Here is a 50,748-nt window from a genome sequence, read left to right as displayed (position 1 = left end):
GACATCCACAGAAGGCTTGGAACTGAACAAACGCGGCAATATTGTCGTTAATGAAGAGACAATGGAAACCTCAATCCCCGGCGTATTTGCCGGCGGTGACATTGTCACCGGTGCAGCAACGGTAATCCTGGCCATGGGCGCGGGAAAGAAAGCCGCTGCGGCAATGGATAATTATCTAAAGCAAAAATAGGAGTTTCCTGCGGTATTTAATAAAGGAAACGGTATAGGAGGCCTTTGGTTGATACAAAGAGTTCACAGGAGAATGCAGAAATGAGTAATAAAATTATTGGTTTGGACGTCCTGGAAGCCTTTACAAAAGTTACGCCGTATATTAATCATTTTATAAATCGGGATATTTTTATAACCGTTATGGATACTGAAAAAGTTATCATCCACCAACCGGCAAAAACGTTTTCCCTTGGCACAAAAAATGGGGATCTCGTCGGGGAAGGATGGGTCGGTTATAAGGCTATGAAAGAGAAAATGACCAAATCACTCGTGGTGGGGAAAGAACTTCTGGGAATACCTTATGAGGCCGTAGCAGAACCCGTTTTTGATGAGAATGACAGGGTTATAGGCTGTATTGTCGTCGGGGCATCGACAGAGGATACAGTAAGGCTCCAGGAGATTATCGGCCAATTCTCCGAGGCCTTTGATCAAGTAGGTTCAGGCATCCAGGAGCTAGCCTCCGGTTCACAGCACCTGGCGGAAATCGGCGAACATCTTTCTTCGGCTTCTCATCATACCCGAGAAAACGTGGAGAAAAGCGATGACATTATGCAGATGATCCAGAGAATAGCCGACCAGTCCAAGCTCCTGGGACTGAATGCAGCCATTGAGGCAGCCAGAGCAGGGGAAAGCGGTAGAGGCTTTACGGTAGTAGCAGAAGAAATGAGACGGTTATCCGAACAAAGCAAAACCTCAAGTAAGAATGTAAACGAGATTCTCCGAAATATTATGATGGACATCGATAATATTACGAACCAGGCCCTGGAAACGAGTACGATTAGTGAGGAGCAATCCTCTTCGACGCAGGAAATAGCTGCAGCTACCCAAGAGTTGAAAGCACAGCTTGATGAATTAACTCAGTTTGTCCATAAACTTTGACACCTTAAATAAAGGAAACTTACTTCAGGTGGAGTTTTGACTCCATCTGAAGTTTAGTTGACTTATCCAGGGACTTAGCGCCACTTATCTCATCCTCACCGCTAAAGTTATTCTGTGTAGTTTGCGGTTCGGCAAAAGTATCCACTGGATACTTTCGTACTTAAGAAGTGGGAGTCTTAGTGGCGGTTAGTCATCGGATAAAATTAACTCCTTTGTTTTAAGCTCCTGACTTTAGAAGATAGAAGCCGAGAAATCGCCGAGTCGCTTGAAATTCAAGTGATTCGGCGATTTTAAATTGTCCTGTTATTTCAGGCTTCCTCTTTTGTTATGATATGGATAATTGAGCCTCGCTTTAGCCACACTAAGAGAGAAATCTTAGTGTGAGGTGAGAAAGCATGACACGCAAGAAACTATGGGTCGGGGGGCTAACTTTAATTCTAGCCTTAGTTCTATCAGGCGTGGCTTACGGGGCTTTAGGGGATCGGCTATTGAGCAGGGGCTCCAACGGTCCGGAAGTTACTGAATTGCAAAAGCGTCTGGTCCAGTTGGGATATCCTATTAGCCCGCTTAACGGCAAATATGGTTCGAAGACCCAGGCCGCCGTTCGGAAATTCCAACAAGACCATGGACTGAAAGTTGATGGCTTGGCGGGGCCGGAAACAATCTCGGAGTTAAAACGATTAACCCGTGAGAGCACAACAGCCACGGGTAAACCGGTTGGCCCTAAAAATGTCGATGTCAATCTCTTGGCCAGGACCGTGAGTGCGGAGGCCAGGGGGGAACCCTACGAGGGACAGGTCGCCGTTGCAGCCGTAATCTTAAATCGAATGAAAGATCCGGCCTACCCGAAAACGGTTGCCGATATTGTTTATCAACCAAAGGCATTTTCCAGTGTGGATGACGGGCAAATCAACAAAGCGCCCACAGCTTCCGCCGTAAAAGCGGCTCATGAGGCGGTCAACGGATCAGATCCTACACATGGCGCGCTCTTTTTCTTTAATCCTGCTAAAACTTCAAATAAATATATTTGGTCAAGACCACAAATTCTCCAAATCGGAAATCATATCTTTACGCGCTAGGAGGGAAAGGGATGAACAGAAGATTTTGGTATGGTGTTCTTGCGCTGGCGCTTGTCCTTTCTTTGGGCTGGGGATGGAACGAATACCGGCAATCAGCGAAGTTTCAGCAGGCCGCGGAAAATCGGAACCAGCATGCGTTTCGGGATTTGGCAAGTCAATTAGATCAGCTGGAAACAGTATTAGCGAAAGGTCAGGTTGCTTCAACCGCGAAGCAAAAGGTGCTGTACTTAAGCCAGGCAGGAAGTCATAGCGAAGCCGCTATGAAAGATATAGCCCAAATTCCGGCGGAGGAAGCGGGGCTCAGCTATGTTGGGCAGTTTGTAAATCAGGTCGGAGATTTTTCGCGAAATGCGGCGCAGAAGGTAGCCGTCGGAACAAATTTAACGAGTGAAGAGGAAAAAACCTTAGCCGATGTTCATGGCCAAGTACAGACAATGAACCGTCAGGTTCAGGAACTGTTAGTACGCGTGGATACAGAAAATTTGGCTTGGACGGATAAACCAAAAACTATCTTGCAAAGATTAAGCCTGGGCAAGCCCCAAATCGCCGAGGCTTCGGCTGAGGGTCAGGATGTTCAACCCACTTCGGTTCGCGCAGGATTGGACCAGCTGAATGCAAGTCTGCAAAAGCTGCCGCCCTTTTCCTATACCGGGGAATTTGCATCTCGTTCTGTGGCAGAGCCGCTCGGCTTGCCCAAGCAAGAGGTTAACAAAGACCAGTCCCTTGAAGCTGCGAATGATTTCCTGAGCAAGGTGGGTTTATCAGGGGTTAATCTGGAATTCGCGGGAGTGAGTTCCGGACCGATGGGAGGATATCTATGGAAACAAGGGGATATCAGCCTAACCGTCAGCAAACAGGGCGGAAAAGTAATAGAATTCTGGAACCAAAGAACACTTCAGGAGCGGACATTAACTGCGGATCAGGGGAAAAGCAAAGCGTTGTCCACTTTAAAGAATTTAGGCTGGACATTGGTCCCAACCTCGGTAGAGGATTATGGGGGCTATATCCGTCTTGAAGTGATTCAGGAACAGGACAAGGTTCGCTGCTATCCGGATAAAATTCGCCTGACCGTGGCTTTAGATGATGGCTCGATTACCGCATATGACTCAACCCCTTACTGGGCGTACCATCATCCGCGTAATCTGACACCGAAGATTACGGTTGATGAAGCGAAGAAAAAATTACGCAGTGGTTTTCAAATCAAGGAAACGGGTTTAGCGGTCATTCCGGTATTAGGAAATCGCGAAGTTTTAGCCTATGAATTTCGTGGAATGTATCAGAATGAAGAGTATTTAGTTTATGTCAATGCCGAAAACGGCCTTGAAGAGAAAATTCAGCGGATTATCCATACCCCGCGCGGGGAGTATTTGCAGTAGATTCTGCAGGGAATTAATATCCTCGGTTAAGAAAGCGAATATATTGGGAAGATTAGAGGTGGCGGGTTTGCCACCTCTATTTTTTTTAGGAATAGTGGGGTTTTGATTCATTCCATCTGAAGTTTAGTCATTGGCTAAAGATTATCTGACAGAAAGAACGCTTTAGGCTATAATTTTTAAAGAAAAGAGTGTCAAAGAGAAAGGGAAGGGGAAAATTATTGCAAAAGTCGGTACGAATTCAGGTGAAAGGGATCCAGATTTATCCCGATGGAAGAGAAGATAAACAGGATTTCCAAGTAACCGGTTCGTTTTATAAGCGTCAAGGGAATTATTATATCTTTTATCAAGAATCTGAGGCAACGGGAATGGCGGGTGTTTCCACAGCTCTTCGGGTTGAAAAGAATAAATTGATATTAACGCGGATGGGTGCCGCGGATCAGCGGCAAATTTTCGAACCGGGGGTTCTTCATCATTCAAATTATGTAACCCCATTTGTTTCCTTATATTTGGGGGCGTTGGCGGAGGAAATGGAGATAAGCTTGACAGAGCTTGGCGGACATATTACTCTAAAATATAAGCTATTTGCTGATGAACAAGAAATCAGTCAAAATACCCTAAAGATTTTAATAAAGGGGGATACTCCTCAATGAGTATATATGAAGAGATTACTGAAAAGGTTTTAGCGAACTTAACCCAAGCGGCTCAGTCTGCACAAACAGCCGGAGAATTGAGTTTTGAGAGCTTGCCGAATTTTGTGTTGGAAGAACCTCGGGAAAAACAACATGGGGATTTAGCCACGAATTTGGCTATGGTTTTAGCGAAACAAGCCCATAAGCCTCCTCGTGAAATTGCGGAAATTCTTATCAAAAATTTATCGACCGAAGGAACATGGATTAAGTCCAGCGAAATTGCGGGTCCCGGTTTTATCAATTTTAAATTGGATACTGCTTGGCTGACAGGAGTAATCCCACAGATTTTAAACCAAGGAGCGGATTATGGAAAAGTTAACGATGGACAAGGAGAGAAAGTACAGGTTGAATTCGTCAGCGCTAATCCGACCGGGCTTTTGCATATGGGAAATGCCCGGGGTGCGGCTTTAGGGGATAGCCTGGCTTCCCTATTGAGTATGGCCGGCTATGAAGTAAGCCGTGAATTTTATATTAATGATGCGGGAAACCAAATCCATAACTTTGCTCTTTCCTTAGAAGCTCGTTATCTGCAACAGCTGGGACGGGATGTTCCTTTTCCCGAAGGGGGATATCACGGAGAAGACCTGATTGATACGGTCAAAGGCCTTATCGCTAAGGTTGGAGATAAATATCTTAATGTTGAAGAGGAGCTTCGGCGAGAGTTCTTAGTTCGTTATGCTTTAGATGAAAAGTTAACGAATATTCGTGAAACATTAACAGATATGGGTGTGCATTATGATGTTTGGTTTAGTGAACAATCCCTTCATGATTCGGGAGCTGTTAAAAAGGCCATGGAGGATCTCGAGAAAAAGGGCTATATCTATGAAAAGGAAGGCGCTCTTTGGCTGAAATCCACTCTATTCGGGGATGAAAAGGATGAGGTCGTAGTTCGCGGCAATGGTACACCAACCTATTTTGCCGCAGATATAGCCTATCATCAGAATAAATTTGAACGCGGATTTAACCGGGTTATCAATATTTGGGGTGCGGATCATCATGGACATGTTGCTCGGATGAAGGGTGCCATGTCGGCCATGGGCTATGATCCGGAAAATCTGGAAGTGATCTTAATGCAGCTCGTACGTCTGATTCAAGACGGCGAAGTGGTTCGGATGTCTAAGCGTTCCGGCAAATATATTACGCTGCGTGAATTATTGGATGAAGTTGGTAAAGATGCGGCACGTTTCTTCTTCCTGATGCGTGATCCGGATTCAACCGTTGAATTTGATTTGGATTTAGCCAAGTCCGAGTCTTCAGATAATCCCGTCTATTATGTTCAATATGCACATGCCCGGATGTGCAGCATTCTCAGACAGGCCGAAGAATTAGGATATCAATATACAGGAATTCCTTCGCAAGAAGAACTACTGCTTTTAGACAGCACCGAGGAACGAGAGCTTCTGAAAAAACTTGCGGAGCTGCCTTCCGAGATCAGTGTAGCGGCACGCTTAAGAGAGCCTCACCGGATGGCGCGCTACGTCCTGGATTTAGCTTCCTTGTTCCATTCCTTCTATAATAGCCAACGGGTCCTTGTCGAAGATGAAAATCTGCGGAAGGCTCGTTTAGCCTTGATTCGTTCGACAAAACAGGTGGTTGCCAATGTTTTGGGAATTCTCGGGGTAACGGCTCCGGAACGAATGTAATCTTTTTTTAATAGGGCAGGAAATCTTTGGGCATGGGTCGAATATATTGATTTAAATTTCAGTGCGATGAGCAGGGAAGGACGGTGGAATTATTTGACCCATCCATTCACACCGAAATCACAATCGTCTGATTCGGATATTGCCTATCATTTTCTTTTAGCCCAAGGCCATACGATGTACTATTCCGATTTAATTCAAGAGGTTCTTAAAGCAAGAAATCTCCCATCCGAACCGGGAATGGTTTCAGCGGTGCTGACGCAGATCAACTTGGATACCCGTTTTACCTACCTTGGCAAGGGGGAATGGGGTCTGCGAGCCTGGGTTACGAGCCGGGGTTCGCGAAAATTATCCGCTGTCAGTTCGTCAAGCAAGGGCTTTACCGGGGATGATGATGAGGCAGATTTGGATGAGGAAAAGGACCTGTCTGTTGAAGCGGATTACGAAGGGGAATCAGATGAAGAAGAGGGAGATTTACCAGAGCTGCAGGAAGTCTCCTATAAAAATCGCTTAAAACGCGCTAATGAGGATTCTTGGAATTAATTCATGGATTATCCGGATTTCTGTCATACTCTGTATTGACAGTTCCGATTAATGTGGCTAGAATTAAGAATAGTTGTTAAAAATAAAGCTAGTGCGTCTTGCGGACTAGCTTTTTTTATGTTTTTGCTCTTATAAAATAACTTCTTGATTATTTTTGACTTTAGAAAAGTTATCTTAAGTGATCTAAAAAGAATGGCCGAGAAAGGATAGGAAAACATGACTAAGTTTATTTTTGTAACTGGCGGGGTGGTATCGTCTTTAGGAAAGGGGATTACTGCGGCCTCACTGGGGTGCTTGCTGAAGAACAGGGGATTAAAGATAGCGATTCAGAAGTTTGATCCCTATATCAACATCGACCCCGGAACGATGAGCCCTTACCAACATGGTGAGGTATTTGTAACGGATGATGGAGCAGAGACGGACTTAGACCTAGGCCATTATGAACGCTTTATTGATGTTCCGGTTTCCAAGAGCAGCAATGTGACGACAGGGAAAATTTACTGGACGGTACTTAACAAAGAACGGAGAGGGGATTATCTCGGAGGGACGGTCCAGGTTATTCCCCATATTACCAATGAAATTAAGGAACGGATTTATCGGGTAGCCCGTGAGTCCCATCCCGATGTCGTCATCACTGAAATCGGCGGAACAGTGGGCGACATTGAATCACAACCTTTTTTGGAAGCGATTCGCCAGATGCGCAGTGATATCGGTCGTGAGAATGTACTCTATCTTCATGTTACTTTAGTCCCTTATCTTGCGGCGTCAGGGGAGCTTAAGACTAAGCCGACTCAACATTCGGTTAAAGAATTAAGAGGGCTGGGGATTCAGCCTAATGTTTTGGTTTGCCGTGCCGAACATGAGATTTCCAATGAAATGAAAGAAAAGCTGGCCCTCCTTTGTGATATTGATTTGGAATCGATTGTTCAGACCATTGATGCACCGACCATTTATGAAGTTCCGCTAACCCTGCAAAAAGAAGGGCTCGATGATATCGTGCTTCGCCACTTTGGCTTGGAAGCACCGCCTGCGGATATGACGGAGTGGAAGGCGATGGTTGAGCGGATTAAATCTCCGTCGCGTGAAGTTGAGATCGCCATTGTAGGCAAATATGTTGAATTGCCGGATGCTTATCTCAGTGTCGCCGAAGCGCTTCGTCATGCGGCGACAGAGCATTCCGCCAAGGTAAAAATCAGGTGGGTTAACTCGGAGGAAATTGAAGAAAAGTCTGCCGAAGATCTTCTGCAAGACGTAAAAGGGATTCTTGTTCCCGGTGGGTTTGGCAATCGCGGTATCGAAGGGAAAATTGAGGCGATTCGTTATGCCCGTGAAAATAAAGTCCCCTTCTTAGGAATTTGCTTAGGGATGCAGTGTGCTATTATTGAATTCGCTCGGAATGTCTGTAAAATGGAAGGCGCCAACAGCACGGAGTTTGATGAAGATACGGCATATCCTGTGATCGATATTCTTCCCGAACAAAAGGATATTGAAGATAAAGGCGGTACAATGCGGCTCGGAGTTTCTCCGGTAAAACTGGGAGAGAACAGCAAAGTTTACGCTTCATATAATGAGAATGTTATTTATGAACGTCATCGCCACCGTTATGAAATGAATAACCAGTATCGCAAGGAATTAGAGGATGCCGGGCTGAGATTTTCCGGTACATCCCCGGATGGACGCTTGGTTGAGGTGACAGAATATCCGGATCATCCTTGGTTTGTTGCGTCCCAATTCCATCCTGAGTTTAAGTCCCGTCCCAATCGTCCCCATCCTCTGTTCAGGGACTTTATCAATGCAGCTTTAAAGTAAGAAACGAATACCAAGAACTTCCATGGCCTTTAGGCCATGGAATCCTTTTAATGCGAGTAGTTTGTGAATCTTCTGAAATGGAAAGAATTTAATAGATTGATTTTGGAGGCTAAAAAGAATGCCCTATACTGCACGTTGGATTGATGCAACAGAAAAGGATCGTTTTGATGAATTTATGGCCCGTCATCCGAAAGGTCATGTTTTGCAAACATGGGAATGGGGAGAGCTCAAAAGCCGGACAAGCTGGCATCCTTGGCGGCTGATCATGGAGGAAAACGGGGAAATTGTTGCCGCCGTTTCGATCTTGGAGCGTAAACTTCCCGTGGTGGGAATTCCCATTTTTTATGCCTCCCGGGGACCTGTGCTTTCTTGGCAGGATGAAAAACTCTTTGATGCGCTCTTAGCTGAGGTCAAGAAATTAGCGAAGAAACGGGGAGCTATTTTCTTAAAAGTAGATCCCGATATTCCCTCATCAGATAAACAGCTTGAAAATTATTTACGCTCTCACGGGTTTAAATCCGCGGAAACGGGCAAAGGTTTTGAAGGTGTTCAGCCCAAATATGTCTTCCGTTTGGACATTTCTCCGGATGAAGAAACTCTACTTAAGCAGATGCATCAAAAAACACGCTACAATGTAAGACTGGCTCAGAAAAAAGGGGTTACAATCCGGATCGGAACAAAGGCGGAGCTTCCGGAATTTTATCGTGTTCTCAAAGAAACCACGGAGCGGGATCACTTCCTTGTGCGTTCTTACAGCTACTTTGAGGATATGTATGATTTGCTTTATCCGGCGGGTTTAGCCGAACTCTTCTTGGCTGAGTATGAGGGTGAGATTGTTTCGGGAACGCTGGCCTTAGTTATCGGAGGAAAAGCGTGGTACTTATATGGTGCTTCTTCAAATGAGCATCGCAATGTTATGCCGAATTATTTAATTCAATGGGAAATGATCCGTTGGGCTAAATCCAAGGGATGCACACTTTATGATTTTCGAGGCGTACCGGGCAATTTGACCGAGGATAATCCGCTTTACGGACTTTACCGTTTCAAGAAAGGATTCAATGGAGATTACACTGAATTCATCGGGGAATGGGATTTAGTTTACCGACCGTTTATTTACACGCTTTGGAACCGTTTAGAACCGGTATATTCGGATGTCGTTAAAGGGATTGTCGGTAAAATCCGGCACATCGGAAAAAACAAGGGGAATCAGTAAAGAAGGTGCTAAGGTGAGCGCGACTTGGATCGAGATTGATTTAGACGCGGTTATCAATAATTATCAAGAGATTGTCAGTCATCTTCAGCCCCAAAGTCGTCTGATGGCGGTTGTCAAAGCAGATGCGTATGGAATGGGTGCGGTGGAGGTTGCTCGTGTTCTTCAGGAAGCGGGTTGTGAAGCGTTTGCGGTAACAACAGTTGCCGAAGGGGTTATTTTACGTGAACATGGGATTGAAGCGCAGATTCTCGTCCTGGGTCCGGTTTTGAAAGATGAATTGAACGAAGCGCTGAAAAATAATTTGCAGTTAACCCTCTCCGGCTTAGGACAGATCGAGGATATGGAGCAGTGTGCTTTAAGCTTAGGGAAAACGCTCCAAGTTCATATTAAGCTGGAAACAGGCATGGGGCGCACAGGCTTCTTTTACGAAAATTTAGAGGACTTAGCCAAAATGCTGGGGGAATGTTCTCGGGTTAAAGCAGTGGGCATCTATACTCACTTTGCTCGCGGTGCGCAAAGAGACCGCAGCTATACCCAAGAGCAATATACACGTTTTCAAAAGGGTGTGAATCGATTAGAGGAATTGGGTCTAAGCGGCCTGCTAAAACATGTCTGCAACAGTGCGGCTTTTTTGGATTATCCGCAGTGGCATCATGACTTTGTGAGAATTGGGACACTTCTGATTGGACACGTTCCCGCCCCCGGTTTTGCCGGCAAGCTTAAGCTTAAGGATCCTTGGGCTGCGAAGACTCGAATTGTTCAACTGCGAAAAGTACCCAAAGGAACATTTGTGGGGTATCAAAGTATTTACAAAACCAAAAAAGAGACGCAGCTTGCCGTTATTCCGGTTGGCTATGCCGACGGATTTGGAGTGATTCCCCATTTTGTTCCCCAGGGATTTTGGGATTTTATTAAAATTGTGATCAAGAATTTCCTCGCCCTTTTTGGAATTTATTTAGGGGGCGAAAATGCAACACTGCAAGGTCAGACTGTACCTGTCGCCGGAAAAGTCGGGATGCAGCTGACGATCTTGGATGTTGGGGATCGTCCTTGCCAAGTTGGGGATGAGGTCATTATCCCCTTGCGAAGGACTTTAGCAAGTGCACGTATCCCTCGCATTTATAGTAAGGAAAAAAGGATTTTTTTAAAAAGAGAGATAAAAGAAGGATATTTACCAGTCAAACCAGAATATGTTAAACTTGACCACGAGTGAAAGGGTGAGAGTATGGCTAATATTCTGGTAGTTGATGATCAGCTGGGGGTTAGACGGCTGCTTTATGAAACGTTTCGCGAAGAAAATCACGAAGTAGTGATGGCGGCTAACGGAAAAGATGCACTCAAGAGCCTTGAAGAATTCAAACCAGATATCATATTGATGGATATGAAAATGCCTGGGATGAATGGGATTGATACACTGCGTGAAATTCGGTCCTTTGATAAGAAAGTCAGTGTCATTATGATGACTGCCTATGGGGATGCTCAAAACATGGAGCAAGCACGTGAGTTAGGAGTGCTTCATTACATAAGCAAGCCTTTTGATCTGTTCGAACTCAGGGATCATGTGCGTGAGATTCTCGAGCAGAAGGAAGTAAGAAGTTCCTCTGCCGGTTAATTTTACTAAGGCTTTTTTGAGAGATTAGATATAAAAATTATATAAAGATTTCTGGGGCTTTCCGCGTTCGGAAGGCTCTTTTTATATCCCATTTGCAGATTTTTTTTGAAGAAAACGATGCAGGAAAACTCCGAGATATGCCGAAGTATAGTTCATGTAGAAAGAGGTGGGAATTATGATCCTGACGACAAATACGTCAGTGGCCATCCAATGCCCAAAATGTGGTGAACTAGAATTTCATGCCCTTTCTCTTTTTGCATTCGCAGGTAAAGGGCGAGAAAATTTATATTGCCATTGTGGTGAACTGCTATTATCGGTAGCCAGTCGTGATCACCGGCATTTTAATGTGTCTTATCACTGTGCATTTTGCGGTGAGGTACACTATTTAAGATTAACACGCGGTGCGATTTGGGGAAAAACGGCATTACCGCTGAACTGTCCCGAGGTTGAATCTTCGATCGGTTTTGTCGGGCCGAAACAAAAGGTTGCTCAAGCGTGTCATGAGCGTGAAAAGTCTATTGGTGAATTAGCGGCGGAACTGGGCTATGAAGAAGAATTTGAAAATCCCGAGGTCATGCTGCGGCTTTTGGACCATCTTCATGATCTGGCTAAAGACGGAGCTTTAAGCTGTGGTTGTGGGAATCGGCATTTGTCTTTCGAATTATTGCCAGACCGCGTCGAACTATATTGTGAAGAATGTGACGCAGTAGGCATAATCTATGGAGAATGCACAGAAAATATTGCGATTTTCGAAGGTATGACATCGCTCAAATTGGAAGAGAATAAAACATGGTTAATCAATCGTCCCCAAAAGACCCCACCAACGCATAAAGATGAACGAGGAGGAGTAAAATTATGAGTTTGGTTCCTGTCGCGGAACTTCTAAAGAAAGCACAGCAAGGACATTATGCCGTAGGTGCTTTTAACTGTAATAATATGGAGATCGTTCAGGCGATTGTAGCGGCTGCCGAGGAGGAGAAGTCTCCTGTTATCATTCAGGCAAGCCAAGGTGCGATTAAATATGCGGGAATAGAGTATATTGCGGCCTTAACTCAATTAGCGGCTGCTCACGCAAGTGTACCGGTTGCCCTGCATCTTGATCATGGCACAAGCTTTACTCAAGTCGTTCAATGTATTCGCAACGGGTTCACTTCGGTTATGATCGACGGGTCCAAACTTCCTCTTGATGAAAATATTGCCCTGACCAATAAAGTGATCGAAGTGGCTCATCCGCTGGGTGTCTCGGTTGAAGCGGAACTCGGGAAAATCGGAGGTACTGAGGACGATATTTCCGTAAGTGATCGTGAAGCACTCTTTACAGATCCAAGCGAGGCTGAACGCTTTGTAAGGGAAGCTTCGGTCGATGCGCTGGCTATTGCGATCGGAACGGCTCATGGTCAATATAAAGGTGTGCCGAAACTTGATTTTGAACGCTTAAAGGAAATTAGAAAACGGGTGAACACGCCGATCGTTTTGCACGGTTCTTCAGGTGTTCCGGAAGATGCCATACGTGAAGCGGTTTCTTTAGGGGTTTGTAAGGTCAATATTGATACAAATATCCGTGAGGCGTTTGTCGCCGCAGCTCGCAAGGTGATGGAAGAGAATCCGCGGGAAATCGATCCGCGTAAAATGCTTAAACCGGCCAGGGAAGCAGCAACCGCAGTGATTCGCGAAAAGATTCGGATTTTTGGCAGCAGTGGTAAGGCATAATTGAAAGAAACCTAAATAGGAGGAATGCTACTGATGCAGTTTTTCTTAGATTCTGCTAATTTGGAGGAAATCACTCAAGCCTGGAATATGGGTGTCATCGCCGGAGTCACAACTAATCCAAGCTTGGTTGCCAAAGAGGGAAAAGATTTTCACACCTTGCTTCAGGAAATTGTACAAGTAGTGGATGGTCCTATTAGTGCCGAAGTCATTGCCCTTGACCGGGATGGAATGCTGAAAGAAGCGCGGGAACTTGCCGGAATGCACCGCAATATCGTGGTCAAGATTCCCATGACAGAAGAAGGATTAAAGGCGGTTAAGGTTCTTAGCCAAGAAGGAATTAATACTAATGTAACCTTGATTTTTAATGCGGTTCAGGCATTGCTCGCAGCCCGAGCGGGTGCGACCTATGTCAGCCCTTTCTTGGGACGATTAGATGATATTGGGGAAAATGGCTTGAACCTGGTGGACGACATTTGCGATATCTTTAGTATTCACGCGATTGATACCAAAGTGATTGCCGCCAGCATACGAAATCCGGTACATGTAACTGAATCCGCCAAACTCGGTGTGGATTTTGCCACTGTTCCTTTTAAAGTATTGCTTCAGCTATTTAAACATCCGTTAACCGATGCGGGAATTGAAAAGTTCTTAGCGGATTGGAAAAGACTCGGATAAAGTAAACTTGCTTTCTGCAAGTGATAACGCCGCAGGAAGCTTAGTTGCCCTTATCCTGCCGGACTTAACAACATGCATCGTAGGATAAAGTAAACTTGCTTTCTAATATTATTTTAAGGTCCCTTTTTGAAGGGATCTTTTGCATGTTTAGCCATAAAGTATTCCTATTTAGCTTGAAACTCCATAAAAAGTATGGCACAATAAAAATCGATTCCGAGAATTATGATGAACAAAAATTCAAATTTGTTTGTTAATATTTTAACGTTTTAGGAATATGAAAGTGGGGGAGCATCTTGGAAAGAGAGCTAACGATGGAATTTGCCCGTGTAACAGAAGCAGCAGCTTTGGCATCTGCTCGTTGGGTTGGACGTGGGGATAAGGAGGCTGCGGATGATGCCGCAGTTGAGGCCATGCGTTCGGTTTTCGATACCATTCATATGGACGGTACGGTTGTTATTGGTGAAGGAGAAATGGACGAGGCTCCTATGCTTTACATTGGGGAGCGCCTGGGTACGGGTGAGGCACCTGAACTTGATGTAGCTGTCGATCCTTTGGAAGGAACGAATATTGTGGCAAAAGGCTTGTCGGGAGCCATTGCTGTAATGGCCATTGCCGAAAAAGGCGGACTTCTGCATGCCCCTGATATGTATATGGATAAGATTGCCGTCGGACCGGCAGCGAAAGGCAAGATTAATATCGATGCCCCTGTGATTGAAAATCTCACAAATGTAGCCAAAGCCCTTGGCAAGAATATTAACGATTTAGCGGTTGTTATTATGGATCGTCCCCGCCATCAAAAATTGATTAAAGAAGTAAGAGAGGCCGGTGCTCGAATCCGCCTCATAACAGATGGGGATGTTTCCCCGGCTGTGGCTTGCGGGATTGAAGACAGCGGCGTGGATATGATGATTGGAGTCGGCGGTGCACCCGAGGGCGTTTTAGCAGCTGCAGCTTTGCGGTGTTTAGGCGGAGAAATGCAAGGTAGGCTTTGGCCGGAAAATGATGATGATATAGAACGGGCAAAGAAGCTTGGAATTGATGATGTCAACAAACTTTTGACCTTGGATGATTTAGTAAAATCTGATGATGTATTCTTTGCCGCTACCGGGATTACGGAAGGGCCGCTATTGCGCGGAGTAAATTTCACGGCACAGGGAGCTTCTACTCATACTGTTGTGATGAGGGGAAAAACCGGAACTGTTCGCTTTATCGAAGCCCAGCATCGCTTTGATAAGAAACCTAAATATGCGATGAAGGGCGTTTTAATCAAAGATACAGAGGCATAGTATTTAATCACCGAAGTTTGGAAAGACTAAAGTTTAGTCTGCTTTTTGCGGAAATATTATCCAAAACTGAGGTGCTTCCAAAGAAATGTTAGTTCCAGAGGATGGGCAAAAGCGGTATGACCAATTCGTACGAAAGTGTGCCGCTTTTGCCTTTGTTATTATTATTTACGCAGCGGTTCCGGCATATTCAAGTGGGATAGGATCAGCGAATTGTTTTTCTGTTGTGACAATAGAGCCGGGTCAGAATCTTGATTCCCTAGCTAAAAAGTATGGGACAACAAGGGCCCAGATCTTAGAAGATAACCCTTATGCCAATCAAATGTCTCCCGGGGAGACTTTAACGATACGCGAAAATGTGGGTCTAAGGGATAATTCAAGAACACCGGAAATATCCCGCGGTACCGTCGTTGCTTATCAGTGGCCGGTTGGGGGCCGGATTAGCTCGGAATACGGCCGGCGGGGAGACAAAGAATTTCATCATGGAATCGATATCGCCGTAAATACCGGAACGACCATTAGTGCCGCACGATCGGGAAAAGTTGTCAAGACCGGATGGATAGGAGTCTATGGTTTAACCGTTTTGATCGATCACGGAAATGGTTTTCAAACCTTATACGCACATAATGATCAGGTCTTAGTTAAAGCCGGAGAGCAAGTTAGGACCGGTGAACCGATCGCCTTATCGGGAAATACGGGCAACACTACGGGGCCACATCTTCATTTTGAAATACGGAAGAATGGTCAAGCATTGAATCCCGCGGATTTTTTAACGGCGTATTAGAGTAGGTTTGAAAAGCTGGAGTATTTGCGGCGGTTAGAAACGGATAAAATTTTATGTTGAAATTCGTGGAACTAAAAATTGTTATCTTGACCGCCTGGGTTTCAGTATGCTATACTTTTAAAAGTTGACCGGTTTACAGTACGGAAATTTTCGAGATCGTTTGAACTCATGAATAATCCGTTGAATATTCGGTAGAAAGAAGGTGACGATATGAAAGAAAACACGCACCCAAAATATGAGCAAACCACAATTACTTGCGCTTGCGGTGAAGTGATTCATACCGGTAGCACAAAAAAGGATATCAAGGTGGAAATTTGCTCGAAGTGTCATCCCTTCTATACCGGTGTCCAGCGCTTTGTTGATGCTGGCGGACGGGTTGATAAGTTTAAGAAGAAATACGGAATGTAAGACAAAGAACAACGGCCTGCGGTCGTTGCTGGAGAAAAAGCAGAGCGCATGCTCTGCTTTTTTAAATTCAGCATCGATTGATCATGAATTGAGCAGAAGGTGGAGAGAATTCCTAGAGTCAGGCTAGGAACTTTTTTTAATATAATATACTGACCTGATGAGAGGTTAGCCATAGGCTAAATTGTTGAGGTGAAAAAATGCTCGAAAAATTAACGGAAATTGAAAGGCGCTATGATGAGCTTACTCAACTCCTGAGTGATCCCGAGGTCATTGCCAATCAGGAGGAGTGGCAGAAGCATGCCAAGGCCCAAGCAGGAATGACTGCTATTGTTGAAGCCTACCGTGAGTATCAAGGGGTACTGAAGAACCTGGAGGATACAGAAAGCCTTCTCGGTGAACAGCTTGATCCTGAATTAAAGGAAATGGCGGAGTCGGAACGGGAAGAACTGATATCAAGACGTGAAGAATTAGAGACACAGATGAAGCTTCTTCTCTTGCCGAAGGATCCGAATGACGAAAAAAATGTCATTATGGAGATCAGGGCCGGTGCCGGCGGAGAGGAAGCAGCCCTTTTTGCCGGAGATTTGTATAAGATGTATACGAAATACGCCGAACGCCAGGGCTGGCGAACAGAGCTCATGAGTGCGAGCTATACGGATATCGGTGGGTTTAAGGAAATTGTTTTCCTTGTTGAAGGACAGGGCGCTTATAGCAAGCTTAAGTTTGAGAGCGGTGTCCATCGTGTACAGCGGATTCCCGCGACTGAATCCGGGGGAAGAATTCATACTTCCACAACAACGGTTGCGGTATTGCCGGAAGCGGAAGAGGTTGAGGTTGATATCAACCCCAATGATATTCGGATTGACCTATTCTGTGCCAGCGGTCCGGGAGGACAGTGTGTCAATACAACTCAATCCGCCGTCCGCCTGACTCACCTGCCGACAGGAACAGTCGTATCATGTCAGGATGAGAAATCACAGTTGAAAAATAAAGAAAAGGCTATGCGTGTCTTAAGGGCGCGGCTCTTGGAAAAGGCGCAGGAGGAAGCCCACGGAGAAATGGCCTCGGCGCGAAAAAGCCAAGTCGGAACCGGGGATCGAAGTGAGCGGATCCGGACGTATAATTACCCGCAGGGACGGGTTACGGATCACCGAATCGGGCTTACGCTGCACCGCCTTGACAGTATCCTTCTGGGCGATTTGGATGAGATTGTGGAAACGTTGATTACGACAGATCAAGCGGAACGTTTAAAAACGGAGGACTAATGAAGATCTTTGAGGCGTTGCAATGGGGAGAACTAAAATTAAAAGAAGCGGAAGTGGACAATTCGCGCTGGGATGCGGATCTCTTATTAAGCCATGTTTTAGGCGGGCGTCGTGAACAGCTCTATCTTGAACGGGAAAGAGTGCTTACTGACGAACAGCTTAAACGATATCTCGGCTTAATAGCCCGTCGCTCGGCACGTGAACCTTTGCAATATATCCTCAGAAATCAGGAATTTATGGGACTCGGTTTTTATGTTGATGAGAGGGTGCTTATTCCCCGAGCGGATAGTGAGATTCTGGTTGAGAAATTGCTTGAGTTTAAGAACTTATCTTCTGAGGCAGAAGTCCGTATTGCCGATCTGTGCACCGGAAGCGGAGCAATTGCTGTGTCGATTGCTCATTTTTGGCCGGAAGCGTTTGTCGTCGGTACGGATTTATCTTCGGCTGCCCTTGAGGTGGCTCGTTATAATGGGCGGCAGAATAACGTGCGGGTTGAGTGGCGAGAAGGAGATTTTTGTGAGCCGATCCGGGGGGAATACTGGGATTGGATTGTGACAAATCCGCCTTATATCCCCGAAAAAGAATATGGTTCGCTTGCTTCGGAAATCTTTAAAGAACCTAAAATGGCTTTGGTCGGCGCCGAGAATGGTCTGATTTTTTATTCGCGTTTAGCGAAGGCTGCATCGTCATTGCTTAAGCCCAGGGGTAAAATTCTGATGGAGATTGGCTGGGATCAGGCCAAGGCGGTCCGGGATATTTTTCAAAAAGAAGGATTTTTAACCCGGGTTTTTCAGGATTATGGAGGACGGGACCGGGTTGTTTATGCGGAGTTCAGTACGAGGTGAAGTTTTATGGAGACAAAACGTTTTTATATAAATAGTCAAGATCCGGAGCCAAAGTATATTGAAGAAGCGGCGGTGCTGATTCGGAATGGACAACTGGTCGCTTTTCCGACTGAAACAGTTTACGGTTTAGGGGCAAATGCACTTAATCCCCAGGCCTGTGCCGAGATTTTCAAGGTCAAGGGACGTCCTCAGGATAATCCATTGATCGTGCACGTTGCCAATTTGGATATGATGAAGCCGCTGGTTAATGGCTGGAGTGAGCGGGCGGAGCGTTGTGCGCGCGCTTTTTGGCCGGGACCGCTCACCCTTGTGTTGTCTAAAACGGGAATTATTCCGGATACCGTATCGGCAGGATTAGACTCGGTGGGGATCAGAATGCCGAATAATCCTATAGCCTTAGCCTTAATAGAAAAGGCAGGCGTTCCGATTGCCGCCCCCAGCGCTAACCTCTCCGGCAAACCGAGTCCTACGAATGGAATTCATGTCTGGAAGGATTTAAAAGAACGGATTCCGCTTATTTTGGATGGGGGAGTTTGTGATGTGGGGGTCGAATCCACCGTGCTTGATTTAACGGGCGAGATCCCTTGTATTCTGCGTCCCGGCGGAGTAACGAGAGAGAAACTGGAAGAGGTTTTGGGGAAGGTTTCCATTGATCATCCTTCAGGTGATCAGCCTCCGAAGGCACCGGGTATGAAGTACAGACATTACGCACCTAAAGGAGAGCTATTCCTCCTGATTGGCGAACGGGAGAAAGTATTAACGCGGATCACCGAGGAAATCCTGAAAGCACATCGCCGTCTTAAAAAGGTCGGGGTCCTCTGCACCCTGGAGAGCGCGTCACATCTGCATAGTCAACGGCCCGAACTGCTCTTTGTTCTCGGTTCCGAGGAACGCCCGGAAGAAGTAGCTTCCAGCCTTTATGAGGGCTTGAGACTTTGCGATGAACAAGGTATTGATACCATCCTTGCTGAAGGGGTATCCCAAAACGGCATAGGCTTTGCCATTATGAACCGGCTGGAAAAGGCTTCCGGCCATAATATTTGGTATGTTTAGAGAGCATTTGAAAATGCCCCCGCGCATAAGATAAAGAAGACTTGGTCGGGGCGAGCGAAGCGAGGCAGCGTCCTAGTCGCTCTTACCCTGCCAGACTAACGGCATGCATCGTAGGGTAAAGAAGACTTGGTCGGTGGCGAGCGAAGCGAGGCAGCGTCCTAGTCGCCCTTACCCTGCCAGACTAACCCGCATGCATCGTAGGGTAAAGAAGACTTGGTCGGTGGCGAGCGGAGCGAGGCAGCGTCCTAGCCGCCCTTATCCTGCCGCACTAACGGCATGCATCGTAGGGTAAAGAAGACTTGGTCGGTGGCGAGCGAAGCGTGGCAGCGTCCTAGTCGCTCTTACCCTGCCAGACTAACCCGCATGCATCGTAGGGTAAAGAAAACCCGGCTTTCGCCGAGCTTAGAGGGCGAAAACCGCTGGTTGCACTTATGCTGGAAGAAAGTATACTACCGAAGGTTATACTTTCTGACAGTGTACAAAAAGCGGTCTGAAAATACGTACCCGCTTCTGACTTCTGATCGGGGGTGCAAATCTTGAACCTCGCTTTGGTATTGGCGCTTTCTCTTGCTTTGGGAGCGGATGCGTTCTCGTTGGCTTTGGCGATAGGACTGGTTGGTATCGGCAAAAGAATGATCCTTAAACTTTCTTTTGTTGTCGCGGCTTTCCATGTTATTATGCCCTTAGCAGGACTCTTGTTGGGTCAGGCCATGGGTATGGTTCTGGGAAAACTGGCTCAGGGTATTGGGGCGGTCATTCTGCTTTGGCTGGGCGGGAGAATGCTCTATCATGTTTGGCAGCCTGCTCCGGAGTCTTATCGGTTTTCCGAGGCTCGCCAAGCCCTGAAGCGTGTCCGGCTTCCTTCGGGTGTTTCGTTACAGGGGATCGGGGTCTATGCTTTAGCCGTGAGCGTTAGTCTGGATGCGCTGAGCGTTGGGTTTTCCTTAGGAACAGTGGATAGTCCTATTGCCCTCACAGTCCTTGTGATGGGGATTGTAGCAGGTGTGATGATGGGCAGCGGTCTTCTTCTGGGAAGGTTTGTGGGGTCATGGATGGGACAACGGGCCGAGGTCTTAGGAGGAGTGGTGCTCATACTCATCGGGGTGAAGATGCTAGTTTAGCTATGGTTGTTGATTTCTTATATGATTTCTAAGAAAAGAGGTGCTCACAATAAAGCTGTTATTTATCTGTACCGGGAATACATGCCGTAGTCCTATGGCCGAAGGCTTAGCCAAGAAAATTCTTGGGCCCGGTTTCGATGTAGGTTCGGCGGGTATGGGTGCCTGGGAAGGACAACCTGTAAGTGAGCACGCTTTAAATGTGATGAAAGCGCGGGGGATCGATATTTCTGCCCATTGTGCTCGGCAGGTTAGTCCGGGGCTTCTTGAAGAGGCCGATTGGATCATTCCCATGACGAAGGAACAGGAGGCTCGTCTTACTATGCTTTATCCGAAGTATGCAGATAAGATGCGCCGACTGGGCGCCTGGGGATCTGCAGACAGGAACATTGTGGATCCCTATGGAGGGTCGCTTCAGACTTATGAACTGTGTGCTGATGAGATTGAGAAGCTGATACACGAGCTAAAGATGAAGATAAAATAAGCAGAAGTATTAGTGGCGGTTAGCCGTGGATAAATATACGAGAAGTGATTAAAAATATCTTAAGCAATAAGCAATTTTTAACGATTCCAGCAGGGATTATAGATTATAGTGTAGAATTTTTTTAGATTACAAAATCGTTGACAAGCGGAGGGAGAACAATTGAAGATTGCACTGGGAGCAGATCATGGCGGTTTCGAACTCAAAAACGAAATTCTTACGCATTTGAAGGAGCAGGGCATAGAAGTATTGGACTTAGGAACGAATTCGAAGGAATCTGTGGATTATCCGGAATTTGGTTTCAAGGTCGGGAAAGCCGTTTTGCGGGGTGACGCCGATCTGGGAATTGTTATTTGCGGAACAGGACTGGGAATTTCAATGGCAGCCAATAAAATCCCGGGCATCCGGGCGGCTTTATGCACGGAGACTTATTCCGCACGGATGTCTCGTGAACATAATAATGCCAATGTGCTTGCCCTAGGCGGGCGGGTGACAGGAGTAGGCTTGGCAATGGATATCGTTGATATTTTTATTAAGACCCCCTTTGCCGGAGGACGTCACGCAAGGCGCGTAAACCTACTGACTTCGATTGAAAATGGGGAAGAGCTCTAAGGAGGCGCAGTTGGACTTGCTAGAGAAGCTAAAGAAAATTGCCGAGACTTGGCAGCAGGTTCTCGATGAGTTCTTTTTGCAGGCAAATTTACACTCAGGTCAAATACTTGTCTTAGGCTGCAGCACCAGCGAAGTGCTGGGACAGCATATCGGAAAAGGCAGCAGTACAGAGGTTGCAGACATTCTCTTGCCTCCATTACTTCAGAAAGTAAGAGAACAAGGAATTTTCCTTGCGGTTCAGGGTTGCGAACATATTAACCGCGCCCTAGTGGTTGAAGAAGAATGTGTGGAACGGTATGGGCTTGAGCCTGTAACCGTTCTTCCCGGGCTGAAAGCCGGCGGAGCAATGTCAGTTAAAGCGTGGAAAAGCTTCAAAGCTCCCTTGATGGTGGAGAGTATTAAAGGACATGCCGGTATTGATATTGGAGATACATTTATTGGGATGCATTTGCGTCCTGTTGTCGTACCGATCCGTCTTGAGATTAAGGAAATTGGGGAAGCCCATTTAACAATGGCCCGAACTCGACCTCGTCTTATTGGGGGGCCAAGGGCGGTTTACCCGGAATAGGTGCCAAAAAAAGTGAGACTAAAGGAGTGGGAATATTATGGATTATATTAAAGAGTGGATTCTTCCCCAGGACCCTGAGGTTGCCGAAGCCATTGCCCAAGAAGAAGGACGTCAGCGCCATAAAATTGAACTTATTGCTTCCGAAAATTTCGTCAGCCGTGCTGTCATGGCGGCTCAAGGCTCCGTACTTACCAATAAATATGCCGAAGGGTATCCGGGTAAACGCTATTATGGGGGATGCGAATACGTTGATATCGTTGAGGATTTAGCCAGAGATCGAATTAAAAAACTTTTTGGAGCCGATCATGCCAATGTCCAGCCTCATTCCGGGGCACAAGCGAATACGGCGGTTTACTTCGCCGTCCTTAAACCGGGAGATACGGTTCTGGGCATGAATCTGTCTCATGGCGGACATTTAACGCATGGGAGCCCGGTTAACCTTTCCGGGAAGTATTTTAATTTTGTAGCTTATGGAGTGGAACCTGAAACAGAAGTTATTGATTATGAAAAAGTTCGGACATTAGCCCTTCAGCATCATCCCAAGCTGATCGTTGCCGGGGCGAGTGCTTATCCCCGAATTATCGATTTTCCGAAGCTGCGGGAAATTGCGGATGAAGCGGGAAGTCTGCTGATGGTGGATATGGCACATATTGCGGGCTTAGTTGCCGCAGGAATTCATCCAAGCCCGGTTCCTTATGCTCATTTTGTAACCTCAACGACGCATAAAACTCTGCGTGGACCCAGAGGAGGATTAATTCTTTGTAAAGAGGAATATGCTAAAGCTATTGATAAGGCGATATTCCCCGGAATCCAAGGCGGGCCGCTGATGCATGTTATTGCGGCAAAAGCAGTAGCCTTTGGGGAGGCACTTAAACCGGAGTTTAAAGAGTATCAAAAAAATATCGTGCTCAATGCCAAGACTCTTGCGGAAAGCTTAACGAAGAAGGGATTCCGTCTTGTTTCCGGAGGTACGGATAATCATCTGATCCTTGTTGATGTACGCCCCAAAGGGTTGACCGGAAAGGAAGCCGAGCATATTCTTGATGAGGTAGGAATTACCGTCAATAAAAATACCATTCCTTATGATCCTGCAAGTCCGAATGTGACAAGCGGAATCCGAATCGGTACACCTGCGGTTACTACACGGGGGATGAATCCTCAGGCAATGGAGCGTATTGCCGAGGCGATTGACCTTGCCTTAACGAAACAAGATGAGACGAGTTTTTCTCAAGCAAAGGAAATCGTTGCAAGCCTATGCAAGGAGTTCCCGTTATATCCAAATCTTGATTAGGAGTTGACTTATTTATGGCACAAGTACACGTACTCGATCATCCTTTGATTCAACACAAGCTTTCCTTGATTCGAGACGAAGAGACCGGGTCAAAGGACTTCCGAGAACTTGTCGAGGAAGTTGCAATGCTTATGGCCTATGAGGTTACCCGAGATTTCCCGCTGGAAGAGATTGAAGTCAAGACTCCCGTTGCCAAAACGAAAACGAAAGTCATTGCAGGAAGGAAGGTTGGACTGGTTCCCATCCTGCGTGCAGGCTTGGGAATGGTTGACGGGATGCTTAAACTCATTCCTACTGCAAAAGTGGGTCATATTGGCTTATATCGTGATCCGGAAACGCTGAAACCTGTCGAATATTATTGTAAACTCCCTACCGATATTGAAGAGCGGGATTTGATCGTCATTGATCCGATGCTGGCGACAGGGGGATCCGCTTCGGCAGCTATCACATTTTTAAAAAAGCGAGGGGTACGAAGCATTAAGTTGATGTGCCTTATCGCGGCTCCCGAGGGGATAAAAGCAGTCACTTCCGAACATAATGATGTTGAGATTTTCGTCGCTGCGGTTGATGAGAAATTGAATGATCATGGTTATATTATACCGGGCTTAGGTGATGCCGGGGACCGATTATTCGGAACGAAGTGACAGACATGCAAAAAAAACGGCCAAGCTGGGATAATTATTTTATGAAAATGGCACAGGTGGTCTCAGAACGGTCCACCTGCCTGCGCCGCCAGGTTGGCGCGGTGATCGTCAAGGATAAGCAGCTTTTAAGTACGGGATATAATGGGAGTCCGACGGGATTGCAGCACTGTGCTGAGGTAGGATGTTTACGGCAAAAGCTGAATATTCCTTCCGGAGAACGGACTGAGATCTGCAGAGCGGTTCATGCCGAACAAAATGCGCTCGTACAGGCGGCCAAGCATGGGGTGGAAATCAATGGGGCAGATCTCTATACAACCTACCAACCTTGTGTTCTCTGTACGAAAATGATCATCAATGCCGGGATCAAGCGAGTGATCTATGCAAATCCCTATCCGGATGATTTGGCCCACCAACTCGCAGCGGAAGCGAATCTTGAGCTAATTCATCTGTCCTCGGAAGAAGACTTTAAAACGTTTAAAGGAGAGTAACGAGCGGTGAAACAGCAACCAAAGGTCATGGTGGTTTTTGGCACACGCCCAGAAGCGATCAAAATGGCCCCTGTCGTTAAAGCCCTTCAAAGAGAATCAGTTCCATGTCAGGTCGCTGTGACAGCCCAACACCGAGAAATGCTTGATCAGGTATTGGAGCTATTTAAGATTCGACCGGATTATGACCTGAATTTGATGAAATCAGGGCAGACCCTCGTTGATATTACAACGCGAGCCCTTAATGGGCTTGCCGGGGTTTTCGCAAAGGCTAAACCGGATTTAGTCTTGGTTCATGGTGATACGACAACAACCTTTGTCGCCTCATTGGCTGCATTTTATGCCCATATTCGCGTAGGCCATGTCGAAGCAGGCTTGCGGACCGGAAATAAGTACTCCCCTTTTCCGGAAGAGATGAACCGTAAATTGACAGGCGCGATTGCGGATTTACATTTTGCCCCTACGAACACGGCAAAACGGAATCTGCTTCGGGAAGGGGTGCCTGAGGAAAGAATTTTTGTAACGGGAAATACGGTTATTGATGCTTTATTAAATACCGTGAATCCAAAATATTGTTTCAATGATCAGGATGTAGAGTCAATTCTTAAGCGGGAACAGAAGCGGCGCATGATTTTGGTCACAACGCACCGCAGGGAAAATCTCGGGGAACCGATGCGTCAAATCTATCAAGGGTTAGCCAATGTACTTGAGCATAATCCGGATACCTATATCGTATTCCCGGTTCATAAAAACCCTTCCGTGCGGAAAGTTGTTAATGAGGTTTTAGGCCGGCATGAACGTGTTTATCTTATCGAACCGATGGGGTATGAACCTTTCGTCAATTTAATGTCTAAAGCCTATATTATTTTGACCGACTCCGGAGGAATTCAGGAGGAAGCTCCCTCTTTAGGAAAACCGGTTTTAGTGGTCAGGGACACTACCGAGCGGCCAGAGGCAGTTGAAGCAGGGACAGTTTCCTTAGTGGGCACATCCTACGAAGGAGTTACAGAAAGCTTAAATAAACTATTGACGGATACAAAGGTATTTCAGGCTATGGCCCATGCCGTCAATCCCTATGGAGATGGTCAAGCGTCAGGGCGTATCGTAAAAGTCATTAAAAATATTCGTTTTTCAGAATATTTTAAGGTCAAAAAGTTGATTTGAAATGGCGGATATTGTATACTTGTGCTATTATGAGTCCTGGGTAGAGGTAGGCTTGAATGGGCAATAACCGTTTAACCGTTGCTAAAGCAATGGCTTTTGGGACAAGTATTGCGACCACGTTGGCGGTCTTAGTTTGGGGCGGCTACTTGCTGGGCAATTTTTTGGATCAGCGGTGGGGAACCCAACCGTGGTTAAAGCTTTTTTTTATGATATTAGGGTTAATCTTTGGAGGAAGCAATTTAGTGTTGGGTTTGAGAAAGCTTGTGAACACGGATGACAAAAAGTAATTTGGTTTCTTTACTTTTAGGGACTTCGGTGTTATTCCTAATAATGAGCTTTACCCATAATAGCAGCCTGATTGGAGCTGTTGTGGGATATTGGACAGGGTTTATTTATACCCAATGGCTTTTTAGAAACGTTCAGAAAAGCGTTAACTTAGAGATATCGACGGCTGTTCGGCAATCCCGCCGAAGCTTTTTTTCGCGTTTGGGCTTTGTTACCTTAGTTGTTGCTACAGTAGGCCGTTTTCAAAAAGGCTGGCTTTTAAGCTTAGCCTTAGGAATTGCTTTAGGCCTTGTGGTTTCGCTGATTATAGCGATAATAGATTACATAAAATTGGAAAGGGGTGAGGTATGAGTAATGCATGAGGAAACGGTATTATGGCATTTGGGGAATAATATGACCTTCCATGGAAAGACACTTGTGATGACCTGGTTGGTTATGGTCGTTGTTTTGGTATTTGTGCTTTCAGGAGTACGGAATTTAACGAGCGGAAAACCGGGCAAAATGCAAAATATCTTAGAGTGGATGGTTGACTTTGTTCGTAAGCTTGTTTCCGATACTATGGATTTAGAAAAAGCGCGTCCTATTCTAGGCTACCTAATCACTTTAATTTTATTTGTATTTGTTTCCAATATGTTTGGATTGCTTCCGAATTTAACATTGAATCTTTTCCATAATGTTGAGTTCGCGCAGCTCAATAAGATCTTTGAAGGGGCCTCATGGATGTCACCTACAGCAGATATCAATACGACAGCAGCTTTGGCCTTGCTGACGATGATTTTGGTTGTGGGGATGGGGATCAAGCATCAAGGCGGACATTATTTTAAACATTTTCTCGAACCTAATCCGGTATTCCTGTTAATCCACTTGATTGATATGATTTCTAAACCGTTAACATTAGCCTTTCGTCTTTTTGGAAATATTTTCGCAGGCGAGGTCATGATTAGTGTCATCTTGATGATTCCGGGAATATGGGTTATGACAGGAATTCTGCCCGATGCGATTTGGTTGGCTTTTAGTGTTTTTATTGGTTCTATCCAATCCTATGTTTTTACAGTACTGACAACGGCATATGTTGCTCAAGCTGTGGGCGACGAATAGTAGTCAACATAAAATTAATTTAAAATGTTAGGTTTCAGCGGGGCAAGCGCACTGCTGATAAATATTAAGCAATTATTTTATGGGAATAAGAAAGGAGGAAACTCTGTGGACGTATCTGCTGCAGCTGCACTTGGTGCAGGAATTGCTGCTGGATTAGCAGCCCTCGGAGCTTCACTTGGTAATGGAAGCTTAATTACTAAAACAATAGAAGGAATTGCTCGGCAGCCTGAGGCTAAAGGCGCTTTACAATCAACCATGTTTATCGGTGTTGGTCTTGTTGAAGCACTGCCCCTATTGACATGGGTACTAGCTCTTCTTCTCATGTTTACGAAGTAAGTCTGAATTGAATTGGGCTTGAGTCTTAAGTCCCAGCCCGTCAAAACAAGGGGGAACGATCGTTCCCCCTTGAAAAAATCATTCATCGATGGACTAGACTTGAGAGGGGGGTAAACTGTGAATCCCATATCGTTTGATTGGACGCTTGTCGCCCAAATTTTATCTTTCCTAGTGCTCGTTTATATTCTTAGACGATGGGCGTGGAATCCACTCATGAATATGATGGAAGAACGCCGTAATTTTATTGAGTCCAATATTGCCCAAGCAGAAAAAGAACGCCAGCAGGCTGAACAAATAAAACGCGAGTATCAGGAAGAGATGCGCAAGGCTCGTCAAGAAGCTCAAGAGGTTATCGCAAAGGCGACCAAATTGAGCGAAGATAGGTCTGCGGAGATTCTGGCAGAGGCTCATGTCGAGGCTGAAAAGATTAAGAATGCGGCCCTTGCAGATATTGAGCGCGAACGTGACTTAGCTATTTCGCAAGTTAAAGCCCAAGTTGCGGATTTATCGGTTGCTGTAGCTGAAAAGATTATTCGTAAAAACTTAGATGTTAAAGGTCAAGAAGATCTCATTGAGCAATTTATTCAAGAAGTAGGGGAATTGCCATGTTAAAGGGAGCTCTAGCCCGTCGGTATGCACAGGCCTTATTTGAATTAGCGCTGCAACAGGATCTAAATCAAATAGAGAACGAGCTCGGGCAGCTTACAGGCTTAATTGAAGGAAATGCTGAGGTTGCACATCTCCTTTACCATCCACACATTTCATTGACCGAGAAGAAGGCGATTATGGACAAGCTCTTATCAGGCAATTTGAGTGATACAGTTCGTCGTTTCTTCTATTTGCTAATTGATAAGAGAAGAGAAACTTTGCTTCCTGACATAGAACGGGAGTTTAAGTTGCTTGCGGATCAATCGCGCAACATTGTTGAGGCAAGGGTAGCAAGTGCAGCGCCTTTGAGCGAAATCCAAGAAGAACGTTTGCATCAGGAATTGGTTCGGATAACCGGAAAAAATGTACGTATGGTTAAGGAAGTCCGACCTGAACTCATCGGTGGCATTATGGTTCAAATTGGTGATCGGGTTATGGATGGAACGGTGGCAAATAAGCTTTCGCAGATTCGCCTTAGCTTAAGCCGAGCCTAACCAAGAGCTTTTGAAGACCTCAGAAAATAGGGGTGAAAAGACAGGATGAAATTACGTCCAGAAGAAATAAGTTCAATTATTAAACAACAGATCGAACGCTATGATAATGTAACCGATGTTACGGATGTGGGTACCGTTATCGAAGTCGGTGACGGGATTGCCCGTGTCTATGGATTGGAAAAGGCAATGGCCGGTGAACTCCTTGAATTTCCTAACGGAGTTTATGGAATGGCCATGAACCTTGAAGCCGATAATATCGGTTGCGTAATCTTAGGACAGTTTATCGGCATTAAAGAAGGCGATCCTGTCAAACGAACAGGACGGATCGTGGAAGTACCGGTCGGCGAAGAAATGATTGGCCGTGTCGTAAATGCTTTAGGCCAACCCATTGACGGAAAAGGTGATATCAAGACGACGAAATTCCGTCCGATTGAGTCCCCTGCGCCGGGTGTAGTTTATCGTAAATCGGTACATGAACCGCTGCAAACCGGACTCAAATCCATTGATGCCATCGTCCCGATCGGCCGCGGCCAACGGGAATTGATCATCGGCGACCGGCAAACCGGTAAGACTGCGGTAGCTATCGATACGATTATTAACCAAAGGGGACAAGATGTGATCTGCATCTATGTTGCTATTGGTCAAAAGGCATCAACGGTTGCCGGTGTTGTTAAAACTTTGGAAGATCATGGCGCAATGGAATACTCCATTGTCGTTTCCGCGCCGGCTTCAGAGCCTGCTCCGATGCTTTATATCGCACCTTACTCCGGTTGTGCGATAGGCGAGGAATTCATGTATAATGGCAAGCATGTCTTAATTGTCTATGATGACCTCTCCAAGCAGGCGGCTGCTTATCGCGAATTGTCTCTTTTGTTGAAACGTCCGCCCGGTCGTGAAGCTTATCCGGGAGATGTATTCTATCTTCACTCTCGTCTCTTGGAACGTTCCGCAAAACTATCTCCCGAACTGGGAAGCGGCTCAATGACGGCTTTACCGATCATTGAAACGCAAGCAGGGGACGTTTCGGCATATATTCCGACAAATGTTATTTCTATTACGGACGGACAGATTTTCTTGGAAACAGACCTGTTCTTCTCCGGATTCCGTCCTGCGATCAACGTGGGTATTTCCGTATCCCGTGTTGGTGGTTCGGCACAAATCAAGGCAATGAAGCAAGTTGCGGGACAACTGCGTTTAGACCTTGCCCAGTATCGTGAACTCGCAGCGTTCGCCCAATTTGGTTCTGACCTCGATAAAATTACACAAATGCGCCTTGCTCGAGGCGAAAGAACGATGGAGATTTTGAAACAGGCCCAATATCATACGATGCCTGTTGAAGAAGAAGTCGTTGTCATCTATGCTGCGGTTAAAGGCTTAATTGACGATATCGCTGTCGATCAGGTCGGCCGCTTTGAACAAGAGTATCTGCGTTTTATGCGCTCCGTTAAAGCTGACCTCCTGGCCCGAATCCGTTCGGAAAAAGCATTATCCGATGATCTGAATGCTGAAATCGAAAAAGCAATTAATGAATTCAAACAAGGATTTCTGGCCTAAGAAAATGGGGGGTAGGTGAACGAGGTGGCAAGTATACGTGATATTCGTCGCCGGATCCGGGGCGTCCAGAATATGGAGAAGATTACGAAAGCCATGAAAATGGTGGCCGCTTCTCGATTGCGGAAATGCCAGGAAAGGGTTGTCGCTGCCCGGCCTTATACCCATCAGATGCACGAAATATTGGCTCGCCTCGCACAGGATCAGGCAGAAGCCTCGCATCCTCTTCTGGAAAAGCGACCCGTGCAAACCGTAGGATATGTAGTGATCACTTCTGATCGGGGTCTTGCAGGTGGGTATAATGCAAACATAATCCGGATGACTAAGAATTTGCTCGCGGAAGAAGCTCATGACGCTAAGATTGTTATGGTAGGGCGTAAGGGACGGGATATCTTCCGGCATGGAAAAGTCGAGATGATTTCGGAATTTGTAAATATAGGAGATTTCCCTTCATACACTCTCGCCAAGGATATTGCCCAACAAGTCATGCGCTTCTATAGAGAGGGTACTTTTGATGAAGTCTACTTAGTTTACAATGAATTTATCTCAGCTATTTCCCAAGTACCGAAGCAAGTCAAGATCTTACCGCTTGAGCAGCCTGAAGGCCAAAGCGGCGGCAAAGAATATATTTTTGAACCATCGCCTAAGGAAATCATGGACACCTTGCTTCCGAAATATGTGGAGACCATGGTCTTCCGCACTTTACTTGAAGGAAAAGCAAGTGAAATGGGAGCTAAAATGACGGCGATGGGAGCAGCGACAGATAATGCCAAAGATTTAATAGACAACTTGACGTTACAGATGAATCGGGCGCGTCAAGCGGCCATTACGAAAGAAATTTCCGAAATTGTTGGGGGAGCTGCTGCCCTCGAATAAACTGCCGGAAATACCCAAAAAGGAGGTTTCTCGCCTGTGAATATCGGCAAGATTGTGCAAGTCATGGGGCCGGTAGTTGACGTAGAGTTTGCTGCTGACCAACTGCCGCAAATCTATAATGCAGTTTTAGTTAAGAATCCTGAGAAAAAGATTGACATCACTTTAGAGGTTGCTCAACACTTAGGAAACGAAACAGTTCGTTGTGTCGCCATGTCCTCCACGGATGGCTTACAACGGGGAATGGAAGCTTCGGATTCAGGGAAGCCTATCACCGTACCGGTTGGACCGGAGACCTTAGGACGGATGTTCAATGTACTGGGTCAGCCCATTGATAATGGCGGTGAGGTAAAGGTAGAAACGACTTATCCGATTCACCGCCCCGCGCCTGCGTTTGTGGATCAAGACCCATCGACGCAGATGCTGGAAACGGGGATCAAAGTCATTGACTTGCTTGCTCCTTACGCCAGAGGAGGTAAAGTTGGCCTTTTCGGTGGTGCGGGAGTAGGTAAGACGGTTCTTATTCAGGAGCTGATCAATAACATTGCGCAGGAGCACGGCGGCTTATCCGTATTTGCCGGCGTCGGCGAGCGTACCCGTGAAGGAAACGATCTCTGGAATGAAATGAAAGAGTCCGGTGTCATTAGCAAGATGTCCATGGTCTTTGGGCAAATGAATGAACCCCCCGGTGCCCGGCTGCGGGTGGGACTGTCAGGGTTAACCATGGCCGAGTATTTCCGGGATGTTCAACATCAAGACGTTCTGCTTTTTATTGATAACATTTTCCGGTTTACCCAAGCGGGATCTGAAGTGTCTGCTCTTCTCGGACGGATGCCTTCGGCCGTTGGTTATCAACCGACACTGGCTACTGAAATGGGTGCCTTGCAAGAGCGGATTACTTCTACACGCAACGGGTCGATTACCTCTGTTCAAGCGATTTACGTTCCCGCCGATGACTTAACAGACCCGGCTCCGGCGACTGCTTTTGCTCACTTAGACTCAACTACGGTTCTAAACCGGGCCATTTCCGAGAAAGGGATTTATCCGGCGGTTGACCCACTTGATTCATCCTCTCGGATTCTTTCGCCTCAAGTCCTCGGTGAAGAACACTATAAAGTTGCACGAAGCGTACAACAAATTCTTCAAAAATATCGGGAGCTTCAAGATATTATTGCAATTCTCGGTATGGATGAACTTTCTGAAGACGAGAAACTCGTCGTCGGCCGTGCCCGCCGTATCGAACGCTTCCTGTCTCAGCCGTTCCATGTTGCCGAGGTCTTCACGGGAGCACCGGGTAAATATGTGCCGATTAAAGAAACGATCCGTGGATTCAAAGAAATTGTTGAAGGAAAACATGATGATCTTCCTGAGTCAGCCTTCCATATGGTGGGAACCATTGATGAAGCTATAGAAAAAGCCAAGAAATTGGGGGCATAAACATGGCCGGTACATTTACTTTCCATGTGGTTTCTCCGGAAGGCGATGTCCTCAAAGAAGAGGTCGAATTTGTGGTATTGCCCGGGATAGACGGAGAACTTGGAATCCTACCTAACCATGCTCCATTGATTGCGGCATTGGAAACAGGTGTCATTACCTATACGGTCAATGGCAAGAAGAAAAAAGCAGCCATCTCCGGGGGATTTGTTGAAGTCTCCGAGAACAAGGCGACAGTGCTTGCCGATACGGCTGAAGTAGCGGAAGCGATTGACGTTGAACGTGCTCTCGCCGCCAAAGAAAGGGCTGAGAAGCGTTTAGCTCAAAAATCCCCGGATACGGATATGAAGCGTGCTGAATATGCTTTTCGACGGGCTATCGCACGGCTGAATGCTGCAGATGGGAAAAACCTCTAACCGAAGATAATCATTAAGGCGCGATAAAATCAAAATCTGATTTTATCGCGCCTTTTTCTGTACTGTCGGAAAGTATAACTTTTAAAAATATTAATGATCTTTATAAGTTGGACGTTAACTTTTTCGTGCTTTGGCAACACTAATTCTATAAGGTTTTCTTTAATCCTTTGAATTAGCTTCAGACACGAGAGGAGAATAGGTTTGGCGAGACGCAACGTCCTGTTCTATGGATCCGGTTTTATCGTCTTCATTCTTGTTTTATTCGTATGTATGGGTTACGGAACCCATAAAGTAATGGCGAACAAGCAACAGAGTAAGAATCCGCCTCTATTGCTCTCTTCAGGTCTAACTGAAGTATCCGAAGCGGAGGTTCACGTATTGCTTTGGTTTGAAGGGGAAAATGATTTCGCGGGCTCTTCTTTGATTGAAGAGATACGATCTATTGCCGGGTGGAAATGGGATTATCAAAGATCAAGTTCAAACGGCGCTATAACGCTTACCGGAAGCCGACATCTAAAGGCATCAGAAGAAGCCGAAATATTGGCATGGTTTCAGCAGATTGCTAAAAGTGTTGAGTCGGAAGGGGGAAAAGCATTTTTGGATGAACGAGTTCAAGTGGGAATAGATATAAAAACATATCTTGAAAAGAATGGTTTTCAGCCTGTACAAGAGGTTTTAACAGGCAAAACGTTTTCGGTCGCAGGCAGGAAAGAAAATTTTTTTTCGGAAGTACAAGCGGGGCAAGATTCTATAAATATTCAGCTTCTTTCACGGGGTTCAGCCCAAGGAGAAAAGACGGTTTTAGCGATTCCTGTTTTACTGGAAGAATTTTAACTTGACGAACTTTGTAAGTTTTGCAGGAAATTCAGGCACTGAAGGAGAATAAAAACAGGTCAAAGTATGTTAAAACGTAAAGGGGGTGCTTCAACACTTGAGTAAACTAATTGTTACTGGCGGAAATCCTTTGGAAGGAACCATTACCGTCAGTGGAGCTAAAAATGCAGTTCTGCCAATTATCGCGGCCAGCTTGCTGTCATCAGAGCCTTTACAAATTGACGATGCTCCGCATCTTTTAGATGTTGATGTGATGTGCGAAGTTATCTGCTCTTTTGGATCCCGGGTTAAGCGGGTCGGGTCGCAGTTATTTATAAATACACCTGAAATAACAGATATCCAAGCACCCCATGAGTTGGTTTCCAAAATGCGGGCTTCGATCGTAACTATGGGCCCTTTGTTAGCGAGAACAGGGCATGTTCGAATTTCTCATCCGGGGGGCTGTGCTATCGGGTCACGCCCTATCAATTGGCATATGAAAGGGCTTGAGGCTTTAGGTGCGGAAGTTCGGATGGAACATGGTTTTCTCGATGTTCGAGCGTCGGTTTTGAAAGGAGCACGAATTTATCTCGATTTCCCGAGTGTAGGTGCCACTGAGAATATTATGATGGCTGCGGCGGGTGCTGAAGGAACGACACTCATCGAGAACGCGGCACAGGAACCGGAAATCGTAGATCTTGCTAATTTTCTGAACCAAATGGGGGGAAAGGTCCGGGGAGCGGGGACCAGCGTTATTCATATCGAAGGAGTTCATGAATTTCGCGGGGCAACACACACTGTAATTCCTGACCGTATTGAGGCAGGAAGTTATTTACTGATGGCTGCCGCTGCGGGCGGCGATGTTCTTGTTCAAAATGTGATTACAGACCATCTTAAACCTCTTCTCGCGAAGATGAATGAAGCGGGAATTGATTTTAAAGAAGAAGATGAAGGAATACGTGTCCGTGGAAATGGACATTATCATGCTGTAGATATTAAAACTCAAGTGCATCCGGGTTTCCCGACGGATCTGCAAGCTCCTTTCTTAGCCTTGCTGTGTACGGCGGAGGGGACCGGAATGGTGACAGAGACCGTTTTTGAAAACCGTTTTATGCACGTTGATGAACTCAAAAGGATGGGTGCCGATATTAAAATCGAGGGCCGCAGTGCAATCGTACAGGGGGTTGAACGGCTAACGGGAGCACCGGTAACGGCTACAGATTTGCGGGCGGGTGCAGCCTTAATTCTATCGGCGTTAACCGCAGAGGGCGAAACGGAGATCTCCGGAGTACATCATATTGACCGGGGATATGAGGATATTGAACATAAACTTAAACGAATCGGCGCTAACATCCGCAGGCAGGATTGATATAGGAAACTTAATCGGTACAAAACCATAGCATTTTCGTTGATATAGGAAACTTACTCCAATGGAGTTTCGACTCCATCTGAAGTTTAGTTGACTTATCCAGGGACTTAGCGCCACTTATCTCCCGATTAAGAAGAGGGAGTTTTAGTGGCGGTTAGTCATCGGATAAACAGTCTTTTTTAAGTAAAAGGCTGTTTTTTCTATTAATAGACTTTATACAGCTTACAAGGATTATCCGTAAGAGGTCTTATCGGTCTGATTCCTGTCATATTGGGACATCCCCGAGCATAAGGTTAAGCAAAGCTTGTACTGCGGAGAGGAGGAAGACCTTTGAAAAGAGAAGGGATAACCATCCTTGTACTTTCGCTGATTATTATTATTTTAATACCCTGGACCATTATGCGCTGGCAAAAGGAGGAGATTCCGGCGGAAGATTTTAATATTCGTGTGAAAATGTCAGATGGAAATATTGAAACAATGACTTTGGAAACATATCTCGTTGGAGTTGTTGCGGCTGAAATGCCGGCAGAGTTCGATAGTGAAGCATTAAAGGCTCAAGCTGTGGCTGCACGTACATACGCAGCCAAGAAGATGAGTCAGCGTTCAGCTTCTGATTCAGGCTATGATGTGGATACAACGGTTCAAACCCAAGCCTGGCTTTCAGAGAATGAAATGAAAACAAAGTGGGGTTGGTTAAGTTATTGGCGCTATTTTAAAAAAATCGGTGATTCGGTAAAAAGTACGGAAGGCCAAGTTCTCGTGTCAGAAGGTCAATATATTGATGCCTTTTTTCACAGCAGCAGCGGGCGTAAACCGACGGAACGTGCCGAAGAGGTTTGGAGCTCTTCACGATCATACCTTCAAAATATAGAATCAGGCGAAACAAATCAAGCTCGTTTTCTTAAAACCTATAAGTTTACACCCAGCACACTCTATCAAAAATTGGGGCTGACACGATCTCCTCAGCCTTTGGAAAATAAAGATTTTGAAATTATGAGTAAAACTGCCGCAGGGCGGGCCAAAGAAGTTCGGGTTTTAGGGACGGTTTATAAGGCTCCCCAACTGCGTACTCTTCTGGGCCTAGCGTCAACCGATATCGAATTTACAATTCAGCCCGAAGAAATACAGATTAAAACGTATGGGAACGGACATGCTGTGGGAATGTCTCAGTATGGCGCCAATGATCTAGCAAAGGCCGGAAGAAATTACAAAGAAATTCTCAGCCACTTCTATCCGGGAACACAAATCCTCTCATTAAGCAAAGGAAAAGGGAGCCCATAATTATTTTTTCCTTTCGTCTAAAGGCTATCGTATTAGGAAAGAATATGTATAGAAATATTCTTCTTAAGATCGAGCGGCGAAAGGATGAATTTACATGAATTTCCCAAGACGTTGGAAGACTACGGCTATTTATAGCGCAATGATACTAATTCTTGGTTTAACCGCTTTTACGTATGGACTGGCTCGATTAGATGGGTCCGAGGAAGCGGTTAACGGTGTAGCGGGAGTGGTTAACAGTGTAGAGGGAGCAGTTAACGGCGTAGAGGAAGTAGAAACGGTGAACCCCGAAATCACAATAACTCAAGGCCCGGATACAAATTTGCCGGTGCCACAAAAATGCGTTGGCGATTTTCCCAGCCCTGTTCAGATTGAGCCGCTGCGTGGGGTCGGTAATTACTACTCTGAAAATCTTAAGGCTTACCTTTTTCATGCCGGCGCAGATTATCCGCAAGCTGAGGGAGCCATGATACGGGCCACGCACGGGGGAAAGGTGACTTACGCGGGCGCTGACCCGATTTTGGGACAGAAAGTGGAGATTGATTGCGGTGAGAATTGGCGTGTTGTCTATGGCGGGATTGAGAATCTAAGGGTTAAGACGGGGGACGAAATCAAGGAAAACGATATTGTGGGTCAAGTCGGGTATTATTCGGGAGCAGATGGAATCAGTGACAGAACCCAGCTCCATTACGAAGTTTGGAAAGGGAATGAGGCCCAAGTTCAATAAAGTATAACAGTGCTATCCTTTTAGTTACACTATTTACCAACGAAAGACATCCGTTAAGGATGTCTTTTTTTATTTCGGATGCATATAAATGTATAAAATTCCGGGTAAAAGAAGGAGGGCTCAGCGTGCAAGAATATATCCGCAAGCGGGTACTCGACATTGGAAACTATATCATGGAATCCAGTGCCACAGTAAGGCAAACCGCTGATGTTTTCGGTGTTTCAAAGTCTACAGTACATAAGGATGTGACAGAGAGATTACCTCTCATTAACGAGAAGTTGGCGATGGAGGTAAAACAGATTCTTGAAAGCAACAAAGCGGAGCGTCATATCCGCGGCGGAGAAGCAACACGGAAGAAATACCAAGAAATTTGATAATTTAGAGGGATGAAACAAATAAAAATGGGTTATTACTTAAAGGAATTAGAAAATTTTTATCGAATAAGATAATGTGGTATATTATGTATAATCTCCCGTGATGGGAGATTGTACTTTTGCTTATATAGGCACGAAAAAGAAAGGGGTACCTCCAAGAATGTTCGGAATTGATTTAGGAATTGACCTAGGAACAGCGAGCGTTTTAGTCTATCTTAAGGGAAAGGGCATTGTTTTACACGAACCTTCCGTGGTGGCTATTGATAAAAATACAAATAAGCGAATCGCAGTGGGTGAGGATGCCAGAATGATGCTGGGACGGACTCCGGGCAATATTGTCGCCGTTCGTCCGATGCGTGATGGGGTTATTGCAGATTATTTAACCACAGAGCTTATGCTTAAGTATTTTTTGGAGAAGGCAGGCGCACGCAAAATACCGTTCTTCAAAACCCGTGTTGTCGTTTGTATTCCCTCCGGTGTTACAGAGGTTGAAGAGCGTGCGGTTAAGCAAGCCGCTTATCAGGCAGGCGCAAGACAGGTGCAAGTGATCGAGGAACCTTATGCGGCGGCATTAGGGGCAGGTCTTGACATTGCCGGACCTGCGGGAAATATGGTCGTTGATATCGGAGGAGGAACTTCCGATATTGCGGTTCTTGCTTTGGGGGGAATTGTGACCAAACAAAGTCTTCGCGTGGGTGGAGACAAATTTGATGAAGCGATTATCCGGCATATCCGCCGGGAGTATAACTTAATGATTGGAGAGCGGACAGCGGAAGAAGTTAAAATTGCCGTAGGGACTGCGATTCCGGAAGGACGTCCCGATAATTCCGAAATTGATGTGCGTGGGCGTGACTTAGTTACCGGATTACCCAAAACGGTTACCGTGAACTCCAAGGAATGTTACACAGCACTCGAAGAATCGGTGGAGGCCATTGTCGGTGCCGTCAAAGAGGTGCTGGAGCATACTCCTCCTGAGCTCTCCGCAGACATTTTAAACAAAGGAATTGTGATGACAGGCGGGGGTTCAATGGTTTATGGATTTGATATTCGTTTGTCCCGAGAAACAGGACTGCCTGTGAGCTTAGCCGAAGATCCTATTTCATGTGTCGCGTTAGGCACCGGTAAGGTTTTAGATCATAGTTTTTAGACGAATAGGCTGAAAAAGAAGATAAAAGACCCGAGGTAAGAGGTTCCTTTGAAACGTAAAGCTTTCAGAGGAGCAATGCCCTCGGTTCTTTTTTGCAAGGAGAGGTTATTGTGCGGACTGAAGTTCTGGGAGTTAAAATTGATAATTACACAATCCAGGAAACGGTAATGCGCATTCGGGAAGCAGTTGAGAAAAAGGAGCAGACTTGGGTTGTCACTGCAAACCCTGAACTCATTTTTGCCGCAGGCCGGGATGCACGGTTAAAACAATTAATTAATCGAGCACAAATCGTTACTCCGGACGGAGTGGGGGTAGTTTGGGCCGCTAAGCGCTTGGGGCATCCTCTGCCTGAGAGGGTAACGGGGATTGATCTGATAGAATCTTTATTTCCTGTGGCGGCAGAACGGAAGTGGCGCATCTTCTTTTTAGGAAGTAAACCGGGGGTTGCAGAGCTGGCAGCGCGTAAAGTTACGGAGCAATATCCGGGGATAGTCTGTCAAACACAGCACGGATATTTTCAACCTGAAGAGCAGCCTGAAATAATTGAAAGGATTCAAACGTTTCAGCCCCAACTCTTATTGGCCGGCTTAGGAGCGCCGCGCCAAGAATTTTGGATTGCTTCCCATTTAGATTTGGCGACAGTCAGTATTGGAGTGGGCGGAAGCTTCGATGCTTTGGCCGGGTTAAATAAAAGAGCGCCCCAATGGATCAGAAATATTCGTCTGGAATGGCTCTATCGCCTGCTTAAACAGCCTCAACGCATCAAAAGACAAATGGTATTGCCCAAATTTGCCTGGCGAGTGATCAAGCAGGGAAAAAAAGAAGAGCAAAATCACACGCGTCGATCAAGGTAGGGAAATAATCATATCGAGAAATAATGATTTTACCGACCGAAAATATTTTATTAATACGTATTGCTTAAATAGGAGGATCGAAAATGCCCGAGTGGGAACCGGAATGGCCATGGCAAAGGATAAAAGACGAGCCTTCGGTCAGGGAGGATTTCTTAAAGGAGTCCCAACCCTTTATTCGTCATGTCACCAATCAGGTTTGTCATCGAATATTGGATTGGGGCAGGGATGAAGAATTATCGGAGGCTCTGATTGCTTTTAACGAAGCCATTGATCATTATGAGGAAAAACGAGGGGTTCCCTTTTTAGCGTATGCCCGATTGCTGATTAAACGTCGACTGATTGATTATTATCGGCGGAAAAAATTAAGGGCCGCTTTGCCGCTGGATCAAGAGGATGTAGGACAGGCCGTAGAGATTCATATGGGTGTGCAGGAGTTCCGCGAGAAGGAACAAAATCTGGAACGTGCTTTAGAGGTCCAAGAATATGCTAAAGTTCTCGAAGAATATAACTTAAAATTTAATGATATTGTAAAGGTTTCGCCTAAACACCGGGATACCCGGGAGACCTTGCTTCGAGTGGCTAGAATATTAGCGGATGATCCAGAATTATGGAGTCAGGTTGAACGGAAAAAGAAAATTCCGATGCAAGCTTTAGCTTTGAGGAGTCAAGTACACCCCAAAGTTTTAGAAAGAGGAAGAAAGTTTATTTTAGCTGTGGCGGTTTTAATTGCCCATCAAAATGATTTTATATATTTGCGTGAATATGTACTTCCTGATCGGAAGGGGTGAGGGAATGAAGGCTGTAGTTTTAGAGAAAAAGGATACAATGGTTACAATATTAGCAGCGGATGGATCGTTTCAAAAAATAAGATATCGAAAGCCTGTGGGGGTCGGTTCAGAAATTGAATTGGCGAAAATCCATCAGCATCGACCGAATTGGCGGGTTATTACAAGTGTGGCCGCAATCTTGATCTTCACTTTGATCGGCTCGATGAGTTGGAGTTTCTATCAGGCAACAACGGCTGTAGCCATGATTTCGGTGGATATTAATCCCAGACTGCAGCTTACCTTAAATCAAAAAGGAGAAATAATACAGTTTGAAGCGCTCAATTCAGATGCCGAAGATGTCGTGAAGGGTCTGGAATTAAAGGGGAAATCCTGGGATCAGGCTCTTGAAAATATTATCGAGCAATCTGTCACCCTAAACTATTTGAATTCCGATCACAACTGGGTCTTAGTCGGATATTCTCCCCTAAAAGAGGGAAAAGAAGTCCCGAAAGGGGTAACCTCGGACGATATTGCCCAGAGTATTGAAAGTGCGGCCCAAGCCGAAAAAGTTAATCCAAATTTTGCAGTGTATCAGCTCGGTGCTGACGAACAGACACAAGCCAAAAAGCAGGGCTTGACTTTGGGAGAATATGCCCTGATCAATACGGCCAAAAACGCAGGAATCCAAGCGGAAAACAGTACGGTTAAAAGTACGGATGAGCGGGTTAACCTTCTTGAACAGCCGCAAGTGCAGGAAGAGCTGACCAAGAAAAATAACGGGGTTTCCATCCATAAAGGATCGCTTGGGGAAGGCAGCAAAGCGGAAAGTGGGATAAAGGGTAATTCCAAGCAAATTAAAGGAAATAGCAATGGCATTCAATCCAAAGATCGGTCAAAAAATAACGCCCAAGACAATAAGCAATGGGGCAAAGAACAAAGAAAGCTTGAGGAAATAAAGGACGGGAATCCGGATAAACAGGGAGAGCGGGGAAGTCAAGGCAATCAGGATGAGCAAGGAGAACGAAGAAGTCAAGGAAGTCGGGTTGAGCAAGGAAACCAAGGGGAACAAGGGAATCAAGATGAACAGGGAAACCAGAATGAACAAGGAAATCAAGGGAAATAGACAGCATCAAAAGCGCTTGTATGGCTTTTTGAACTGATTTGAGCAGAGAATTTCTTCATAGAAGTTCTCTGTTTTTTGAATCATTTGGTCGATGCTAAAGGTTTGATAACGGTCAAGTTCGGATTGGATGAGTTTTTGAACAAGCAAGGGATGGGTAAGGAGGGTCTGGCAGGCTTCAGCTAGGGCGATGGAATCTCCGGGCGGTACAAGCAGGCCGTCGATACCTTCACGGATAACTTCAGGGATACCGCCGACATGCGAAGCAATTATGGGAAGATGAGCTTGCATGGCCTCGAGCAGAACAAGCCCCATTCCTTCACTAAGTGAGGGTAAGATGAAAAGATCCATTGCCGGAAGGGCTTGAAACCCCTTAGGAATAAAGCCGGGCAGTGTATAGGAAATCCCGGCTTTTTTTAGGCTGTTTTCCAGGACTGAACGGAGCGGACCTTCCCCAATAATAAGAACGTGGAGGTCGGCAAACTCAGGGAGAAGTCGGGACGCGGCTTCAATCAAGGTTTCGAGTCCTTTCGTGGGATGCAGGCGGGCGATGCTTCCGAGAACAATGGCTTGGTCGGGAATCCCCCATTTTTTACGCAAAAGTCTTCGTTGGTTTTGCCGATAAGATTCGTCCTTCATTTGAACTAGGGGTTGGATACCATTATAAATCGTGCGGAGGTTCTTGCCGCCGCGGGAAGCAACTTCACGAGAGAGGGCTTCAGAAACCGTGATCAGTCCTGAAGCAAGGGGTAAGGTCAAACGGTCCAACCCAAGGGCAACTAGGGCTGCTTTGGGTGAAAGATAATCTTGGCCTAAGGAACTGTGATAGGTGCTGATAACGGGGATCTTGGCCCAGCGTCCGGCCAGACGCCCAAGAAGATTAGCTCTTGACCCATGAGTGTGAATCAGTGCAAATTTCTGGCGGCGAAGTTCAGCGAGAAGACGGGGAAGAGGGGAAAGGTCGAGGGCATGTTTCATCGGCAAGCGGAGCGTAGGGATCCCAAGCTCCTCGGTCAGGTCTGCAAAGGGACCATCAATGAGAGAGCCGGAGGTAAGGCTGAAATAAGCGGGGTTTAATCCTTGGAGAAGGGTTAAAACATGTTGTTCAGCTCCTCCGATTTCCCCGCCTCCAATTAATTGTAAAATAGGGTAATCTGCCACCCGAATCCTTCCCTTCCGGCCAAAACTTCGATATACTAAGGACAATCACCGTAGATGAAGATATTTGAATTTTTAAGATGTATTCAACATTTAGGTTAAAGGTTAGTCTATATTCACATCATAGGGAATAGTATTCTGATATGCAAGTCTGGGAGGAAAATCAATATGCTCGACAGTAAAGAAATTCAAGCCATTATTCCGCATCGTTATCCTTTCCTATTAGTGGATCGCATTGAAGCGTTAGAGGAGGGAAAACGAGCCGTAGGGATTAAAAATGTTTCCGCGAATGAACCCTTTTTTCAAGGGCATTTTCCGGGTTATCCTGTGATGCCGGGGGTACTGATTATGGAAGCACTTGCCCAAGTAGGGGCAGTTGTACTCTTAAAGATGCCTGAATATGCAGGACATATCGCTCTCTACGCCGGATTGGATGAAGTCCGATTTAAGCGCCAAGTGGTTCCGGGAGATCAACTCCGCTTGGAAGTCGAACTTCTAAAAATGAAGCATGGTATCGGGGTTGCCGAAGGTAAAGCTTATGTCGGTGAAGAACTTGCGGCACGGGGCATTATGAAATTTGCCGTAGGACCCATGCAAGAAAAGCAATGATTGGGACAACCTTAAATCGGGGCAGCAAAGCCGGGGACAGCAAAGTGCTTTCCCCGGCTTTTTTCTTAGGCTTGAGCCTATTGGCTCATGGCACATTCTTTCCCCAGGAATGGCTGCTGCTCGGGGCGGGGCTTGCCTTTCTCCTTTCGTGGCAATCATGGAAAAGCTCAAGAATTAATGGGCTTCGCGTATCGGAGGAAAATGGGATTTTATCAATAACCGATGTTTTGTTGTTCACCCTTGTAGGGCTTTCGTTGCTTGGGTTATGGCATCCGGTTAAAAGCAGTGAGGGATGGATGGATGCCGTACGTTGGGGTACCTTGTGGATGATTTATCATCAGGCCCGGAAAATACCGAACGGTTTAGAACAGGAAAAGATGTTATCCTGGATCGAAAGGTTTGGCGTTTTACTGGCGGTTTTGGCATGGCTCAAGCTGTTTAACTCATGGTTTCAAGGCCAAGGTTTTTTTTCCGCAGGGACGGAACGGTTGTCATCCCTCTTTGGGTATCCCAATGCCTTGGGCGTTTATCTGGCTGCGGTTCTTTTGCTGCGACCGCGTTCGAAGATCACTCAAGCTCTGCTTCTTCTAACACTTCTTAATACCGGTTCACGCGCCGCTGTTTTTTGTTTTCTTATGGTTTGGGGTGTACAGGTGTTGATAAGGAGGCGGCGGGCGGGAGGCGCCTTCTCGAGTCTTCGTAAGGGTGTGCTGGGTGCAGTTATAATCATTTCGTGTTTGTGTCTGACCTGGGTGCTTAATCCGGGAACTTTCCAACGTTTATTGAATTGGGGAATCGAAAATTCTTTAGGGGAGAGAATTCTCTACCTTCTGGATGGGTTAAAATTATCATGGAGTAATCGGGGTCTACCTCGGGCGGGGGGATGGTTTGCATTCCCGCTGGTTCAAACGATTCCTTATTGGACGAGCGATCCTCATTCGATATGGATACGGGTCCTTTTAAATCAAGGGATTTTCGGAGTATCAGCCCTGCTTTTTTGGATGATCCTTATCTTAAAAAAGATAAGGGGAGGTTATAAACATAGACCTAAGGATATATCGTTGTTGAGTCAGGAGGATGGGGATAAACGGTTAGAGATTTTTAGTGCTCTTTTCTTTTTAGGTTGGCATGCGATGATTGATGCGGATTTTTTATTTGGGTCATTGGGAATCTTATTTTGGATTCTGTGGGGAATGTTCCTTCCGAAGCAATTAAAAAAGGATTTTCATCTTTCCAAATTGAAGAATATTTTAGCGGGATTATGCTTTCTGGTTCTGGCCTTGATCCTTTTAAGGGCTTGGGTTTATCCGCAATGGCTTGACCCCCAGAAATCCATAGAGCAGGAAATGGTTAAAGCGGAAGGAGATAAACAGCAATCTCTCGAAATTCTTAAGAAAAGTTTAGATCAAGATCAGACACAGGAAAAGGTTAGGCAAGAAATTGCCAACTTAGAGCTTGAGCTTTACGGAGCAGGAGGATTAAAGGCCGCAGAACAGGTGCTCGCTTGGGAAAAATTCGATATTCATACATATGAATGGCTTCAAGGACGGGCCATTGAAGAGGCGGAGAAATGCCGAGGTACAGATCCTAAAGATGCCCTCATCCTCTACCGGTGGAGTGCATCATTGCCCTCCCGTTTGGAAGCGGCAAGCCTCCGGCCATCGGAGCTGATGAAGCTTTTAAAGGGTACGGCTGAGGAGGGACAGCTAAACCTCCCTGATCCATGAATTAAAGGGCTGTTTTGCGACAGCCCCTTGGGGAGAAGTTCCAGTTACACCCATCGATAGGCATATTTAGAGATCAATCATGCTTAAAGATTTAGGGTTTGCATGGAGAAGGATTTTTATGGGGGGCATGTTTCTTTCCAAAGCCCGTGTATTGCCCATTAGCAAAGTTCTCTTCCATCTTCTTTTGGTGTTTGTCAATATGGGTTTTGATGTCGGCCGCTTTTTCTTTGTCGATCAGCCCGGCTTCCAATTGTTTGTCGACGATTTCCTTTTTCAGCGTAAACATTTGCTGGTTTAAGGCTTTAAGCTCGTCGATTTGGGTTGCTGTCGGAGCGGCTAGACATGTTCCGGCACCAAAAGTCAGAAAAGCTAATGTCAGCAAACTCACTGCAAATTTTTTCAGCACTTGCACTCCTCCTTATCCATTTTGTTTAACTGGAACATTCATTAGATTGCCCAATTGTCCGGAAAATCATTTAAAAGCCGATAAAAAGGGAGTGAAGATAATGCCTTTTGTAGGTATGGTCGTTTTGATTCTGGTATTTCTTTTTGCTTTTCTTAAAAGCGAAAAAGATCATTTTAAGTATTCGAAGACTTTTCTTGTTCTTGTGATTGCGAGTATTGCGGCCAATATTAGTTTAGCCCAGAATTATTCCCAAAGCCTGACAAGGGCTCAGGAGGGAATAGCAATCTCCAATAAAATTGCAGCTTGGATTATTACAGATAGTGGCTGGGGTAAGGTTTGGTCACTGGAATTGTTTAAAAAGGCCTACGATATTTCAACACTGATCATGGTTGCTTCGGTTACCCTCTTTTTTATTTTCCTTCTGCGTGAGTTACGGACGCATAAAATAAGTAAAGGTTCTAAGCGCTGAAGAAGGTCTAACGATTTTTTAGACTGGAGGAAAGTATAACCTTTGGTAGTATACTTTCCTCTGGCATAAGTTTTGGCGGATAAATTTGAAGAGCAACTAAGCTTCCTGTAAATATTAGAGGATAGAGGATGTGAACCGTTTGAGTCATAAGACACGAATACTTATGATCAGTATCGCCGTCGTATTGCTGATGACGATTTTCGTGAAGGTAATTCTAATCGATAGTGTCTACGTCAACCGGCAGTATGAGAAAAATAAAATCATTACGCCTTATGGCGAAAAGATTAAATCGGGAAATCTTTCCGTAGATTATACGATAGAACAGGTGATGACCGATATTGAGCAGCTTGGACTGAATACGGTCAATGTCCCTGTACAGATTGATATAGATTCGTTAACAGCAAGCACGATGACTGTGAATCCCGAAAGTAAAGAGAAAGCCATTCAACTGATCAAAAAGTTAAGATACAAAGGAATCAATGTCATTCTAGAACCTTATCCGTTTATTCAGAACGGAGAACTCTATGAAACCCAACTGAATCCTTCTGATATTAACGAATGGTTTTGGAATTGGAAACAAATCGTACTCGGTCCGCTGATCCACGATATTGCCAAGCCTTATAAAGTTTATGCCTTGTGTTTAGGCTCAAACTATGACCAGTTTGAAGATAAATACGGCTATTGGAGCGATGTGGCAGATTTTGTCCGGTCGAATTATCAGGGACGGATCACGTATAAAACAAACTGGTGGTATACCGCCGAGTGGGACAAACAAAAAAATGCAAAAGTTGGCAGTTATCCTTTGAAGTTGAATAATCCGATCCTGGGCAAAGTCGATTTTATTTCGGTTGCCGCTTATTTTGAATTAACGGATAAAGAAACAAATACCGCCGAGGAATTGGTAAGCTCTATTTACAGAACATCAATCTTTGATCGGCACCAGAATGTTTATGCCGAACTTAAAAACCTCTCCGAGCAATGGAATAAACCCGTGCTTTTTGGTGAATTAGGTTTTCCGAAAAGGAATGGGGGAGCAGTTCATCCCTGGAATCCTATTCCTTCGACTGTTGTCAACGAACAGGAACAAGCCAACGGATTTCAAGCCTATAAAGAGGTATTTGCCAAAGAACCTTGGAATTTAGGATTTTCGGTTTTTGCAATCGGCAAAATCGACGAATTTAAAAATTATTATCCGAGCGATCAAAGCAAAGCGATTATTAAAGATTGGTACCAAACGGCACAGTAAAGGGTGAAAGGGATACTGGGTGAAAGAGATGCTGTTTTACCTTATCAGAACAGATGCAGGAGAACTGTCTGTTTCTCCGATTGTTCAAGCGGACAAGCCCTTCTCTGCGCACGAAATGCTTTCGCCGGGGCTGCCCTTTAATCTTGCTCAGGGTTTAAGCGAAATTCTAAAGGCGGAACAGTCCAAGGCGGAACGGTCCAAGGCACAACAGTCCCAAAATGAGAAAAAGGAAATTTTGAAGTTCTTACGTAAACATTCAGACCTGAGAACTTTGGACTGGCATTGGGTGAGATTGCCGTTGGCAGAGGGAAAGCTTGAGACTGCGAAGGCAGCCACAGTTAATGAGGTTAATGAAGTTAATGAAGTTAATGAGCGTAATTTTACCTCCCGTATTCAAGGAAGGCAGCTTTCCGAAGCGGACTTACAACGCTTAGCCAACGAAATGGGCCTTAATCTTAAGGAAGTGATTCAGCTCTGTCAATTATCGGTTTTAAAGGGTCAGGCGGAATGGATTCCCGCAGTGAAGAAAGAGAAGCAAGGCTGGCGCTGTATGCGCTGCGGGGAGACAAAGATTGAGGAATGGCCCAGTATATACGGTTTGGCGGGGACATGCCCCTCCTGTGCGGCCTTGGGAGCGTTGAGTTCGCTGCAGGTGCTGTACCGAACGTTAGAACCTTGCCCAAATGACGGGGGATCTGAGGCCAACAGAAGACCGGGGGTCAATAGAGAACCCATACGCTTTGCTCCCCATTGGGCCTTAAGCCAGGCTCAAGAAAAGGCGAGCCGGGAAGTGCTGACTTTCGTGTCAGATGAAACGAGCAGGAAGCTTTTGCTTTGGGCGGCGTGTGGGGCGGGAAAAACCGAAGTTTGTTTTCCGGCGGCGGCCCGGGCTTTAGAAAAGGGGCTTCAAGTTCTTTTTGCAGCACCCCGTCAAGATGTGGTTCTGGATGTGGCTCCTCGTCTCAAGCGGGATTTCCCCGGATTAGACATAAGCGTATTGACCGGAGTAAGTACGCGGCGCTTCACCCCGGCTTCCTTAGTTTTAGCGACAACTCACCAGGTTTTACGCTTTTATCACGCGTTTGATCTGATTTTTATGGATGAGGTCGACGCTTTCCCCTACTATGGAGATGAAGCGTTAGCGTGGGGACTGCAGCAAGCCTTAAAACCCAAGGGAAAGATAGTGTATTTGACTGCGACTCCCTCTCCGAAAAATATAGCCGAAATTCAAAGTAAAGAAATGGAACTTGTTCGTTTGCCGGCCCGGCATCATCGCAAGCCTTTGCCGATTCCGGAGTGGATTAAATCCTCGGTTTTCGATGGGAATGACGGCTCAGATGAACTGAATCAATGGATAAAGTCACTTGCCCAATGCGGGCCTGTTCTTATTTTTGTTCCTAAAATCTCCTGGGTCAATGTCTATGTCAAAAGGCTGCAGGCGATGTTTCCCGAATGGATCATTGAGGGAAGCTACAGCTCGGACCCGGAGCGGCGAGAAAAAATCGAGAAGCTCAGAACAGGGGGATATTCCGTTTTTGTGACGACCTCCATTCTTGAACGGGGAGTAACGGTTCCGGATGCCCAGGTTATTGTCCTCGAAGCAAATCATGACATTTTTGATGAACGGGCACTCGTTCAAATGGCGGGGAGAGTGGGACGAACGCGAGAGAACCCGCAAGGGCGGGCTTTGTTTTTGGCCCGTCGGAAAACTCCCGCTATTCAAAAGGCGATAGATTGGATTCAGGAGCAAAATAATCTTGCCTTAGAGCAAGGACTCATTGAGTAAAGGAGGAACCTCTTTGCCCGAAATACAAGAGACTTGGGAAATCGTTAAACACCTTTGCCGCTCGCTGTTATACGAGAAGCAAGAGAATTGTATCTTGTGCGGTAAGGCTGACGGGCCGGTTTGCTCAACCTGTGAGGGAGAGTATTTTCATCCGGAATTGGGACGCTGCCGACAATGCGGAAAGTTGATAGTGAAGGAACACCCTCTTTGTTTGGATTGTCGTGAAGGACGCGGCCCTAAGGGGATGGACAAAGTAGCGGCTTGGGGTCACTATACGGGAGCATGGCGCGATTTTATCCATACCGTTAAATTCAAATCACAGCCCTATCTCCTAGGGAAGATCGTACGCCCTTTGGCGGATTGGGCCGTAAATTGCTTACCGCCGCCGGATGCGCTTATGCCTGTTCCCATGCATTTTGAACGATTAGCGGAGAGGGGTTTTAACCAATCTTCGGTGCTCGCCTCAGCCCTTCATTGGGATTTGGGGGTACCTCTGGTTGAGGGATTAGAGCGAATAACTCCGACAACACCGCAAGTGGGATTAAACCGCCGGGAACGTTTACACAATTTGTCAGGCACTTTTACCCTTTCGAGAGCGGGAAAGAATTGGGGTGTTAAGGGAAGACGAATCTGGCTGATTGATGATGTGGTAACGACCGGGGCTACTTTGGAAGCCTGTGCTCACGTTCTGAGGGAACAAGGGGTTGGGGAAATCTATGGCCTTACCTTAGCTGCAGGACTTGAAGGAGATAAATAAAAAAATTGTGTTTACTTAAGCCAATAAAATGCTATAATGACATTGGATGGGCGTAAGTCTATTACATTTTTTAGGTAAGGGGATTATCTTCATGGCGTTTCAAGACAAAGAACTCGTTTGCAAAGACTGCGGGGCTACTTTCATTTTCACAGTGGGTGAGCAAGAATTCTACGCAGAAAAAGGTTTCGAAAACGAACCCCAACGTTGCCGCGAATGCCGCAATGCTCGTAAGGCTTCTCGCAACAACTCTGAAGGCCGTCAACGCGAAATGTATACTGTTGTCTGTGCAGAATGTGGAGTCGAAACACAAGTACCATTCCAACCAACTTCTGATCGACCCGTTTATTGCCGCGAGTGCTACCAAAACCATCGCGTAGCTCGCTAATCGGTAATATACGCGAACATAGAGAGGCATTGGGTTAACCCAATGCCTTTTATATTATTCAAATTGACGAAAGATTCCAGAAACTCATATATGCAGTTGCATGAATTTATATACATGGGTATAATTACGACATAATATTTTAAATAGGGAATCAAAGGTAATTATAGTTCAAACTTGAAAGGGGAAAAAAGGAAGATGAAGAAACTAATCAAAATAGGGATTGCCGGTGTCTTAGTTTTAAGCTTATTGGGATTAGCGGGATGCGGGGAATCTCAATCGAATGGGACAGCGCAGAAGGGTTCAAACGCTGCAAGTGAGAAGGTACTTAAAGTGGGTTCGGATATCGCTTATGCTCCGATGGAGTACATGAATGAGAAGCAACAGCCGGAAGGGTTTGAAGTTGATTTGATGACGGCTATCGGCGAAGATATGGGCTATAAGGTTGAGTTTCAAACAGCCGCCTTCGATGGTTTAATTACATCGCTGAACGCCGGAAACTATGATGCTGTCATTTCTTCGATGACGATTACTGAAGAGCGGGCGAAGAGTGTTCAGTTTTCGGACAAGTATTTTCAGGCAACTCAGTCCCTTGCTGTAAAACAGGGTTCCCCGATTAAGAGTGAAGCCGATCTGAAAGGGAGAAAAGTAGCGGTTCAAGTGGCAACAACAGGTCAGGAAGTTGTTGAGAAAATGGGGATAACCCCACAAAAATATGATACCGCACCCGATGCGCTCAATGACTTGATCAATGGCGGCGTAGAGGCCGCAGTTATCGATTCGCCGGTTGTTGCCTATTTTATCAAACAAAATCCGAGTAAAAATATCGTCACCGTTTCCGGAAACTTTGATAAGGAATACTACGGAATTGCCGTTAAAAAGGATAATAAGGAGTTAGCGGATAAAATCAATACTTCATTGAAAAAGCTCATCGACAATAATAAATACAACGAAATTTATAAAAAGTGGTTCAACACTGATGCTCCAAAGCTTTAATTTAAGTGGCTTGCCCGATTATCGTTTAATCGGGCTTTTTATTATGGGCTTTAGCCTGTTGAGCGCAGCGAAATAAAAAACCACCTGCTATGCGGGTGGGGATCCAAAAGTTATACAAAAAAAAGCACCTTTCCGTTAAAGTAGAGTTGTTCAAGCTACTAAATTAACGGAAAG

57 protein-coding genes are annotated in these 50,748 nt (G+C 45.7%); 55 read left to right on the top strand and 2 right to left on the bottom strand.

Annotated elements, in window-relative coordinates:
• From VB077_RS14100 to VB077_RS13870, 47 genes are all read left to right on the top strand, one after another.
• A partial coding sequence (locus VB077_RS14100) for an FAD-dependent oxidoreductase (RefSeq protein ID WP_323414907.1) occupies nucleotides 1-190 on the top strand: 190 nt, incomplete at its 5' end.
• Nucleotides 191-270: 80 nt separating this feature from the next.
• Nucleotides 271-1,107, top strand: coding sequence for a methyl-accepting chemotaxis protein (locus VB077_RS14095; RefSeq protein ID WP_323415893.1), 837 nt, complete (start codon nucleotides 271-273; stop codon nucleotides 1,105-1,107).
• 395 nt (nucleotides 1,108-1,502) lie between these two features.
• The gene (gene sleB / locus VB077_RS14090; protein ID WP_323415892.1) at nucleotides 1,503-2,186 is read left to right on the top strand and encodes a spore cortex-lytic enzyme; all 684 of its coding nucleotides are present in this window, start codon (nucleotides 1,503-1,505) and stop codon (nucleotides 2,184-2,186) included.
• 11 nt (nucleotides 2,187-2,197) lie between these two features.
• Entirely contained in the window at nucleotides 2,198-3,562 is a 1,365-nt protein-coding gene (locus VB077_RS14085) for a PepSY1/2 domain-containing protein (protein ID WP_323415891.1), read from the top strand.
• A 218-nt stretch (nucleotides 3,563-3,780) separates the two neighbouring features.
• Nucleotides 3,781-4,212, top strand: coding sequence for a DUF1934 domain-containing protein (locus tag VB077_RS14080; RefSeq protein ID WP_323415890.1), 432 nt, complete (start codon nucleotides 3,781-3,783; stop codon nucleotides 4,210-4,212).
• Nucleotides 4,209-5,894, top strand: coding sequence for an arginine--tRNA ligase (gene argS, locus VB077_RS14075; protein ID WP_323415889.1), 1,686 nt, complete (start codon nucleotides 4,209-4,211; stop codon nucleotides 5,892-5,894). The genes VB077_RS14080 and argS overlap by 4 nt, the downstream gene beginning before the upstream one ends.
• Nucleotides 5,895-5,987: 93 nt before the next feature.
• Complete coding sequence (gene rpoE / locus VB077_RS14070; protein ID WP_323415888.1) at nucleotides 5,988-6,434, top strand: DNA-directed RNA polymerase subunit delta; 447 nt, start codon at nucleotides 5,988-5,990, stop codon at nucleotides 6,432-6,434.
• A 216-nt stretch (nucleotides 6,435-6,650) separates the two neighbouring features.
• Nucleotides 6,651-8,243: a CTP synthase gene (locus VB077_RS14065; protein ID WP_323415887.1), complete on the top strand. Its 1,593-nt coding sequence runs from the start codon at nucleotides 6,651-6,653 to the stop codon at nucleotides 8,241-8,243.
• A gap of 118 nt (nucleotides 8,244-8,361) precedes the next feature.
• Entirely contained in the window at nucleotides 8,362-9,456 is a 1,095-nt protein-coding gene (locus VB077_RS14060; RefSeq protein ID WP_323415886.1) for a lipid II:glycine glycyltransferase FemX, read from the top strand.
• A 13-nt stretch (nucleotides 9,457-9,469) separates the two neighbouring features.
• On the top strand, nucleotides 9,470-10,669 hold the full coding sequence (alr, locus tag VB077_RS14055; protein WP_323415885.1) for an alanine racemase: 1,200 nt from the start codon (nucleotides 9,470-9,472) through the stop codon (nucleotides 10,667-10,669).
• A 12-nt stretch (nucleotides 10,670-10,681) separates the two neighbouring features.
• A complete protein-coding gene (locus VB077_RS14050; protein WP_323415884.1) occupies nucleotides 10,682-11,068 on the top strand; it encodes a response regulator in 387 nt (128 codons plus the stop codon).
• A gap of 175 nt (nucleotides 11,069-11,243) precedes the next feature.
• Nucleotides 11,244-11,927: a hypothetical protein gene (locus VB077_RS14045; protein ID WP_323415883.1), complete on the top strand. Its 684-nt coding sequence runs from the start codon at nucleotides 11,244-11,246 to the stop codon at nucleotides 11,925-11,927.
• Complete coding sequence (locus tag VB077_RS14040) at nucleotides 11,924-12,778, top strand: class II fructose-1,6-bisphosphate aldolase (RefSeq protein WP_323415882.1); 855 nt, start codon at nucleotides 11,924-11,926, stop codon at nucleotides 12,776-12,778. The genes VB077_RS14045 and VB077_RS14040 overlap by 4 nt, the downstream gene beginning before the upstream one ends.
• Nucleotides 12,779-12,811: 33 nt before the next feature.
• A complete protein-coding gene (fsa, locus tag VB077_RS14035; protein ID WP_323415881.1) occupies nucleotides 12,812-13,453 on the top strand; it encodes a fructose-6-phosphate aldolase in 642 nt (213 codons plus the stop codon).
• 293 nt (nucleotides 13,454-13,746) lie between these two features.
• Nucleotides 13,747-14,739 carry a class II fructose-bisphosphatase gene (gene glpX, locus VB077_RS14030; RefSeq protein WP_323415880.1) on the top strand — a complete coding sequence of 331 codons (993 nt, stop codon included), beginning with the start codon at nucleotides 13,747-13,749 and terminating at the stop codon, nucleotides 14,737-14,739.
• 85 nt (nucleotides 14,740-14,824) lie between these two features.
• Nucleotides 14,825-15,520, top strand: a complete 696-nt coding sequence (locus VB077_RS14025) for a LysM peptidoglycan-binding domain-containing M23 family metallopeptidase (RefSeq protein WP_323415879.1) — start codon at nucleotides 14,825-14,827, stop codon at nucleotides 15,518-15,520.
• A gap of 210 nt (nucleotides 15,521-15,730) precedes the next feature.
• The gene (gene rpmE, locus VB077_RS14020) at nucleotides 15,731-15,928 is read left to right on the top strand and encodes a 50S ribosomal protein L31 (protein ID WP_323415878.1); all 198 of its coding nucleotides are present in this window, start codon (nucleotides 15,731-15,733) and stop codon (nucleotides 15,926-15,928) included.
• Nucleotides 15,929-16,125: 197 nt separating this feature from the next.
• Nucleotides 16,126-17,193 (top strand): peptide chain release factor 1, encoded by a 1,068-nt coding sequence (gene prfA, locus VB077_RS14015; RefSeq protein ID WP_323415877.1) that lies wholly within the window; start codon nucleotides 16,126-16,128, stop codon nucleotides 17,191-17,193.
• Nucleotides 17,193-18,038: a peptide chain release factor N(5)-glutamine methyltransferase gene (gene prmC, locus VB077_RS14010; protein WP_323415876.1), complete on the top strand. Its 846-nt coding sequence runs from the start codon at nucleotides 17,193-17,195 to the stop codon at nucleotides 18,036-18,038. Before prfA ends, prmC begins: the two co-directional genes overlap by 1 nt.
• 6 nt (nucleotides 18,039-18,044) lie before the next feature.
• Entirely contained in the window at nucleotides 18,045-19,091 is a 1,047-nt protein-coding gene (locus VB077_RS14005; RefSeq protein WP_323415875.1) for an L-threonylcarbamoyladenylate synthase, read from the top strand.
• A 536-nt stretch (nucleotides 19,092-19,627) separates the two neighbouring features.
• Nucleotides 19,628-20,212, top strand: a complete 585-nt coding sequence (locus tag VB077_RS14000; protein ID WP_323415874.1) for a manganese efflux pump MntP family protein — start codon at nucleotides 19,628-19,630, stop codon at nucleotides 20,210-20,212.
• A 40-nt stretch (nucleotides 20,213-20,252) separates the two neighbouring features.
• Nucleotides 20,253-20,693, top strand: a complete 441-nt coding sequence (locus VB077_RS13995; protein ID WP_323415873.1) for a low molecular weight protein arginine phosphatase — start codon at nucleotides 20,253-20,255, stop codon at nucleotides 20,691-20,693.
• Between the two features lie 159 nt (nucleotides 20,694-20,852).
• Complete coding sequence (rpiB, locus tag VB077_RS13990; RefSeq protein WP_323415872.1) at nucleotides 20,853-21,302, top strand: ribose 5-phosphate isomerase B; 450 nt, start codon at nucleotides 20,853-20,855, stop codon at nucleotides 21,300-21,302.
• On the top strand, nucleotides 21,286-21,870 hold the full coding sequence (locus VB077_RS13985; protein ID WP_323415871.1) for a TIGR01440 family protein: 585 nt from the start codon (nucleotides 21,286-21,288) through the stop codon (nucleotides 21,868-21,870). The genes rpiB and VB077_RS13985 overlap by 17 nt, the downstream gene beginning before the upstream one ends.
• Nucleotides 21,871-21,907: 37 nt before the next feature.
• Complete coding sequence (glyA, locus tag VB077_RS13980; protein ID WP_323415870.1) at nucleotides 21,908-23,161, top strand: serine hydroxymethyltransferase; 1,254 nt, start codon at nucleotides 21,908-21,910, stop codon at nucleotides 23,159-23,161.
• A 14-nt stretch (nucleotides 23,162-23,175) separates the two neighbouring features.
• Nucleotides 23,176-23,805, top strand: a complete 630-nt coding sequence (upp, locus tag VB077_RS13975; protein ID WP_323415869.1) for a uracil phosphoribosyltransferase — start codon at nucleotides 23,176-23,178, stop codon at nucleotides 23,803-23,805.
• Between the two features lie 5 nt (nucleotides 23,806-23,810).
• On the top strand, nucleotides 23,811-24,293 hold the full coding sequence (locus VB077_RS13970; protein WP_323415868.1) for a dCMP deaminase family protein: 483 nt from the start codon (nucleotides 23,811-23,813) through the stop codon (nucleotides 24,291-24,293).
• A 27-nt stretch (nucleotides 24,294-24,320) separates the two neighbouring features.
• On the top strand, nucleotides 24,321-25,454 hold the full coding sequence (gene wecB / locus VB077_RS13965; protein WP_416337068.1) for a non-hydrolyzing UDP-N-acetylglucosamine 2-epimerase: 1,134 nt from the start codon (nucleotides 24,321-24,323) through the stop codon (nucleotides 25,452-25,454).
• A 56-nt stretch (nucleotides 25,455-25,510) separates the two neighbouring features.
• A complete protein-coding gene (locus VB077_RS13960; protein WP_323415866.1) occupies nucleotides 25,511-25,741 on the top strand; it encodes an AtpZ/AtpI family protein in 231 nt (76 codons plus the stop codon).
• Complete coding sequence (locus VB077_RS13955; protein ID WP_323415865.1) at nucleotides 25,728-26,090, top strand: hypothetical protein; 363 nt, start codon at nucleotides 25,728-25,730, stop codon at nucleotides 26,088-26,090. Before VB077_RS13960 ends, VB077_RS13955 begins: the two co-directional genes overlap by 14 nt.
• Nucleotides 26,091-26,093: 3 nt before the next feature.
• Nucleotides 26,094-26,837 (top strand): F0F1 ATP synthase subunit A, encoded by a 744-nt coding sequence (atpB, locus tag VB077_RS13950; RefSeq protein ID WP_323415864.1) that lies wholly within the window; start codon nucleotides 26,094-26,096, stop codon nucleotides 26,835-26,837.
• A gap of 105 nt (nucleotides 26,838-26,942) precedes the next feature.
• Nucleotides 26,943-27,173, top strand: coding sequence for a F0F1 ATP synthase subunit C (gene atpE, locus VB077_RS13945; protein ID WP_006716806.1), 231 nt, complete (start codon nucleotides 26,943-26,945; stop codon nucleotides 27,171-27,173).
• 117 nt (nucleotides 27,174-27,290) lie between these two features.
• A complete protein-coding gene (gene atpF / locus VB077_RS13940) occupies nucleotides 27,291-27,785 on the top strand; it encodes a F0F1 ATP synthase subunit B (RefSeq protein ID WP_323415863.1) in 495 nt (164 codons plus the stop codon).
• Nucleotides 27,779-28,315 (top strand): F0F1 ATP synthase subunit delta, encoded by a 537-nt coding sequence (locus VB077_RS13935; RefSeq protein ID WP_323415862.1) that lies wholly within the window; start codon nucleotides 27,779-27,781, stop codon nucleotides 28,313-28,315. Before atpF ends, VB077_RS13935 begins: the two co-directional genes overlap by 7 nt.
• A gap of 45 nt (nucleotides 28,316-28,360) precedes the next feature.
• Complete coding sequence (gene atpA / locus VB077_RS13930) at nucleotides 28,361-29,869, top strand: F0F1 ATP synthase subunit alpha (protein ID WP_323415861.1); 1,509 nt, start codon at nucleotides 28,361-28,363, stop codon at nucleotides 29,867-29,869.
• Nucleotides 29,870-29,893: 24 nt separating this feature from the next.
• Nucleotides 29,894-30,742: an ATP synthase F1 subunit gamma gene (gene atpG / locus VB077_RS13925; protein ID WP_323415860.1), complete on the top strand. Its 849-nt coding sequence runs from the start codon at nucleotides 29,894-29,896 to the stop codon at nucleotides 30,740-30,742.
• Between the two features lie 36 nt (nucleotides 30,743-30,778).
• Complete coding sequence (atpD, locus tag VB077_RS13920; RefSeq protein ID WP_323415859.1) at nucleotides 30,779-32,176, top strand: F0F1 ATP synthase subunit beta; 1,398 nt, start codon at nucleotides 30,779-30,781, stop codon at nucleotides 32,174-32,176.
• Nucleotides 32,177-32,178: 2 nt separating this feature from the next.
• Nucleotides 32,179-32,589, top strand: a complete 411-nt coding sequence (locus VB077_RS13915) for a F0F1 ATP synthase subunit epsilon (RefSeq protein WP_323415858.1) — start codon at nucleotides 32,179-32,181, stop codon at nucleotides 32,587-32,589.
• A gap of 201 nt (nucleotides 32,590-32,790) precedes the next feature.
• Complete coding sequence (locus VB077_RS13910; protein WP_323415857.1) at nucleotides 32,791-33,423, top strand: hypothetical protein; 633 nt, start codon at nucleotides 32,791-32,793, stop codon at nucleotides 33,421-33,423.
• Between the two features lie 97 nt (nucleotides 33,424-33,520).
• The gene (gene murA, locus VB077_RS13905) at nucleotides 33,521-34,771 is read left to right on the top strand and encodes a UDP-N-acetylglucosamine 1-carboxyvinyltransferase (protein WP_323415856.1); all 1,251 of its coding nucleotides are present in this window, start codon (nucleotides 33,521-33,523) and stop codon (nucleotides 34,769-34,771) included.
• 330 nt (nucleotides 34,772-35,101) lie between these two features.
• Nucleotides 35,102-36,052: a stage II sporulation protein D gene (spoIID, locus tag VB077_RS13900; RefSeq protein ID WP_323415855.1), complete on the top strand. Its 951-nt coding sequence runs from the start codon at nucleotides 35,102-35,104 to the stop codon at nucleotides 36,050-36,052.
• Nucleotides 36,053-36,146: 94 nt separating this feature from the next.
• The gene (locus tag VB077_RS13895; RefSeq protein WP_323415854.1) at nucleotides 36,147-36,776 is read left to right on the top strand and encodes a M23 family metallopeptidase; all 630 of its coding nucleotides are present in this window, start codon (nucleotides 36,147-36,149) and stop codon (nucleotides 36,774-36,776) included.
• A gap of 125 nt (nucleotides 36,777-36,901) precedes the next feature.
• Nucleotides 36,902-37,150 (top strand): sporulation transcriptional regulator SpoIIID, encoded by a 249-nt coding sequence (gene spoIIID / locus VB077_RS13890; protein WP_323415853.1) that lies wholly within the window; start codon nucleotides 36,902-36,904, stop codon nucleotides 37,148-37,150.
• A gap of 160 nt (nucleotides 37,151-37,310) precedes the next feature.
• Nucleotides 37,311-38,297 carry a rod shape-determining protein gene (locus VB077_RS13885; protein ID WP_323415852.1) on the top strand — a complete coding sequence of 329 codons (987 nt, stop codon included), beginning with the start codon at nucleotides 37,311-37,313 and terminating at the stop codon, nucleotides 38,295-38,297.
• A gap of 110 nt (nucleotides 38,298-38,407) precedes the next feature.
• Nucleotides 38,408-39,151 (top strand): WecB/TagA/CpsF family glycosyltransferase, encoded by a 744-nt coding sequence (locus VB077_RS13880; RefSeq protein ID WP_323415851.1) that lies wholly within the window; start codon nucleotides 38,408-38,410, stop codon nucleotides 39,149-39,151.
• An 83-nt stretch (nucleotides 39,152-39,234) separates the two neighbouring features.
• Nucleotides 39,235-39,939 (top strand): RNA polymerase sigma-I factor, encoded by a 705-nt coding sequence (sigI, locus tag VB077_RS13875; RefSeq protein ID WP_323415850.1) that lies wholly within the window; start codon nucleotides 39,235-39,237, stop codon nucleotides 39,937-39,939.
• A 4-nt stretch (nucleotides 39,940-39,943) separates the two neighbouring features.
• Nucleotides 39,944-41,041: an anti-sigma factor domain-containing protein gene (locus tag VB077_RS13870; RefSeq protein WP_323415849.1), complete on the top strand. Its 1,098-nt coding sequence runs from the start codon at nucleotides 39,944-39,946 to the stop codon at nucleotides 41,039-41,041.
• 6 nt (nucleotides 41,042-41,047) lie between these two features.
• On the opposite strand, the gene VB077_RS13865 is transcribed toward VB077_RS13870, so the two are convergent.
• A complete protein-coding gene (locus VB077_RS13865) occupies nucleotides 41,048-42,199 on the bottom strand; it encodes a glycosyltransferase (protein WP_323415848.1) in 1,152 nt (383 codons plus the stop codon).
• Between the two features lie 165 nt (nucleotides 42,200-42,364).
• Here VB077_RS13865 and fabZ point away from each other — a divergent pair, with 165 nt between their 5' ends.
• Both fabZ and VB077_RS13855 read left to right on the top strand, forming a co-directional pair.
• The gene (fabZ, locus tag VB077_RS13860) at nucleotides 42,365-42,805 is read left to right on the top strand and encodes a 3-hydroxyacyl-ACP dehydratase FabZ (RefSeq protein WP_323415847.1); all 441 of its coding nucleotides are present in this window, start codon (nucleotides 42,365-42,367) and stop codon (nucleotides 42,803-42,805) included.
• Nucleotides 42,802-44,532, top strand: coding sequence for a hypothetical protein (locus tag VB077_RS13855; protein WP_323415846.1), 1,731 nt, complete (start codon nucleotides 42,802-42,804; stop codon nucleotides 44,530-44,532). The genes fabZ and VB077_RS13855 overlap by 4 nt, the downstream gene beginning before the upstream one ends.
• A gap of 91 nt (nucleotides 44,533-44,623) precedes the next feature.
• Here VB077_RS13855 and VB077_RS13850 read toward each other — a convergent pair whose 3' ends face one another.
• Complete coding sequence (locus tag VB077_RS13850; RefSeq protein ID WP_323415845.1) at nucleotides 44,624-44,938, bottom strand: DUF2680 domain-containing protein; 315 nt, start codon at nucleotides 44,936-44,938, stop codon at nucleotides 44,624-44,626.
• 100 nt (nucleotides 44,939-45,038) lie between these two features.
• Here VB077_RS13850 and VB077_RS13845 point away from each other — a divergent pair, with 100 nt between their 5' ends.
• The 6 genes from VB077_RS13845 (at nucleotide 45,039) to VB077_RS13820 (ending at nucleotide 50,574) form a co-directional block, all read left to right on the top strand.
• Nucleotides 45,039-45,407 (top strand): hypothetical protein, encoded by a 369-nt coding sequence (locus VB077_RS13845; RefSeq protein WP_323415844.1) that lies wholly within the window; start codon nucleotides 45,039-45,041, stop codon nucleotides 45,405-45,407.
• A 163-nt stretch (nucleotides 45,408-45,570) separates the two neighbouring features.
• Nucleotides 45,571-46,653 carry a glycoside hydrolase family 113 gene (locus VB077_RS13840; RefSeq protein ID WP_323415894.1) on the top strand — a complete coding sequence of 361 codons (1,083 nt, stop codon included), beginning with the start codon at nucleotides 45,571-45,573 and terminating at the stop codon, nucleotides 46,651-46,653.
• A gap of 28 nt (nucleotides 46,654-46,681) precedes the next feature.
• Nucleotides 46,682-48,439 carry a helicase-related protein gene (locus VB077_RS13835; protein ID WP_323415843.1) on the top strand — a complete coding sequence of 586 codons (1,758 nt, stop codon included), beginning with the start codon at nucleotides 46,682-46,684 and terminating at the stop codon, nucleotides 48,437-48,439.
• A gap of 13 nt (nucleotides 48,440-48,452) precedes the next feature.
• The gene (locus VB077_RS13830; RefSeq protein WP_323415842.1) at nucleotides 48,453-49,196 is read left to right on the top strand and encodes a ComF family protein; all 744 of its coding nucleotides are present in this window, start codon (nucleotides 48,453-48,455) and stop codon (nucleotides 49,194-49,196) included.
• 91 nt (nucleotides 49,197-49,287) lie between these two features.
• Entirely contained in the window at nucleotides 49,288-49,581 is a 294-nt protein-coding gene (locus tag VB077_RS13825; protein WP_323415841.1) for a zinc-ribbon domain containing protein, read from the top strand.
• A 195-nt stretch (nucleotides 49,582-49,776) separates the two neighbouring features.
• Nucleotides 49,777-50,574, top strand: coding sequence for a basic amino acid ABC transporter substrate-binding protein (locus tag VB077_RS13820; protein ID WP_323415840.1), 798 nt, complete (start codon nucleotides 49,777-49,779; stop codon nucleotides 50,572-50,574).
• The last annotated feature ends 174 nt before the right edge of the window (nucleotides 50,575-50,748 follow it).

The organism is Desulfitobacterium sp. (genome assembly GCF_034927245.1).
In the GTDB taxonomy this organism is placed as follows: domain Bacteria; phylum Bacillota; class Desulfitobacteriia; order Desulfitobacteriales; family Desulfitobacteriaceae; genus Desulfitobacterium_A.
Note: the sequence above shows the minus strand (reverse complement) of the source record. Positions and strands in the feature narration are given on the sequence as shown.

What these genes read in the sequence shown, in the direction of transcription:
- sleB (WP_323415892.1), top strand. Translation starts at nt 1,503, where the DNA reads ATGACACGCAAGAAACTATGGGTCGGGGGGCTAACTTTAATTCTAGCC.
- sigI (WP_323415850.1), top strand. Translation starts at nt 39,235, where the DNA reads ATGCCCGAGTGGGAACCGGAATGGCCATGGCAAAGGATAAAAGACGAG.
- VB077_RS13985 (WP_323415871.1), top strand. Translation starts at nt 21,286, where the DNA reads ATGGGGAAGAGCTCTAAGGAGGCGCAGTTGGACTTGCTAGAGAAGCTA.
- VB077_RS13870 (WP_323415849.1), top strand. Translation starts at nt 39,944, where the DNA reads ATGAAGGCTGTAGTTTTAGAGAAAAAGGATACAATGGTTACAATATTA.
- fabZ (WP_323415847.1), top strand. Translation starts at nt 42,365, where the DNA reads ATGCTCGACAGTAAAGAAATTCAAGCCATTATTCCGCATCGTTATCCT.
- atpB (WP_323415864.1), top strand. Translation starts at nt 26,094, where the DNA reads ATGCATGAGGAAACGGTATTATGGCATTTGGGGAATAATATGACCTTC.
- VB077_RS13970 (WP_323415868.1), top strand. Translation starts at nt 23,811, where the DNA reads ATGCAAAAAAAACGGCCAAGCTGGGATAATTATTTTATGAAAATGGCA.
- VB077_RS13895 (WP_323415854.1), top strand. Translation starts at nt 36,147, where the DNA reads ATGAATTTCCCAAGACGTTGGAAGACTACGGCTATTTATAGCGCAATG.
- VB077_RS13935 (WP_323415862.1), top strand. Translation starts at nt 27,779, where the DNA reads ATGTTAAAGGGAGCTCTAGCCCGTCGGTATGCACAGGCCTTATTTGAA.
- argS (WP_323415889.1), top strand. Translation starts at nt 4,209, where the DNA reads ATGAGTATATATGAAGAGATTACTGAAAAGGTTTTAGCGAACTTAACC.
- VB077_RS13845 (WP_323415844.1), top strand. Translation starts at nt 45,039, where the DNA reads ATGCCTTTTGTAGGTATGGTCGTTTTGATTCTGGTATTTCTTTTTGCT.
- VB077_RS14045 (WP_323415883.1), top strand. Translation starts at nt 11,244, where the DNA reads ATGATCCTGACGACAAATACGTCAGTGGCCATCCAATGCCCAAAATGT.
- VB077_RS14025 (WP_323415879.1), top strand. Translation starts at nt 14,825, where the DNA reads ATGTTAGTTCCAGAGGATGGGCAAAAGCGGTATGACCAATTCGTACGA.
- VB077_RS13855 (WP_323415846.1), top strand. Translation starts at nt 42,802, where the DNA reads ATGATTGGGACAACCTTAAATCGGGGCAGCAAAGCCGGGGACAGCAAA.
- VB077_RS13885 (WP_323415852.1), top strand. Translation starts at nt 37,311, where the DNA reads ATGTTCGGAATTGATTTAGGAATTGACCTAGGAACAGCGAGCGTTTTA.
- VB077_RS13820 (WP_323415840.1), top strand. Translation starts at nt 49,777, where the DNA reads ATGAAGAAACTAATCAAAATAGGGATTGCCGGTGTCTTAGTTTTAAGC.
- VB077_RS13835 (WP_323415843.1), top strand. Translation starts at nt 46,682, where the DNA reads ATGCTGTTTTACCTTATCAGAACAGATGCAGGAGAACTGTCTGTTTCT.
- VB077_RS13825 (WP_323415841.1), top strand. Translation starts at nt 49,288, where the DNA reads ATGGCGTTTCAAGACAAAGAACTCGTTTGCAAAGACTGCGGGGCTACT.
- glyA (WP_323415870.1), top strand. Translation starts at nt 21,908, where the DNA reads ATGGATTATATTAAAGAGTGGATTCTTCCCCAGGACCCTGAGGTTGCC.
- prfA (WP_323415877.1), top strand. Translation starts at nt 16,126, where the DNA reads ATGCTCGAAAAATTAACGGAAATTGAAAGGCGCTATGATGAGCTTACT.
- rpmE (WP_323415878.1), top strand. Translation starts at nt 15,731, where the DNA reads ATGAAAGAAAACACGCACCCAAAATATGAGCAAACCACAATTACTTGC.
- VB077_RS14005 (WP_323415875.1), top strand. Translation starts at nt 18,045, where the DNA reads ATGGAGACAAAACGTTTTTATATAAATAGTCAAGATCCGGAGCCAAAG.
- VB077_RS14060 (WP_323415886.1), top strand. Translation starts at nt 8,362, where the DNA reads ATGCCCTATACTGCACGTTGGATTGATGCAACAGAAAAGGATCGTTTT.
- VB077_RS14065 (WP_323415887.1), top strand. Translation starts at nt 6,651, where the DNA reads ATGACTAAGTTTATTTTTGTAACTGGCGGGGTGGTATCGTCTTTAGGA.
- VB077_RS14085 (WP_323415891.1), top strand. Translation starts at nt 2,198, where the DNA reads ATGAACAGAAGATTTTGGTATGGTGTTCTTGCGCTGGCGCTTGTCCTT.
- VB077_RS13915 (WP_323415858.1), top strand. Translation starts at nt 32,179, where the DNA reads ATGGCCGGTACATTTACTTTCCATGTGGTTTCTCCGGAAGGCGATGTC.
- upp (WP_323415869.1), top strand. Translation starts at nt 23,176, where the DNA reads ATGGCACAAGTACACGTACTCGATCATCCTTTGATTCAACACAAGCTT.
- VB077_RS13840 (WP_323415894.1), top strand. Translation starts at nt 45,571, where the DNA reads ATGATCAGTATCGCCGTCGTATTGCTGATGACGATTTTCGTGAAGGTA.
- atpA (WP_323415861.1), top strand. Translation starts at nt 28,361, where the DNA reads ATGAAATTACGTCCAGAAGAAATAAGTTCAATTATTAAACAACAGATC.
- wecB (WP_416337068.1), top strand. Translation starts at nt 24,321, where the DNA reads ATGGTGGTTTTTGGCACACGCCCAGAAGCGATCAAAATGGCCCCTGTC.
- fsa (WP_323415881.1), top strand. Translation starts at nt 12,812, where the DNA reads ATGCAGTTTTTCTTAGATTCTGCTAATTTGGAGGAAATCACTCAAGCC.
- VB077_RS14050 (WP_323415884.1), top strand. Translation starts at nt 10,682, where the DNA reads ATGGCTAATATTCTGGTAGTTGATGATCAGCTGGGGGTTAGACGGCTG.
- VB077_RS14095 (WP_323415893.1), top strand. Translation starts at nt 271, where the DNA reads ATGAGTAATAAAATTATTGGTTTGGACGTCCTGGAAGCCTTTACAAAA.
- VB077_RS14040 (WP_323415882.1), top strand. Translation starts at nt 11,924, where the DNA reads ATGAGTTTGGTTCCTGTCGCGGAACTTCTAAAGAAAGCACAGCAAGGA.
- VB077_RS13960 (WP_323415866.1), top strand. Translation starts at nt 25,511, where the DNA reads ATGGGCAATAACCGTTTAACCGTTGCTAAAGCAATGGCTTTTGGGACA.
- prmC (WP_323415876.1), top strand. Translation starts at nt 17,193, where the DNA reads ATGAAGATCTTTGAGGCGTTGCAATGGGGAGAACTAAAATTAAAAGAA.
- VB077_RS13955 (WP_323415865.1), top strand. Translation starts at nt 25,728, where the DNA reads ATGACAAAAAGTAATTTGGTTTCTTTACTTTTAGGGACTTCGGTGTTA.